51 protein-coding genes and 1 other RNA gene are annotated in these 46,837 nt (G+C 52.9%); 21 read left to right on the top strand and 31 right to left on the bottom strand.

Going from position 1 to position 46,837, the window contains the following annotated elements:
• Positions 1 to 450: 450 nt before the first annotated feature.
• Positions 451 to 1,044 carry a hypothetical protein gene (locus HOM51_02365; protein MBT5033342.1) on the top strand — a complete coding sequence of 198 codons (594 nt, stop codon included), beginning with the start codon at positions 451 to 453 and terminating at the stop codon, positions 1,042 to 1,044.
• A gap of 40 nt (positions 1,045 to 1,084) precedes the next feature.
• Here HOM51_02365 and HOM51_02370 read toward each other — a convergent pair whose 3' ends face one another.
• The 18 genes from HOM51_02370 to HOM51_02455 form a co-directional block, all read right to left on the bottom strand.
• Positions 1,085 to 2,461, bottom strand: coding sequence for a tetratricopeptide repeat protein (locus HOM51_02370; protein ID MBT5033343.1), 1,377 nt, complete (start codon positions 2,459 to 2,461; stop codon positions 1,085 to 1,087).
• Between the two features lie 158 nt (positions 2,462 to 2,619).
• Positions 2,620 to 3,594 (bottom strand): threonine dehydratase, encoded by a 975-nt coding sequence (locus HOM51_02375; GenBank protein MBT5033344.1) that lies wholly within the window; start codon positions 3,592 to 3,594, stop codon positions 2,620 to 2,622.
• Between the two features lie 3 nt (positions 3,595 to 3,597).
• Positions 3,598 to 4,389 carry a bifunctional hydroxymethylpyrimidine kinase/phosphomethylpyrimidine kinase gene (gene thiD / locus HOM51_02380; GenBank protein ID MBT5033345.1) on the bottom strand — a complete coding sequence of 264 codons (792 nt, stop codon included), beginning with the start codon at positions 4,387 to 4,389 and terminating at the stop codon, positions 3,598 to 3,600.
• 5 nt (positions 4,390 to 4,394) lie between these two features.
• Positions 4,395 to 5,741 (bottom strand): phosphoglucosamine mutase, encoded by a 1,347-nt coding sequence (locus tag HOM51_02385; GenBank protein MBT5033346.1) that lies wholly within the window; start codon positions 5,739 to 5,741, stop codon positions 4,395 to 4,397.
• Positions 5,742 to 5,760: 19 nt separating this feature from the next.
• Positions 5,761 to 6,546, bottom strand: a complete 786-nt coding sequence (gene folP, locus HOM51_02390; protein ID MBT5033347.1) for a dihydropteroate synthase — start codon at positions 6,544 to 6,546, stop codon at positions 5,761 to 5,763.
• 218 nt (positions 6,547 to 6,764) lie between these two features.
• On the bottom strand, positions 6,765 to 8,690 hold the full coding sequence (locus tag HOM51_02395; GenBank protein MBT5033348.1) for an ATP-dependent metallopeptidase FtsH/Yme1/Tma family protein: 1,926 nt from the start codon (positions 8,688 to 8,690) through the stop codon (positions 6,765 to 6,767).
• A gap of 110 nt (positions 8,691 to 8,800) precedes the next feature.
• Positions 8,801 to 10,132 carry a tRNA lysidine(34) synthetase TilS gene (gene tilS / locus HOM51_02400; GenBank protein ID MBT5033349.1) on the bottom strand — a complete coding sequence of 444 codons (1,332 nt, stop codon included), beginning with the start codon at positions 10,130 to 10,132 and terminating at the stop codon, positions 8,801 to 8,803.
• 223 nt (positions 10,133 to 10,355) lie between these two features.
• Positions 10,356 to 11,456, bottom strand: coding sequence for a tol-pal system protein YbgF (gene ybgF, locus HOM51_02405; protein ID MBT5033350.1), 1,101 nt, complete (start codon positions 11,454 to 11,456; stop codon positions 10,356 to 10,358).
• Positions 11,457 to 11,606: 150 nt separating this feature from the next.
• The gene (gene pal / locus HOM51_02410) at positions 11,607 to 12,149 is read right to left on the bottom strand and encodes a peptidoglycan-associated lipoprotein Pal (GenBank protein MBT5033351.1); all 543 of its coding nucleotides are present in this window, start codon (positions 12,147 to 12,149) and stop codon (positions 11,607 to 11,609) included.
• Positions 12,150 to 12,321: 172 nt separating this feature from the next.
• Positions 12,322 to 13,671, bottom strand: a complete 1,350-nt coding sequence (gene tolB, locus HOM51_02415) for a Tol-Pal system protein TolB (GenBank protein MBT5033352.1) — start codon at positions 13,669 to 13,671, stop codon at positions 12,322 to 12,324.
• Positions 13,672 to 13,713: 42 nt separating this feature from the next.
• Positions 13,714 to 14,625: an energy transducer TonB gene (locus HOM51_02420; protein MBT5033353.1), complete on the bottom strand. Its 912-nt coding sequence runs from the start codon at positions 14,623 to 14,625 to the stop codon at positions 13,714 to 13,716.
• 5 nt (positions 14,626 to 14,630) lie between these two features.
• Positions 14,631 to 15,104, bottom strand: coding sequence for a protein TolR (gene tolR / locus HOM51_02425; protein MBT5033354.1), 474 nt, complete (start codon positions 15,102 to 15,104; stop codon positions 14,631 to 14,633).
• 2 nt (positions 15,105 to 15,106) lie between these two features.
• Positions 15,107 to 15,829: a protein TolQ gene (gene tolQ / locus HOM51_02430; protein MBT5033355.1), complete on the bottom strand. Its 723-nt coding sequence runs from the start codon at positions 15,827 to 15,829 to the stop codon at positions 15,107 to 15,109.
• A 9-nt stretch (positions 15,830 to 15,838) separates the two neighbouring features.
• Positions 15,839 to 16,243 (bottom strand): tol-pal system-associated acyl-CoA thioesterase, encoded by a 405-nt coding sequence (gene ybgC, locus HOM51_02435; protein ID MBT5033356.1) that lies wholly within the window; start codon positions 16,241 to 16,243, stop codon positions 15,839 to 15,841.
• 22 nt (positions 16,244 to 16,265) lie between these two features.
• Positions 16,266 to 17,312 carry a Holliday junction branch migration DNA helicase RuvB gene (gene ruvB / locus HOM51_02440; protein ID MBT5033357.1) on the bottom strand — a complete coding sequence of 349 codons (1,047 nt, stop codon included), beginning with the start codon at positions 17,310 to 17,312 and terminating at the stop codon, positions 16,266 to 16,268.
• Positions 17,309 to 17,938: a Holliday junction branch migration protein RuvA gene (gene ruvA / locus HOM51_02445; protein ID MBT5033358.1), complete on the bottom strand. Its 630-nt coding sequence runs from the start codon at positions 17,936 to 17,938 to the stop codon at positions 17,309 to 17,311. Before ruvA ends, ruvB begins: the two co-directional genes overlap by 4 nt.
• On the bottom strand, positions 17,935 to 18,438 hold the full coding sequence (gene ruvC, locus HOM51_02450) for a crossover junction endodeoxyribonuclease RuvC (protein MBT5033359.1): 504 nt from the start codon (positions 18,436 to 18,438) through the stop codon (positions 17,935 to 17,937). Before ruvC ends, ruvA begins: the two co-directional genes overlap by 4 nt.
• A 26-nt stretch (positions 18,439 to 18,464) precedes the next feature.
• On the bottom strand, positions 18,465 to 19,214 hold the full coding sequence (locus HOM51_02455) for a YebC/PmpR family DNA-binding transcriptional regulator (GenBank protein ID MBT5033360.1): 750 nt from the start codon (positions 19,212 to 19,214) through the stop codon (positions 18,465 to 18,467).
• A gap of 460 nt (positions 19,215 to 19,674) precedes the next feature.
• Between HOM51_02455 and HOM51_02460 the strand changes: the two genes are divergently transcribed.
• The 3 genes from HOM51_02460 (at position 19,675) to HOM51_02470 (ending at position 21,742) form a co-directional block, all read left to right on the top strand.
• Positions 19,675 to 20,682, top strand: a complete 1,008-nt coding sequence (locus tag HOM51_02460) for a hypothetical protein (protein MBT5033361.1) — start codon at positions 19,675 to 19,677, stop codon at positions 20,680 to 20,682.
• 152 nt (positions 20,683 to 20,834) lie between these two features.
• Positions 20,835 to 21,455 (top strand): sel1 repeat family protein, encoded by a 621-nt coding sequence (locus HOM51_02465; protein ID MBT5033362.1) that lies wholly within the window; start codon positions 20,835 to 20,837, stop codon positions 21,453 to 21,455.
• 104 nt (positions 21,456 to 21,559) lie between these two features.
• Positions 21,560 to 21,742, top strand: a complete 183-nt coding sequence (locus tag HOM51_02470; GenBank protein MBT5033363.1) for a sel1 repeat family protein — start codon at positions 21,560 to 21,562, stop codon at positions 21,740 to 21,742.
• 17 nt (positions 21,743 to 21,759) lie between these two features.
• Here HOM51_02470 and HOM51_02475 read toward each other — a convergent pair whose 3' ends face one another.
• The 6 genes from HOM51_02475 to HOM51_02500 form a co-directional block, all read right to left on the bottom strand.
• Positions 21,760 to 22,932, bottom strand: coding sequence for an NAD(P)/FAD-dependent oxidoreductase (locus tag HOM51_02475; protein MBT5033364.1), 1,173 nt, complete (start codon positions 22,930 to 22,932; stop codon positions 21,760 to 21,762).
• A 181-nt stretch (positions 22,933 to 23,113) separates the two neighbouring features.
• Complete coding sequence (locus HOM51_02480) at positions 23,114 to 23,932, bottom strand: YmdB family metallophosphoesterase (GenBank protein ID MBT5033365.1); 819 nt, start codon at positions 23,930 to 23,932, stop codon at positions 23,114 to 23,116.
• Positions 23,933 to 23,939: 7 nt separating this feature from the next.
• Entirely contained in the window at positions 23,940 to 24,515 is a 576-nt protein-coding gene (locus HOM51_02485; GenBank protein MBT5033366.1) for a 5-formyltetrahydrofolate cyclo-ligase, read from the bottom strand.
• A gap of 37 nt (positions 24,516 to 24,552) precedes the next feature.
• A non-coding RNA gene (gene ssrS, locus HOM51_02490) (6S RNA) lies at positions 24,553 to 24,707 on the bottom strand.
• A 14-nt stretch (positions 24,708 to 24,721) separates the two neighbouring features.
• On the bottom strand, positions 24,722 to 25,057 hold the full coding sequence (locus HOM51_02495) for a cell division protein ZapA (protein MBT5033367.1): 336 nt from the start codon (positions 25,055 to 25,057) through the stop codon (positions 24,722 to 24,724).
• Between the two features lie 4 nt (positions 25,058 to 25,061).
• The gene (locus HOM51_02500; protein MBT5033368.1) at positions 25,062 to 25,301 is read right to left on the bottom strand and encodes a hypothetical protein; all 240 of its coding nucleotides are present in this window, start codon (positions 25,299 to 25,301) and stop codon (positions 25,062 to 25,064) included.
• A gap of 235 nt (positions 25,302 to 25,536) precedes the next feature.
• Here HOM51_02500 and gap point away from each other — a divergent pair, with 235 nt between their 5' ends.
• From gap to HOM51_02560, 12 genes are all read left to right on the top strand, one after another.
• Positions 25,537 to 26,541 carry a type I glyceraldehyde-3-phosphate dehydrogenase gene (gap, locus tag HOM51_02505; protein MBT5033369.1) on the top strand — a complete coding sequence of 335 codons (1,005 nt, stop codon included), beginning with the start codon at positions 25,537 to 25,539 and terminating at the stop codon, positions 26,539 to 26,541.
• A gap of 93 nt (positions 26,542 to 26,634) precedes the next feature.
• The gene (locus HOM51_02510) at positions 26,635 to 27,042 is read left to right on the top strand and encodes a hypothetical protein (protein ID MBT5033370.1); all 408 of its coding nucleotides are present in this window, start codon (positions 26,635 to 26,637) and stop codon (positions 27,040 to 27,042) included.
• 5 nt (positions 27,043 to 27,047) lie between these two features.
• A complete protein-coding gene (locus HOM51_02515; protein ID MBT5033371.1) occupies positions 27,048 to 27,686 on the top strand; it encodes a thiamine phosphate synthase in 639 nt (212 codons plus the stop codon).
• Between the two features lie 94 nt (positions 27,687 to 27,780).
• Positions 27,781 to 28,350, top strand: a complete 570-nt coding sequence (gene efp / locus HOM51_02520; protein MBT5033372.1) for an elongation factor P — start codon at positions 27,781 to 27,783, stop codon at positions 28,348 to 28,350.
• A gap of 9 nt (positions 28,351 to 28,359) precedes the next feature.
• Positions 28,360 to 29,169, top strand: a complete 810-nt coding sequence (locus HOM51_02525) for an inositol monophosphatase (GenBank protein ID MBT5033373.1) — start codon at positions 28,360 to 28,362, stop codon at positions 29,167 to 29,169.
• A gap of 169 nt (positions 29,170 to 29,338) precedes the next feature.
• Positions 29,339 to 30,355, top strand: a complete 1,017-nt coding sequence (locus HOM51_02530) for an OmpA family protein (protein MBT5033374.1) — start codon at positions 29,339 to 29,341, stop codon at positions 30,353 to 30,355.
• A 74-nt stretch (positions 30,356 to 30,429) separates the two neighbouring features.
• Positions 30,430 to 31,569, top strand: coding sequence for a flagellar motor protein MotA (locus tag HOM51_02535; protein ID MBT5033375.1), 1,140 nt, complete (start codon positions 30,430 to 30,432; stop codon positions 31,567 to 31,569).
• 15 nt (positions 31,570 to 31,584) lie between these two features.
• The gene (locus tag HOM51_02540) at positions 31,585 to 32,799 is read left to right on the top strand and encodes a peptidoglycan -binding protein (GenBank protein ID MBT5033376.1); all 1,215 of its coding nucleotides are present in this window, start codon (positions 31,585 to 31,587) and stop codon (positions 32,797 to 32,799) included.
• 11 nt (positions 32,800 to 32,810) lie between these two features.
• Positions 32,811 to 33,992, top strand: a complete 1,182-nt coding sequence (locus HOM51_02545) for an MFS transporter (GenBank protein MBT5033377.1) — start codon at positions 32,811 to 32,813, stop codon at positions 33,990 to 33,992.
• A gap of 66 nt (positions 33,993 to 34,058) precedes the next feature.
• On the top strand, positions 34,059 to 34,283 hold the full coding sequence (gene rpmE / locus HOM51_02550; GenBank protein ID MBT5033378.1) for a 50S ribosomal protein L31: 225 nt from the start codon (positions 34,059 to 34,061) through the stop codon (positions 34,281 to 34,283).
• A gap of 238 nt (positions 34,284 to 34,521) precedes the next feature.
• Positions 34,522 to 36,255, top strand: a complete 1,734-nt coding sequence (locus tag HOM51_02555) for a hypothetical protein (protein ID MBT5033379.1) — start codon at positions 34,522 to 34,524, stop codon at positions 36,253 to 36,255.
• A 169-nt stretch (positions 36,256 to 36,424) separates the two neighbouring features.
• Positions 36,425 to 38,515: an adenylate/guanylate cyclase domain-containing protein gene (locus HOM51_02560; protein MBT5033380.1), complete on the top strand. Its 2,091-nt coding sequence runs from the start codon at positions 36,425 to 36,427 to the stop codon at positions 38,513 to 38,515.
• Between the two features lie 159 nt (positions 38,516 to 38,674).
• On the opposite strand, the gene HOM51_02565 is transcribed toward HOM51_02560, so the two are convergent.
• Positions 38,675 to 38,857, bottom strand: coding sequence for a DUF1192 domain-containing protein (locus HOM51_02565; protein MBT5033381.1), 183 nt, complete (start codon positions 38,855 to 38,857; stop codon positions 38,675 to 38,677).
• 127 nt (positions 38,858 to 38,984) lie between these two features.
• Between HOM51_02565 and HOM51_02570 the strand changes: the two genes are divergently transcribed.
• Entirely contained in the window at positions 38,985 to 39,593 is a 609-nt protein-coding gene (locus tag HOM51_02570; protein ID MBT5033382.1) for a DUF1013 domain-containing protein, read from the top strand.
• A 127-nt stretch (positions 39,594 to 39,720) separates the two neighbouring features.
• Here HOM51_02570 and HOM51_02575 read toward each other — a convergent pair whose 3' ends face one another.
• Entirely contained in the window at positions 39,721 to 39,879 is a 159-nt protein-coding gene (locus tag HOM51_02575) for a YdcH family protein (protein ID MBT5033383.1), read from the bottom strand.
• Positions 39,880 to 40,189: 310 nt separating this feature from the next.
• On the opposite strand from HOM51_02575, the gene HOM51_02580 reads away from it, so the two are divergent.
• Positions 40,190 to 40,390 carry a DUF465 domain-containing protein gene (locus tag HOM51_02580; protein MBT5033384.1) on the top strand — a complete coding sequence of 67 codons (201 nt, stop codon included), beginning with the start codon at positions 40,190 to 40,192 and terminating at the stop codon, positions 40,388 to 40,390.
• Here the strand turns inward: HOM51_02580 and HOM51_02585 are convergent.
• A complete protein-coding gene (locus HOM51_02585; protein MBT5033385.1) occupies positions 40,367 to 41,302 on the bottom strand; it encodes a diguanylate cyclase in 936 nt (311 codons plus the stop codon). The genes HOM51_02580 and HOM51_02585 overlap by 24 nt on opposite strands.
• 411 nt (positions 41,303 to 41,713) lie before the next feature.
• Between HOM51_02585 and purE the strand changes: the two genes are divergently transcribed.
• From purE to HOM51_02600, 3 genes are all read left to right on the top strand, one after another.
• Positions 41,714 to 42,202 carry a 5-(carboxyamino)imidazole ribonucleotide mutase gene (purE, locus tag HOM51_02590; protein ID MBT5033386.1) on the top strand — a complete coding sequence of 163 codons (489 nt, stop codon included), beginning with the start codon at positions 41,714 to 41,716 and terminating at the stop codon, positions 42,200 to 42,202.
• 90 nt (positions 42,203 to 42,292) lie between these two features.
• Complete coding sequence (locus HOM51_02595; protein MBT5033387.1) at positions 42,293 to 42,604, top strand: hypothetical protein; 312 nt, start codon at positions 42,293 to 42,295, stop codon at positions 42,602 to 42,604.
• Between the two features lie 358 nt (positions 42,605 to 42,962).
• Complete coding sequence (locus HOM51_02600; protein MBT5033388.1) at positions 42,963 to 43,898, top strand: c-type cytochrome; 936 nt, start codon at positions 42,963 to 42,965, stop codon at positions 43,896 to 43,898.
• Between the two features lies 1 nt (position 43,899).
• On the opposite strand, the gene HOM51_02605 is transcribed toward HOM51_02600, so the two are convergent.
• The 4 genes from HOM51_02605 to HOM51_02620 form a co-directional block, all read right to left on the bottom strand.
• Positions 43,900 to 44,538, bottom strand: a complete 639-nt coding sequence (locus tag HOM51_02605) for a COQ9 family protein (protein ID MBT5033389.1) — start codon at positions 44,536 to 44,538, stop codon at positions 43,900 to 43,902.
• Positions 44,535 to 45,113 (bottom strand): peptide deformylase, encoded by a 579-nt coding sequence (gene def, locus HOM51_02610; protein ID MBT5033390.1) that lies wholly within the window; start codon positions 45,111 to 45,113, stop codon positions 44,535 to 44,537. The genes HOM51_02605 and def overlap by 4 nt, the downstream gene beginning before the upstream one ends.
• A gap of 146 nt (positions 45,114 to 45,259) precedes the next feature.
• Positions 45,260 to 46,654: an NAD(P)(+) transhydrogenase (Re/Si-specific) subunit beta gene (locus HOM51_02615; GenBank protein ID MBT5033391.1), complete on the bottom strand. Its 1,395-nt coding sequence runs from the start codon at positions 46,652 to 46,654 to the stop codon at positions 45,260 to 45,262.
• A 12-nt stretch (positions 46,655 to 46,666) separates the two neighbouring features.
• The coding region (locus tag HOM51_02620) for an NAD(P) transhydrogenase subunit alpha (protein ID MBT5033392.1) at positions 46,667 to 46,837 on the bottom strand (171 nt) is incomplete at its 5' end.

Raw genomic sequence — 46,837 nt, forward strand, 5'->3', positions numbered from 1 at the left:
AAATGCACAGACATCTTAAGTCAAACCTAAACAGCTCAACCGCCGCCCGCGCATCCCTTCATTTAAACAACAATGTCAAAGAGCAAAAATCGCGAAAACCTAAACACAAAGGCCCCCGCGAGAGGCCGGGTTATAGGCCCCCCGGAGTGGGCTGTCAAACCTTTTAGCAGAGAAAAATTTTACTCCGGGAACGACCGTATGGTTTTACCGGTCGCGAACTCCCATTATAGCTGAGTCTGCGTTGAAAAACAACTGAGTCACCGGGCTAATCAGGTGATAACAGTAGCAACATCTTCTTTTGACCAAATGATCCTTCTGCCTCCAATATATGGTGTTAAATTTCGTTAAATAGGGTATATATCGTGCCAGCTATGATTTTATAGCCGCGATGACTGGATAAATACGACAGCCAAGGGGGGTCAAGTGGTGGACGGACGGAAAATTAGTAGATTGAGGCCGCTTTCGAAAATCGTCACGGGTGTCATTTTGGGTGGGCTCCTAAGCGCTTGCAGCAGCGGCCTTAACCTTGGAAACAGCACGCCTAAAGAAGCGATTGGCGACGCGCCGGCCCAGCCTACACCTGTTGTCGCCTTCAATCGATTTCCTGACCTGCCCATTCCGCCGGGCGGTGAGATCAATTTGGAAAAGACTTTGGTCTTTGGCTCCAATGAAGCGTGGTTCGGTCGACTGACTGTGGAATCGTCTCTGAATTCCAATGAACTGTTTAATTTTTTCAAGCAGGAAGTACCAGGATTTGGCTGGCAAGAAATCACATCCATACGCTCTGCACTCAGTGTCCTGACCTATACCCGGAACAAACGGGTCGCGACAATCCAGATCGCAGGTGGATTTTTGAGCGGTGCATCGGCGAGCATCACAGTATCGCCACAGGAATCCAAGGGGGCACCGCAAGGAGATCAAGGGAGGGCGCCACAATACGCACCCCAGAATTTACCGAGACAGCGAATGACGGCACCTGTGTCACCGGTTCAACAAGAGCCGACCATGCCACCGTTTCCGGCACCTGTCCTGAGGGGTCGGTAGACCGTTCTTAAAATAGTAAGTGCTGAGAGAGAGAGGGACGTTAGCCCGCATTCATAAAGCTGGGCTCACAGAACTGACGGCGGCGTTTCAGCTTACGGCATAAACTTCCTGCCGCTGATTTTCCTGCCAAAGGTCCTGCATTCAGGCGGTAGAAGACGCCCTTGCCAGGGCCCAAATTGACCTTAACGATTTCGGAGCCCAATTTGTTCAAAAGCTTGCGGTGCTTGCGTTTAATTTGCTTCCAGCCTTTTTCCGCTTTGCCTTTGGATCGATACGACGCCAGATGAATGGCTGACTGCATGGCACCCTGTGCCATGGCTTTTTCTTGTGGCCCCAACGGTTTGGCATAAGAGGCGGCTCTCTTCGACATCTTAGGCGCTTTTGGTTGCATCGCCGATTCCACGGCCTTGCGTTCGCGGGTGTACTCGTCTGAACCAATTGTTCTCTCAGTTTTTAGAAACTCCAACCAGCGGACGCGGTCGGCAGCTTCCATCAAGCCGCGCGGCGGCACGCCGGGATTAGCAACAGAAACGGGAGCCGCTGGCATCAGCGCATCCAGGATCATGGTTCGCTCAGACGCATGCTGGCCGACCGAAATGGCGCGCATTTCCAAGGCTCTGGAAATGGCGCGAAGGCGCCCTGAGATTTGTTCTGTCGAAGGGACTGGGCGGTCTAGTCCTGTCGCCGGTGGTGGAGACGTCAGCGGCAACAGCGAGCCAATGTTCGCACGCCGCCGAGTTGCGAATTCATCCGGTGTGATCAGCCCCTGGTCTTTCAGCGATTTTAAAATGTGGAATCGGTTGACGATATTCTTCTGCGCCGAAGAAAATACTGGAACTTCACCGCCGGTAGGCGCCGGAGCCCGACGACCGAGCAAAGGATTCACCGCCCCCATGGGCGCAACCGGTGCGGCACTTACAACTGGTGCAGATGTACGATTGGGCACCATGCCGGCAGTTGATGGAACAGCCTGCCGTCCGCGGCCCATGCCGGTTAACACGCCACCACTTTCCAACAACGCTAAATTAACGCTGGCGACTTCGGATATGGGGCGAACCGATAGACTTTTCAAAACAATAATCTGTTGTGTTTCGTTAGGCCGGAGCGCCAAAACAGCTTCGTACATTTCACGCGCTTTGGTCGGCTGACCGGTGTTCTGATAGAGCATGCCAAGACCCATGAGGGCTTCGACGTCCCGGTTGTCGCGTTCTAGGGCGACCTTAAAATGACCTTCTGCGGTTACATAGTTGCCCTTGGCCAATTCCGCGATGCCCAATTCTGCAAGATCATTATTAGGCGCGATGCCGCGTTGCCAGAAGCGCTTTTGAAATAGGTCGCCCTCTAAGGCGCCACCGCACGCACTGAGCATAAAAGCCGCGACAATCAAGACCGCGAAACGTTTGGAATGGCCTCTCACGATATTCGTCCCTTTTCTCGAATTCTGAAGCGCGCCATAGGACATGCCCCGTTCTAGTGTAACTCGTTCTAGTATAACCCCATCTCTGGCAGACTCGAAACAATCTACCACCCACTATGATTAATACCCGATTAATCACTAATTTAATGTTAATGGATTCAGGCGCCTAGAGGAGTTTTCAAGACTTGAGAAAACAAACTGCGGTCCACATTTCCGCCGGACAATACCAGCCCAACGCATGATTCTGCAATTTGGTCTTTTTCTTTGAGCAACGCCGCCAAAGGAACAGCCCCAGCCCCTTCGGCCAAGTTATGGGTATCGGTAAAATAGCATCCCATGGCGTGGGTGATTTCGTCTTCTGAGACGCTGACGATGCGGTCCGCACCTTTGTTTATGATAGAGACCGCAGCAGCATCCGGGGTTCGGCATGCGACACCATCGGCCAGGGTGTTGGCTGTATTGGTCGAAACGGCCTCCCCTTTGGCAAAAGATAACGCATAGGCGGGCGCATTTTCCGCCACGACGCCAACAATTTTTGTGGTGAGGCCCAAGGCATCCCGGGCAGCGATCATACCGCTAATTCCCGAACCCATACCAATCGGGACATAAACTGTTTGAAGCTCTGGCGTGCTCCGCAAGAATTCCAAGCTGTAGGTTGCAACGCCATGAATAAGGGGGGGCTCGAACGGCCCAATGATGTGGAGATTTCGCTCCGCCGCGAACACCGCCGTCTGTTCATAGGCTTCTTGAAAATCTGAACCATATTCGATCAGTTCCGCTCCCAGCGCCTTCATTGCGGCATTCTTTTCAGGGTTATTGCCTTTGGGAACAACAATGGTCGCGCTCAGCCCGGCGCGAGAGGCGGCGAAGGCCAAGCTTTGGCCATGGTTGCCGCGGGTTGCGCTGATGATCCCCGTGATATCGGGCCTGTCGCGTTTCAGATGATCCAAGAATACCAAACCGCCACGAACCTTGAAGGCACCGATGGGGGTGTGGTTCTCGTGCTTAACCCAAACATCGCATCCAGCGCGCGCCGATAACAGCGGCCAATGGATCTGCGGAGTCGCCAACATATGTCGATAAACGATTTCCGCAGCGTGTTCGAGTTCACTTAGGGTTGGAGAAAAGTCCATCGGTTAAAAGTCTTTCACAGTGTGGCCGTGGTTCAACGGACCATGTCCTTGTCCCAAGCCGGGTGCGGTACGAATTGCTTCCAGCACATAGGCGCGGGCACGCACCACAGATTCCACCATACTAAGACCTTGCGCCAAACCGGTCGCAACGGCGGACGCCAAGGTACACCCTGTGCCGTGAGTGTGGACCGTGTCGATGCGCGGGATTTCATAGCTGAGAGTTTCGCCTGTTTCCAGTCGTAATCGGTCGATGACTTGCTCACCAGAAAGGTGTCCGCCTTTTAACAGAACACTTTTCGGTCCGAGTTCCGCTAAGGCATCCAGCGCGCCATCCGGATCGGACTCCGGGTCAATTCCACTTAGCTCCTGAGCTTCAGGAATATTGGGGGTGAGGACTGTCGCCAAGGGTAAAAGTTGATCGCGGAGGATGGCGAGCGAGTCGTCTGCCAACAGCGCAGCGCCTCCTTTGGCCACCATGACTGGATCGACCACGATAGGAATACCGTCAATGTCTGACAAAACACCTGCCACTGCTTGGATGATTTCGGGCGTGTGCAACATACCGACCTTGATGCAGTCGGCACCGAGATCGGACAGCACAGCTTTTGCCTGGGCCGTGACAATATCAATGGGAATATCATGGATTGCGCTGACACCTGTAGTGTTCTGCACGGTCACGGCGGTGACCGCTGTCATCGCGTAACCACCAAGTGCTGTCACGGTCTTAATGTCGGCTTGAATACCTGCACCGCCGCCTGAGTCAGAGCCCGCGATAATTAAGACACGGCCTTGCACGCGCCTTATCCCGCGACCCGCTCAACCACTGAAACGATGTCATTCACAACTTCATCGACCAGGCTTTTGTCTTCGCCTTCGGCCATGACTCTGATCAATGGTTCTGTGCCTGATTTTCTAATCAGCAGCCGGCCGCTGTCTTTCAGACGATCCTCACCGCCGGCAATAACTTTCTTGACCGCATCGTCTTCCAAGGGCTCGCCCCCGTTGAAGCGGACGTTCTTCAGCAACTGCGGCAGCGGCTCGAAGACTCGGCAGACTTCGCTTGCTTTCTTGCCAGTCGCGACGATCACCGCCAAGACTTGTAGCGCTGCAATCAGGCCGTCGCCGGTCGTGCCATAGTCACTCATGATAATATGGCCGGACTGTTCGCCTCCCAAATTAAAGGCGCCTTCACGCATGGTTTCAACCACGTAGCGGTCGCCGACTTGGGTTCTGAAAAGCTCCAGGCCAATGCCTTCCAGATAGCGTTCCAGTCCTAGGTTCGACATGACCGTCGCGACCACGCCACCGCCGTGTAGCCGATCTCGGTTCGCCCAATCTCTGGCGATCAAGCCCATGAGTTGGTCGCCGTCCATCAAGCGTCCCGTCTCATCGGCGATCAGCACTCGATCAGCGTCACCATCCAAGGCAATGCCCAAGTCCGCACCATGGGCGACGACTTGGCTGCACATGGTGTCTGTCACAGTCGAACCACAGCCGTCATTGATATTAAAACCATCAGGATCAACACCGACCGGCACCACGTCTGCGCCCAGTTCCCACAGAACTTCCGGTGCAACCTTGTAACCCGCCCCATTGGCGCAATCGATAACGAGTTTGAGATCGTCCAGGCGCATATCTTTGGGGAAAGTTTGCTTTACGTATTCATTGTATCTGCCGTGCGCGTCATCCAAGCGCTTGGCGCGGCCCAGTTTGTCGGGGGCTGCCAAGTCGGCTGTCATATCGCTGGCGACGCGCCCTTCGATTTCAGCTTCGACCTCATCGGATAGTTTGTAGCCGTCCGCATCGAACAATTTAATGCCGTTGTCTTGATAGGGATTGTGCGAGGCTGAAATCATCACGCCCAAATCGGCGCGCAGGGTTTTTGTCAGCATGGCCACCGCCGGCGTCGGCATCGGCCCAACCAAGATCACATCCATCCCCATGGACACGAACCCGGACGTCAACGCCGGTTCCAGCATGTAGCCAGACAGACGGGTATCTTTGCCAATCACCACCCGATGGCGATGATCACCGCGGGTGAAATGGGTGGCCGTTGCCATGCCGACCCGCAACGCCGTCTCTGCCGTCATCGGCGCCCGATTGGCGGTGCCGCGTATCCCGTCAGTGCCAAACAACTTTCGCGTCATAAGACCTACCCTATTCGACCTACTGGGTCGCATTTTCTATAGCCACCTGAACCGCCAGCGCTTGGCAGGTTTCAGCGACATCGTGCACCCGCACAATATGAACGCCTTGGGCCACACCGGCAAGGGCGGCAGCTATAGAACCAGCCACCCTATCCTTAGGCAGCTCACCGTTACTGACGTGACCGATAAAACTTTTTCGGGACACGCCGAGAACCACTGGCAAAGCCATATCCTGGTAAAGATGTAACCGTCCAAGAATATCGAGATTGTGCGCCACAGTCTTGCCGAACCCGATACCGGGGTCGACAGCGATTTGGTTGCGGGGAATTCCTGCTGCCTCACAAACCCGAACTCGATCAGATAAATAATCCCGCACTTCCAGCGCCGCGTCCTCATAGACGGGATCGTCCTGCATGGTGCCGGGTTCGCCTCGCATGTGCATCAAGATTACCGCAGCCCCTGATTTTGCCGCAGCGTCCAAGGAATTCGGATCACCCGTCAGCGCCGTCACGTCATTGATAATCTTGGCACCCGCCTCAACTGCAGCTGTCATGACTTGAGCGTGGCGGGTATCAACGGAGACAGTCGCACCAGCGTCAGCCAGCCCCCGCACCACAGGAATGACACGATTAAGTTCTTCATCAATGGAAACAGGTGCCGCCCCAGGTCGGGTTGATTCGCCGCCAACGTCTAAGATATCCGCGCCCTGATCTCGAAAGGCCAATCCCCGGGTCACGGCGTGTTCCGCCTTCAGGGTTTCCCCGCCATCCGAAAAGCTATCTGGAGTGACATTGACGATCCCCATGATCAGCGGCTTATCGCGCGCCAACCCGGCAAAGGTTGAAACAATTTTCTTTGTCACTTTACTCAGCGTCCTTCGAGACGACTGCTTCGCAGTCTCCTCAGGATGAAGTTATTTAAAGATTGCTAAATATCAAACGTCCCCAAAACCCCTTCATCCTGAGGAGCGCTTAATTAAGCACGTCTCGAAGGACGCCGAGCAAAGCCTCGGTAAGGGAGACCCTAGGTCCCAGGCTGCGGTTCGGGCTCTAGTCCACCTGGGCGATCTTTGCCGACGTTGCCGCTGGTCGGAACAGAAGACTTGCGATTTCCGTCCTTGGGCATATCGTCCTGATCTGGCCGGATGATGGATTCGCCTCGTAATAACGCATCAACCTCTTCACCTGTCAGGGTTTCATATTCCAGCAAGGCTTTGGCCACAGCGTTCAAGCCTTCGCGTTTCTCGCGCAGAATTTCCAGCGCTTTTTTCTCGGATTCATCGATCAAGCGACGTACTTCATCGTCGATCAGCTTGGCAGTGGCATCGGAAACGCTCTTGTGCTGAGTTACAGAATGACCGAGGAAGACTTCCTCTTCATTGTCAGAATAGCGAAGCGCGCCAAGCTTATCGCTGAACCCATACTCCGTCACCATACGCCGCGCCATTGAGGTTGCTTCTTTGATGTCGTTGCCCGCACCGGTGGTTATGTTTTCCGGACCGAAGACAATTTCTTCTGCTGCCCGGCCACCGAACATCATCGCCAGCTTGGATTCCAATTCCATCTTGGAATAGGTATATTTATCCCGTTCCGGCAGCGACATCGTCACGCCCAGGGCGCGGCCCCGGGGAATGATCGTCACTTTATGCAGCGGATCACTCTTCGGCATGTATATGCCAACCAAGGCATGGCCAGCTTCGTGGTAGGCCGTAAGTTCCTTCTCATCGTCGGTCATAACCATGGACCGTCGCTCTGTTCCCATCATGACTTTATCTTTGGCTTGCTCAAATTCGGCCATGGTGACCACACGCTTACTCGCACGCGCAGCCATAAGGGCAGCTTCATTGATCAAGTTCGCCAAGTCCGCACCGGAGAACCCAGGTGTCCCCCGAGCAATCACCCGCGCATCCACGTCGGGTGCCAAGGGCACCTTGCGCATGTGGACTTTAAGAATTTTCTCGCGACCAAGAATGTCTGGGTTCGGCACCGTCACTTGGCGGTCAAACCGACCCGGGCGCAGCAGCGCCGGATCAAGCACGTCCGGACGGTTGGTGGCGGAGATTAGAATGACACCTTCGTTGGTTTCAAACCCATCCATTTCAACCAGCAACTGGTTGAGAGTCTGTTCGCGTTCGTCATTGCCACCGCCAAGGCCAGCGCCTCGGTGACGACCGACGGCGTCCAGTTCATCGATAAAGATAATGCAGGGTGCGTTTTTCTTGCCCTGTTCGAACATATCGCGCACCCGAGAAGCACCGACACCGACAAACATTTCAACGAAGTCCGAGCCGGAAATCGTAAAGAACGGCACATTGGCTTCACCCGCGATGGCGCGTGCCAGCAAAGTTTTACCAGTGCCCGGAGGCCCAACAAGCAAACAGCCCTTGGGAATTTTTCCGCCAAGACGTTGGAACTTCTGCGGGTCCTTCAAGAACTCAACAATTTCTTCCAGTTCCTGTTTAGCCTCATCAATACCGGCAACGTCTTCAAAGGTAACGCGGCCAGATTTTTCCGTCAGCATGCGCGCCTTGGACTTACCGAAGCCCATGGCCTTGCCGCCACCAGATTGCATTTGGCGCATAAAGAATATCCAGACCCCGATCAGCAGTAGCATTGGGAACCAGGAAATTAAGATTCCCCAAAGCGTCGGCGCGTCTTCGTCAAACGGCACAGCCTTAATCTGAACGCCTTTTTTCGACAGACGGTCAACCAAGGTAGGATCGTCCGGCGTATAGGTCGAGAACCGGCGACCATCCCGGTAATGTCCGGAAATCGCATTGCCTTGCATGGTCACGTTGCGAACTTCGCCAGAGTCCACCGCCGCAATAAAATCTGAATACGGCAACATGGATTGCCCGGTCCGCTGCGTGTTCCCCTGAAACAGGTTGAACAGCGCGAAAACCAGCAACGCAATAATCACCCACAACGCTAAATTTCTGCTGAAATTCAATCTAAATCCCTCTCTATATTAATAACGCTGGCGTGCTTTGTCCGCACCGCAAGCGCTGGTATCGTACCATCCCTTGAATCATCCACCTAACAGATAGTGCAAAAACCGGCTCACGCAAGGAAAAAGCCTTGGGAAGAGACTGAATTTGGGGGACAAAATTGACTCTTTTGGATGAAAGCTGCACCTGCGCGTTGATATCCCAAATGTGGAATTTGACAGATGCCCTCACCATCAAACAAGGCAGGCAGGGAAACTTTCGCCGCGTAAGCGACATGGTGGTCAGCTAATTCCGGGGCCTGCTGAAGCGCTGTATTCCAGCCTTGTTTACCCAAAAAGTTCAATTTTAGAGAGCTGGAATTATCGTTAGTCTCATCTGCTCCCACGCCACCAAGGGTAATTTTAAAGCGGCGGTCCCAGTGGATTGTTTCACCCGGACGAACGACCAATGAAAGGACACCAGATCTAACTTCTCTGGTGATCAAAATATTGCGATCAGACGAATCAATGCGACACCCACCGAGACTGCGCCCCCTAAATCCTTCTCCTTCGCGCAAAGATTTATACAGCCTAGCTAACTTTTCGACAGACGGACCAAACTGCCGTCCGCCAATGCAGCAGAGAACTCTAGAAAGGGCGCGATAGGCGATTTCCTGATCTGCTGCCATCAACGCATTAAAACTCAGTGACGCATATCCGAGAGGGTAGACCGCAACACATTCCGCCAACAGCCGTGCCGTTTGATTTTCCAGCGCGAGCCGGGCCGAGCCATAACGCGCTGCTGCTTTGGCCAACCGCTTTGGCGAAATTCCACCACCAGCGAGCGGGCTCAGCAACGCCCGCACCCGGGTCCGGGCATAGGCGGTGTTTTCGTTGGACGGATCTTCGACCCAGTCCTGCCCTCTGGCCTCAAGCAACTCCCGCAAACTTTGTCGGGATGCATCCAATAAAGGACGAAGCAAGCGAATATCCGTTAATTCCAAGCATTCAGGCATGGCCGCTAAACCATCAACACCGCTGCCGCGACCAAGACGCATCAGATAAGTTTCGGCCTGGTCTTCCAGATTGTGTGCCAAGGCCAGATGCAACACTCCTTGGCGCCGACACCACTCAGACATCAAAGCATAACGCGCCTCTCGCGCGGCTTTTTGCACACCAGTTCGGGGTTTGGGGTGGGTCCAAGGCAAAATTTCATGGGCGATCCCTCGCGCCTGAAGCCACGTCGCCACTTGTGCCGCCTCACGTGCCGACTCCGCTCTGAGCCCATGATCCACAGTTAACGCGGTAACCTGCCCGCCTTGAGCCTTGGCCCATTGATCCGCCAGGAGAACAAGCGCCATACTGTCGCCGCCGCCGGAAACGGCAATGGCAAGATGAGGCTCGGCCTCAAAAGGTCCCAAGGCCGCCATTTTATGAGCGAATGATTTGTCGCTGAGAATCGTCACCTTATAGACCTTTGTGCGATTAAGATTTGGGACCTAATTTTTCACCGTCGTACCGCTTAGCGTCCTTCGAGACGCGCTTAAGTAAGCGCTCCTCAGGATGAGGTTGTTTTTTCTAATTATTACCAACAATAAACCTCATCCTGAGGAGCCGCGAAGCGGCGTCTCGAAGGACGCTAAGCGGCACAATATCACCAACAGATACCCACCAAAAGCTTGAGGGCACTTACTTACAGCCGCTGCGCTTCCACTCTGCGTTTACGGTTTTAAGAACCCGCGCAGACGCATCGGGAAAATCGGCTTTCAATTTTTCGAACGTGGTGCAGGCTTCATTCTTCTTATCAAGATTGGCCAGCGACATGCCCAATTCCAGCAACGTTACAGATGCCTTTGGTCCCTTGGGATTTGTTTTAAACCCTTGGTAGAACGACCCTGCCGCCGGTTTATAACGCTTGCGTACATAATAGGTTTTACCCAGCCAATAATGTGCATTACTGGCGAGTTTATCATCACCATGCTTGCCAAGAAATTCTTTCCAGGCCGCTTCCGCTTCATCGTACTTCGCCTGCCCCAGTAACTTAAACGCAAAGCGATACTGTTCCTGCGGTGTGCCCGGCGGAAGAATGCCCGGTGGCGCTTTTGGAGCACCAGGAATTGCCGCGGATTGGACCGGTGCAGATTGGCCAGCTTGCGCTCGGCCATCGCCGTCTTTGGGAAGGCCGCGTTCCTTACGGAAGGCATCTAGTTCAGATTGCGAAATACTTCCAAGTTTGCCACTGCCAGAGGCGAAGCTGGGTTGCCCGCCCCCCGGCCCTGCTTGGGTTACAGCACCTGGTGACGGGGCCGCACTTGTTTCGGGTGCACCGGATGCTCGGCCCTGAATCGCCCGCCCCGCGGCTGCATTTTCCAAAGTCGTGAGTCGGAAATCCACATCACCAACCAGCTTTTCAAGTCGCTGCTTGATCTGGTCCATGTCAAAGGCAACGCCCTCGACCGTCCCGGTAGCGGCGCGAATGTCTTCTTCCATTGAACTGAGGCGTGCTTCAAAGCGAGCGATGGATGTGTTCGGAACGCTGCTTGCAGCACCGCCTTGTGCACCAGAAACCAAAGGCTGTGATCCCGGCTTTCGGCCCCGCGACAGTGTCACGTTCAAAGTCCGAATATCCCGTTCAAGGCGTTCCATGCGATCAATTAACGGGCCTAAGTCATTGGACTGTGCCCAAGCCTGCCCCTGTGTATAACTTGGCATAAAACCTGACAGCGCGATTGCCAAAATGAACACGCCCGAGGCAAATTTACGGTTAACGAAGTCGGTCCCTGAATTCATGATTTCACCTTGGTATTAGGCCCACTTGGGGCATTTGGCCCACCTGGAAAACACTAAAGCTTGTTTTAGGCAAAATTACGGCGCTTGCCCATCCCCAAACTTGCGGGGCAGGCAAACGCCGTAAAATAACCTATAACGTGGCGTGGTGTATTAGCTACCAGCGCCCGTTAATGTGGTGACAGAGCGACGGTTTTGCGACCATGCGCTCTTATTGGAACCAACCGCGTCAGGCCGTTCCTCACCATAAGAAATTACTCTAACGCGACTGGCGCTGATGCCGAGTGCGATAAGATAATCTTTTGCAGCATTGGCCCGGCGTTCACCCAGGGCCAAGTTGTATTCACGAGTGCCACGTTCATCAGCATGACCTTCAACCGTAACCTTGACCGAAGAATACTTCTTCAACCATGCGGCTTGGCGTTCCATAGTCCGCTTACCAACCGGCTTCAGACTGCTTTTGTCATAATCGAAAAAAACTCGGTCGCCGACGCTGGCAACGAAGTCCGCGCTCGAACCAGGCTTAATCGCCGGGCCGCGCTTTTTCTTCTTCTTTGCCATCGGCTTTGCCATCGGCTTATCCATGCTCGCCTTGGACATGCCGCTGTCACCCGTTTTGGCTGACTCATCAGGTGTTTGTGCACAAGCACCAAGCAATGCCACAGCCGCAAACAGACTTAAAAATTTAAAGCGCATTTATATTCCCCCTACATCGGAGCGTTTAACGTGTTGAAAATTTACCGCAACCAGCGGCGACAACTCAATCGTCCCCCAGCGCGCGTTAACCCTGTTCATATAGAGTAAACATGCGAAATCCAAGGACATTTTACAAAAAATCTTTTACCCGTAGGACTATAAGCCTCTCTAGTTAACGAATCAAGGGTGACCATGCCGGATCGGACGCATCTAAGGGGGTAACAATCTCCCGTTCGTTATGCCCTGTCAGGTCGATGGAATAGAGCCGCGATTTGCCGCCTCTGCCCTTATTGTCGAACTTTTCCTGGCGGTAGAAGATCAACACCCGTCCATTGGGCGACCAGGTTGGCGCTTCGACGGCATAGTCTTCTACCAGCAATCGTTCGCCGCTGCCATCCACCCGCATAATACCGATAAAAAACCGCCCGCCCCGCAACTTAGTGAAGGCGATCAGATCACCACGTGGTGACCACACAGGCGTTGCGTACCGCCCCTTACCGTGGCTAATTCGCTTCACGCCGCGACCATCGGCATCCATAACGTACAGTTGTTGCGAGCCACCCCTGTCTGAATTAAATACAACCCGTTTTGCATCCGGCGAGAAGCTGGGCGAGGTATCAATAGCCGAATGATTGGTCAGGCGTTTCACCACGTGGGTGCCTAGATTCATGGTGTAAATCTCAGAATTCCCGTCCTTGGCCATGCTCATAATAACCGTGCGACCATCCGGCGAAAAACGCGGTGCGAACGTCATACCCGGGAAATCCCCCAGCACTTCCTGGCGCCCGGTATCAATGTTGAAAATATAAACCCGGGGTACGTTGCGATAATACGATAGATAGGTGATTTCTTGCTGATCGGGAGAGAATCGGGGGGTCAGCACCAGCGAATTGCCATTGGTCAAGAATCGGTGATTCTCTCCATCCTGATCCATAATTGCCAGACGCTTAACCCGGCGATGTTGCAGGCCGGTTTCCGCGATGTAGACAATTCGCGTATCGAAATACCCGTCCTCACCAGTGATGCGTTTGTAAATGGCGTCGGCTATAATATGTGAAACCCGTCGCCAATTGTGTGGCACGGTGAAATATGCAAGCCCAACCATTTGTTGCTCAGCGAACACATCCCACAGCCGAAACTCAACCCGAAGCCGACCGTCGGCCACAAGTCGAATGCGACCCTGCACCAAGGCTTGCGCGTTGATCACCCGCCAATCGCCGAATCGGGGTAGGGTGTTCAGGGCCTGCGCCTTTTGAATAAATGCTTTCCTGTTGAGCGGCTTGAACAGGCCAGAACGTTCCAGATCAGCTGCAATCACACGAGCAATATCTTTGCCATAGCGGGATTCGGTCGCTGATGCGCTGACGAAATCCGTCACCGCGATGGGCATCGGTTGAACCGTGCCCCGGGTAATATCGATTTTTAATTCTGCCTGCGCCAGTTGGGGCAATCCAAATGCCAAGCAAACGACGATGAATAAGCTGCCAAGGCTTCGGGCAGCAAAAGTTCCGATTTGCGTCATCTTGCGATCATCCCCACTGAAGAATTCATTATTATATGTCCTCTATAATATATCCTTTGGATTAAACGACAATGTCATCGTCTTCCAGCGATCAAATTTTTTCGCTGGCAGCTTGAACGGCTGGCACCGAGGATTCAAGACCGCACGTAAAGCGCTTTCCGCTGCCGTCCGGTAAAACGGGTCAGACATATCGCCAGAGCCCTTCTTTAGTTCAGCACGTTGGACCGTGCCGTCGCGGTTCATTTGCACGGCGATATCGATCACAAGGTTCTGTGCATCCTTCGCCCCGGCAGGCACAATCCAGCACCGGGTAATCTGCTGACGCACCAAATCGATCTCACTGATCGATACCGGCCTGGAAGAATCGAAAGACTTGGTTCTGGAAGCCAAGGCCTTGGCTATTTCCTGCTCGAACGCGTCTTTGTCTGGCTTCTTCTTTTCAGGTTTTTTCTTCTTTGCCGGTGCCGTTTTTTCCAGTTCAGCAAGCGTCTTCAGTACAGAAGCAAATGCATCCGGCGGCTTTGGCTTACGACGTGGCTTGATCTTGGCAAGCTTGGTCGGTGGTTTCGGCTTCGCCTTGACCTTAGGTTTAGGCTTCGGCTTCGGTTTGGGTTTGGGCTTTACCTTTGGCTTCGGCTTAGGTTTCGGCTCTGGTGGTGGCGGCAAAACGGCCACTTCTTCCTTGGGCTCCGGTGGTGCGGGCGGCGGTGGAGGTGGTGGGGCCTCAGCGGCTTTCGGCGGAGGTGGCGGTGGCTTCGCCTTAGGGGGGGCAGGTTTAGCTTTGGGTGCGGGCTTGGGTGCAACGTTGGTGATTTCATCAACGCTCACCAGTTCGACAATCACCGGCGTATCCACCAACGGCGTCATATCACGCAGTTCAGGTAGGCCATAAAAACTGACCACAAAGATGCCAACGTGAAACAAACCGGAAAAGGCGTAACTGGAACGTTGCATGGCCGCTACTTAGCCTGTTTCTTTTTTGGGCGCCGTTTTTTACGGCCCCGTGCTGACTCAGTCACAAGCGCGACTTTTTTAAATCCTGCCCGATTGATCGTGCCCATGACTTGCATGACACGGCCGTAATGGATCGCACGATCACCACGAATAAAGATACGTATGTCGGGATTGTTGCCGGTAATTGCGATCAGACGCGGCACCAAGTTGACCAATTCCATCTCAGTTTCTTGCAGATAAATCTTACCCTGCTTATCGACGGTAATCGCCAATGGTTCATCCTGACCTGGAATGACCGAGGACTTGGTTTTTGGCAAATCAACTGTAACGCCAACGGTCAGTAGCGGCGCCGTCACCATAAAAATGACCAGCAACACGAGCATCACATCGACGAACGGCGTGACGTTGATCTCGCTCATCGGCTTATGGCTACGGCCGCGCCGAAAACTTCTGTTACGTTCTTGCAGGGAGGCAGCCATGATCAGTCCTCGCTATCCCCGCCATCCATTTCACGCGAAAGATACGCCGCCAGTTCACCGGCAAAGCTATCGAGGCGGCTTTCATACCTGTCCAAATCCTTGGAGAGTTTGTTGTAGGCAACCACGGCCGGGATCGCTGCCAGCAAGCCCAATGCCGTCGCGAATAGCGCTTCGGCAATGCCCGGTGCGACCACAGCCAGACTGGTGTTCTTGGAAATCGCGATGGCTTGAAAACTGTTCATGATGCCCCAGACCGTGCCAAACAATCCGATGAAAGGTGCGGTTGATCCCGTGGTCGCAAGGAATGTCATGTTCTTCTCAATCAAGCCCATCTCACGACCCAAGGTGATTTGCATGACCCGCTCAATGCGCTGAGAGAGCGACCCCATGCTTCCGGACGCGGGCACCCGCCGCCATTCCTTCATGGCCGCAACAAAAACCGACGACATCGGATCACGCGGTTGCGAGCCGATGCGGTCATAAAGCTGATCCAAGGACCCGCCCGACCAGAACACGCCTTCGAATTCCGTCGCACCCGCGTTCAAGCGTCTGAGGCCCATCCATTTGTCAAAGATGATCGCCCAGCACCAAAGCGACGCCACCAACAACAGAACGATCACTGCCTTGACGATGATGTCCGCTTTGATGAACAGCGCCCAAATTGAAAAATCCACATTGGCGACAGAGCCGCCCAAGCTTACCGCGTCGATGACATTATTCTCCATGCGATTGTCTCAATCTTCCGTACTATAATTTGTGTTACAAAGTGTCTTTAGTATGGCACTCACAGTTTTAGGGATTCGCTCCGGCCCGCCGGATGTACCGACGCAGGCCAACTTCATTTGAAAAACCACCAAATCTTCACCGCCGCGTTTAACGATTTGCTCTGCGGTTAAGGTCGCACCACCGACTTTTAGCAACCGGGTATGGACTTCCAACGCGTCATCAAGCCGTGCCGATTTTAGAAAATCCGCCTCGGTCCGCCGAACCGCAAAAGCAATGTCGTGTTCCGCCATCAAGCGCGAACTTTCGATACCTTGTTCGCGCAGCATTTCGGTGCGTGCACGCTCTGCGTATTTTAGATAATTGGCGTAATAGACCACGCCTCCCGCATCGGTATCTTCGTAGTAAACCCGCATCGGAAAAATATGCGCTGACGCATCAGGCATCATCCGCCTCCGCCTCTGCAATTAATTCCATTTGTGAAGCCTGAGCGGGAACCGAAAGCCCCAAATGCTCATAAGCCTTCCGCGCCAAGGCCCGGCCCCGGGGCGTGCGCATTAAGAACCCTTGCTGAATCAGATACGGCTCAATGACTTCTTCGATGGTGTCTCTTTGTTCGGACAGGGCAGCCGCCATGGTCTCAACCCCGACAGGCCCACCGCCGTAGTTATCCGCAATGCACATCAAGTAGCGTCGGTCCATTGCGTCCAGGCCGAAGCCATCGACTTCCAGTCGGTTGAGGGCCGCATCTGCTTTCGTCGCATCAACAGAGCCATCACCGTCCACAGCCGCAAAATCCCGTACCCGGCGCAGCAGCCTGCCCGCGACCCGGGGCGTGCCCCGTGAGCGTCTGGCAATTTCACTGGCCCCTTCGGGCGTCAGTTCCAAATCCAGCAATTTCGCGCCGCGCCGGATGATCAGTTCCAATTCTTCGGCGGTATAAAAAATCATCCGCATGGGAATGCCGAAGCGTTCACGCAAGGGCGTTGTGATCAGGCCTGAACGTGTCGTCGCACCTACCAGCGTAAACGGCGGCAGATCAATCCGAACCGATCGCGCCGCAGGGCCTTCGCCAATGATTAAATCCAGCTGGAAATCTTCCATTGCGGGATACAGTATCTCTTCCACCGCCGGATTAAGACGGTGGATTTCATCAATGAACAAAACATCACGCGGTTGCAGGTTGGTCAGGATCGCCGCGAGATCGCCGGCCTTGGCGATCACCGGTCCTGATGTCGCCCGAAACCCGACGCCGCATTCCCGGGCGACAATTTGCGATAGCGTTGTTTTACCCAACCCTGGCGGGCCATAGAACAAGACATGGTCTAGGGCCTCGCTGCGTCCACGCGCGGCCTTAATAAAGACCGACAGATTTTCGCGAACTTGTTTCTGGCCGATAAAATCATCCAGGGTTTGCGGTCGCAGACCCGCGTCAGGGGCATCGCCCTCTTCTACTTCCAACTGGACCACCCGATTTTCATTCATCGACCAAGATCCCTCGGACCGAGTTCAGCAAGCCCGGCACGAATTAACGCTTCGACACTGACATCGTCGTCCATCTGTCCTTGAGCGCTAGATACGGCAACCAGAGCTTCCGAAGCGCCGTAGCCCAAGTTCACCAAGGCCGAGACCGCGTCCGCCGTTTCGGTGGCCGCACTTCCGGCAGCAACGTCTATACTGGCGCCGCCTGCAGCAGCAGGACCCAGTGCCAATTTTCCGACCTTATCTTTAAGTTCCGACAAAATACGTGTCGCGAGTTTGGGGCCAACCCCGGCCGCCCGAGTGATTGCGGCTTTGTCGCCTGAGGCAATTGCGCGCACGAGTTCTTCCCCGGCCAATACCGTCAGCAGGGCCAGCCCAACCTTGGCACCGACGCCCTGGACCGTCGTCAGCAGCTTGAACCAGTCGCGTTCATTTTCATCCCAAAACCCATACAGATGAATATGATCTTCGCGTACGTGGGTTTCGATCATCAGTTCCGCCGCCTGACCTTCAACCAGTCGACCGAGCGTGCGCCCCGAGGCAAAGACTAAATACCCCACGCCAGAGACATCTATGATGGCCCAGTCGTCGCCGACGGAATCGATCAGCCCTTTCAGCTTGGCAATCATCCATTTGCCTCCGCCAAAAGCTGATGTTGGATCGAGGAGCGTTGGTGGGCATGACAGATGGCAATGGCGAGCGCGTCGGCTGAATCAGCTGATTTGATTTCCACCCCTGGCAACAGGGTCTTCACCATCATCTGGACTTGTTCTTTCTGGGCATGGCCCGCACCGACAACCGTCTTCTTCACTTGATTGGGCGTGTATTCGAATACGGGAATGCCGGCCCGTGCAGGCACCAGCAAGGAAATCCCCCGCGCTTGGCCAAGCTTAAGAGTCGATGTCGGGTTCTTATTCACAAAGGTTTCTTCGACTGCTGCCTCGTCAGGGCACATCGCTTCAATGACTTCCACAAGGCCGTCGTGAAGCTGCACCAACCGATCTGCCAATGCGAATGACGCGGTCGAGTTCACCACACCGTTGGCAATGTGGCTCAGCCGGTTGCCGGTGGACTCGATCAAGCCCCAGCCCGTGTTCCGCAATCCCGGATCAAGTCCGAGGAATTTCATTCTGTACTCCCCCTACTTTTCCCCGATCAAGCACTCAACCTCGCCATAATCTCATCCGAGACTTCAAAATTGGTCGACACCCGCTGCACATCGTCGTTTTCTTCCAGAACATCCATCAGCTTCAATAGAGTCTGTGCTGTACTTTCATCAACCTCCGTGGTGGTCTGCGGCTTCCAATCCAGCTGCGCCACTTCCGGTTCACCAAGGGCCTTTTCCAAGGCTTCGCGAACATCGTTAAAATCGTTCGGCTCACAGAAGATATCGTGGCCCTCGTCATTCGATTCGACGTCGGACGCGCCGGCTTCCAATCCCGCCTCGAACACGTCATCGGCGTTACCTGCCGCAGCGCCATAGTGGATGCGCCCGACATGTTCAAACATGAAATTAACACTGCCAGTTTCGCCGAGGTTTCCGCCGTGCTTGGCGAAGGCCGAGCGAATTTCAGATGCCGTGCGGTTGCGATTATCAGTCAAGGTTTCCACAATCACCGCGATGCCGCTGGGGCCGTATCCTTCGTAGCGGACTTCTTCGTAATCGGCATCATCTTCGCCGCCGGAACCGCGCTTAATCGCCCGTTCCATGTTGTCTTTCGGCATGTTCACCGCCTTGGCCGCAGCAATCGCGGTCCGTAGACGCGGGTTCATGTCCGGATCAGGCAAGCCGGTTTTAGCGGCAACCGTCAGCTCGCGAATGTGCTTCGCAAATACTTTGGCCCGTATGGCGTCCTGTTTGCCCTTGCGGTGCATGATGTTCGAAAATTGTGAGTGGCCTGCCATATCGATCTACTTTGCTCTTTTTGGAATATACTGTGGTTAAATTTCCAGCCTTGTACTATATCTGGGCACCATATCTAGCATAAAACGAAGCAAGAGCGTAGGATATAGCGCTCCAGCTAACAAACTAATATGGCAAATTTAGGGCTGGAATGACTTAATAAAGACCCTGAGACTCAGGTGCCTGGCCCAAAACCAATAGACTTCGTCCAATCTGGTGGACGCAATAGCCCCGCCTTAAGGCGCATCTTAACCGACATATCCCGTCCCACATTCAGGTGTCCAAATCTGTGTCGATAAGTGGCATAATAATAACCTGACGTCACCTGTTTTCAGCAAGATTTCTCGTGAACATCGTCTCAACAGGGTCAACAACATTTAGATTAGTCGATTGCAGAACTCAAAAAAATAGATGAATATAGTGTAATACAGTCAATAATTTTACATATTTCTGGTGTTCGCCATGTCTTCGACCGTTCCATCCTGCGAAAGTGAAGCCAATTCACTTTCTATAACCTTTCAATCTGAAAACGGGATGCCTCTGGCGGGCACGCTTGTCCTGCCTTCGATGGCGAGCAAAAAACCTGTGCCTGCCTTGTTATTGATACAAGGCAGCGGCCCTACCGACCGTAATGGCAATCAAGAACCCGAGCTTAAGCCTGACCTTTTAAAACAGGTAGCGGAAATCTTGGCCGAAGCAGGCATCGCGTCGCTTAGATACGACAAGCGGGGCATGCACGCGAACAGCCCTAGCTTTCCCAAAGACGCGGATGATTTGCCGTTGTTTTGTAGGTGGGAAAGTTTTGTTAATGACGCGACCTTTGCCTTTAAATTCCTCGCATCACGGCCAAAAATAGACAGCGATAGCGTCGGCATTTTTGGCCACAGCGAAGGCGGCTCAATCGCTCTCGATGTATCCCAAAATCAAAAGTTCGACGCTCCCGCCCCCAAGTTGTTGATCTTAGCGGCGACAGCAGGTCGATCCTTGGGAGACATTATCAGCGAACAAATCTGCGCAATCTTATCTCACCAAAAAGCCGAGCCCCAGGCGCGAGAATTCTTCTTGAAAGAGAACCGGCGAATACAAAAGGCGATTTTAGCCACAGGAAAAGTTCCTTCAGACGTCCCATCTGGTCTAAGAATATTTTACCCCGACTACATTGGCCCCTTTTTAAAATCTGCCCTAGCCCTTGATACGCCCACTTTAGCTTCATCTTTTAGCGGCCCAATTCTGGTTATCAATGGAATGGCTGATACTCAGGTCTCCGCAGAGCGCGATGCCGGTCTATTTGCGAAGATATTGAGCAATAGATCAGATGGCAGCGAAGTCTATTTACCCACCGATGTCTCGCATAACCTTAAGCACATTAATGGGAATCCACAGGGATTTGACGGTGACCTGGATGGGCGCGTTAAAGACAAGGTTCTCAGCTGGCTCAAGGATATTTTACAACCCCTTATATCCCGCTAGAAGCCCTACAAAATCACAAGCCTTCCGCCATAAAAGTTGAAAAAAATCCTCAGAAGTTGTACTATTTCAGGTGGTGTATGGGGGTTGTTTTCACCGCGCTGGCGCGCGAAATCGGTGGTAACACCAGTGCTTAGTCAACGGGAGTATTTCTAATGCGTTTATTCCGCTTACTGGGGAAGCCAACGGCTGCCCTTGCTCGTTTTGTTGTGGTAGCGGCTCTGCTTGGATCATTTATTGGATCGGACACGGCACTTGCCGCCGAACCCTCCGCTGCGGCCAAAGCTGCTTTTGAGCAGGGCGAGAAATTTGCTAAAGAGAAAAGCCTGAAGAAGGCCGCAGCCTCCTATACCAAAGCGGCGAAACAAGGACATAGCGAGGCGCAGTATAAATTAGGTCAGTACTACCGAAGTGGGCGGGGCGGATTGAAAAAGGACGCAACCAAGGCCCTTGGATGGTTCGAAAAAAGTGCCGCCCAAGGATTTGTCCGGGCGATGCTGCAATGTGGCGGCCACTATTATCGGGGCGCTGGAGCCGCCAAGGACTACAAAAAGTCTCTGGGGTACTACAAAAAGGCCGCCAAAAAAGGTGAGAAATATGCAGCTTATATGATTGGCGTGCACTATCAACGAGGCCGGGGAGCTAAGAAGAGCACCAAGCAAGCAATCAAATGGTATACGGATGCGTCCGGTCTTGGTAGCACCCGCGCGCAAAACGCCTTGGGGTCGCTCACTACCGCGGCAAGGGTGTTAAGAAAGACTATAAGCAATCCCTAGACTGGTACCAAAGAGCAGCTAATAAGGGGTCGCGAACCGGCCTCACACGTGTCGGCCTGCACTACCTGCGCGGCCAGGGCGTTAAAAGGGATTACACGGTTGCTATGGGGTGGCTGTTAAAATCCGCCAACAAAGGTGGCCGGCGGGCCATGTACCATGTCGGCACCTTGCACGAGAAAGGTTTAGGCGTGCCGAAAAACCGCCCCGCTGCGGTGAAATGGTATAAAAAATCTGCCAAAGCAGGCTACAAAAGAGCAAAAGCCAGGCTAAAGAAGCTGGGTGGCTGATCCTTTAAGCTACCTGATTACACCAATTGGCCACACGCATGTCCCGATGCCCAGGCCCACTGAAAGTTAAAACCGCCTAAGTGACCGGTGACATCCACCGCCTCGCCAATGAAATAGAGGCCGGGGACAGATTTCACTTCCATGGTTTTCGACGACAGTTCTTTGGTATCAACGCCGCCGACGGTGACCTCTGCCGTGCGCATGCCTTCGGACCCATTTGGTGTTAATCGCCATGCATTAACGTTCTCAGCCAAGCGCCGCAGAGATTTATCCGACATCTCCGCCAATCGCCCCTCGCACGCCGCCCACTGAACGATCCGTTGCGCCAAGCGTTTCGGCAGAGTTTGGGCAAGGACGGTATGCACTTCCTTCTTGGGTTGCTGGGCCTTCGCTTCTTTCAAAGCTTTGAACACGTCAGTGCCCGGCAGCAAATCGATTGTGATGGTATCGCCATCCTGCCAGTAGGACGAAATTTGCAGGATCACGGGACCGCTGAGCCCCCTGTGAGTAAACAGCAGAGCCTCGCTAAAATTAATTTTGCCGAGCTTTACTGTCGCATCCAAGGAAACTCCTGCCAGTCCTTCTAGCTTCGCCAAAGTTTCTGCATCAAACGTCAACGGCACGAGACCGGGGCGTGGATCAATGACATTAAGGCCGAACTGCTTAGCAACAGTATAGCCAAAACCGCTTGATCCCATTTTCGGAATGGAGGGTCCGCCGGTGGCGATGACCAAGGACTCGGATAAGAAAATTCCGCGATCTGTTTCTACTGTAAACTGGTGTTCATCTTTGGATACATGCGCCACATTCGTTGCTGTCTGAATGTGTACCCCCCGCGCTTCCTCCACCAACATATCGATGATCTGCCAGGCATTTTCGTCACAGAACAACTGGCCGTGGTCGCGCGCGTGATAGGCGATGCCGTGCTTTTCCACCAACGCAATAAAATCATGCTGGGTATAGCGTTTTAGGGCTGAGACGCAGAACCGTGGATTGTCCGATAGAAAGTTCGCGGGTGAGGCATGTAGGTTGGTGAAGTTCGCCCGACCGCCGCCTGAAATTCGAATCTTCTGCCCCACCTTCGCTGCCTGGTCGAGCAATAACACTCTGCGTCCGCGCTTGTTCGCTTCCACCGCACACATAAGGCCTGCAGCCCCGGCGCCGATGATGATGAGGTCGTAGTCTTGCATGGGTAGTGGTTCTTATTCTCTTGTATTGTGCCGCTGAGCACCCTTCGAGACGCGCTCAAATGAGCGCTCCTCAGGATGAGGTTATTAGGTAAGATATTGTAATTAACAATAAAATAAATAAAGACCTCATCCTGAGGAGCGTGAGAATCACGCGTCTCGAAGGGTGCTGAGTAAAGCTCAATTAATACACTTCCGGCAATGCCCCCGCCAACCGACCGCCAACGCGAACGGGGCAAACGTCATTACAAAGGCCCGTTTCGTCATCGGTCTCGACATAGACGGCACAAAGAGTTCCCTCACCTTCAGCGGGTTCAAGACGACCTGTCGGAAGCTTTGTCGTGAAACGAGCCAAGGCGCGATCTTTCAGCATACCGATCACCGAATCATAATCGCCGCACATGCCCATGTCGGTTTGGTATCCAGTACCACCCGGCAGAATTTGTGCGTCCGCCGTTGGCACATGGCTATGGCTGCCGACTACGGCAGAGACGCGGCCATCCAAGAAATGCCCCATGGCCATTTTCTCGCTGGTGGCTTCACCGTGGACATCGACAACAATTGCGTCTGCCGTGGAACCTAAGCTGTATTTATTCATCTCTTTCTCAATACAGGCGAACGGGTCGTCTAAGGCTTCCATAAACAATCGGCCCATGGGGTGTAGCACCACGACTTTGCGACCATCTTTTATCTCGAACACACCAACCCCTGATCCAGGAGTATGTTCCGGATAATTGATTGGGCGCAGCAAGCGAGGCTCATCACCGATGTAGTTCATGATCTCGCGCTGGTCCCAGACGTGATTGCCGGTGGTAATGACATCTACGCCCAGATCAAAAAACGCGTCGCACATTTTTTCAGTGATGCCGAAACCATGCGCCGCGTTCTCGCCATTTACGACGACAAAATCCAGACCCAGCTTTTCACGCAGCGTCGGCACATAAGCTTCAACAGCCCGTCGCCCGGACTTGCCCATCACATCGCCGCAAATCAATATCTTCATATTTGGGCTACCCGATCCTTAAAATTTCTTGTTCCGTAATGACGGCATTTAACTTTACATCTGTTGGACCGTGGGGAACATGATCCACCTGTTGCGCTGCGTAGGCAATTCCAACCGCCGTCACGTCTCCTTGGGCACGTAGTTTTTCAAGGGTCCTGTCATAGAACCCACCGCCTTGTCCTAAACGATGGCCTGTTGTGTCGAACGCCAGCAACGGGGTCAACACCAATCGTGGGGTTACAAGCTCTGCGTCTTCCAGGGGCTGGCGGATTCCGAGCGGCCCGGAGCCAAGTTCTTGCCCCGGTTGCCAGCGCCGAAACACCAATCCAGCGTCCCGATCAACCACCACCGGCAGTGCACATATTATCCCTTCCGAACATAGGCGGTTGAGGACGGGCTCAATCGATATTTCCGAGCCTACAGCCCAGTATCCCGCGACAACGCCACTGTGACCGCTCTCTATAAACTCATAGATGTGCGCAGATACCCTCTCAGCCTCATCGGAAATTTCCGCATGAGCAATCTTGCGCCGAGCACGCAATTCAACGCGGAGCAGCTTCTTTTCCTGATCGAGATTGGGCATGAAGACACAATACGTTTCATGAAGGAAATTTAGTAGGACGGAGCCGCAGCGGGCGTTGACTGTGTGTATCCTCTGTGGCCTGCAGTTGCAGGTGGGCGCCATATACCGAGCCCAGGAGCCCGGCAGGGACAGCTCCCTAGAGAAAATTATGGCCCCAGGGATGTAAAAGTCTGACGCACCTTGCAGCGTCCGTCCTAAGAACCAATTTAGGGCCGTTCCATGCTTTCGGCAATGGCTTCGATGCGTTGCGCCAACATTTCCATGCTGCCGCCCAGGGTTTCTTCGGCCTGAAGACGCGCTGAGGCACCTTGATCCTGGTTGCGCAGAGAGTCTATTTCAGCATAAACATCTGACAATTCATCGGCGATCAACAAACAGACCATAACCAGCAATCGCTCATTACCAGCCTGACCAATCGATGCCACCAATTCACCAACCCGCTTGTCGACATAGGATGCGAGGCGCGACAAATGCGCTTCTTGCCCATCGTCGCAGGCGATTGAAAAGTCGTGACCATTAATGGTGACGCTAACATGTGCCATGGAGTCAGCTTTCCAAAATAAGTTTAAGTCGACCGATGGTCGAATCCAGTCGCCCGGAAACGGTCTCGTTCATCGCTTTAAGACTCTCGTTCTCAGCTTTCGCCGATTCGAGTTCTTCTACTAATTGAGTCGAGTCACCACCAGACGAAGGCCCCTTGTTTGCGTGCACGGCCTCAAGCCTTGCGACAGCGTTATCCAACTGTTGCTGCGCCCGTTCCAACCGAGGGGATTTTCTAACGTTCATAATAACTTGGAGGAGCCCTACGTGCTCCTTACCCCCGCATATAAAAAGAATTCTAATAATTGCTTGCGCAGCATAGGGGCTGGGGACGGACGGCGTCAAGAAGCACACCCGCGCCAGGGCCCTTGCTTGGACACTTTACAGTCTGGGCCAGGACACTTTACAGTTTGGGATGGTATGATAAAAACGCCTTCAGATTTTTACGAAACTCACAGAATAAAATTGAACGGAGATAGCAATGGCTGTTCGCGTTGGTATTAATGGCTTTGGCCGGATTGGTCGCCTCGCGTTGCGCGCTCTGATCGAATCAGGTCGCACGGATGTAGAAGTGGTGGGGATCAACGATCTCGGATCGGTCGAGATGAATGCTCACCTGTTAAAGTATGATTCGGTGCACGGCACCTTGAACACAGACGTTAAAATTGACGGCGATACCATTGATGTCGGCACGGGTCCCATCAAGGTGACCCAAGAGCGTGATCCGACCAAACTGCCTTGGGGCGAGCTTGGTGTTGATATCGCTTATGAATGCACGGGAATTTTTGCTTCCCGTGACAAAGCCGCTACTCACCTGGAGGCTGGAGCCAAGAAGGTTTTGATCTCCGCCCCTGCTGGCGACGCGGACAAGATGGTTGTTTATGGCGTCAACCATGACCAACTAACCGCCGAACACACGGTTGTCTCCAACGCATCCTGCACCACCAACTGCTTGGCCCCGGTGGCTGACGTGCTGCATAAGGCCGTCGGCATCGAAAAAGGCTTCATGACAACGATCCACTCGTTCACGGGTGATCAGCGCACGGTTGATACTCTGCACAGCGATCCGCGTCGGGCGCGCGCTGCTTCAGTCTCCATGATCCCGACCTCAACAGGTGCGGCAAAGGCCGTTGGTGTGGTGCTTCCGGAACTCCTGGGCAAGATTGATGGAACGTCAATCCGCGTACCGACACCGAACGTTTCTGTAATCGACCTGACCTTCACGGCGTCGCGCGACACCACGGCCGAAGAGATAAATGCGGCGATGAAGGAAGCATCCGACGGCCGTCTGAAGGGTGTTTTGGAATATGTAACCGAAGCTTTGGTCTCGGTCGACTTCAACCACAACCCGCACAGTTCCAGCTTTGATTCGACCCAAACACAGGTCATCGAAGGTAACTTCGTCCGGGTATTGTCGTGGTACGACAACGAATGGGGATTCTCCAACCGCTTGTCCGATACCGCAGTTGTGATGGCCGGCTTATAATAAAAGCCAACCTTGCAAAATAATATGAGAGACGGGGTCCTTCGGGGCTCCGTTTTTCTTTTGTCAGGCCTTACTCTGTGCCAACTTTAGAGCATGACAAACAAAGCCATTATCGTGCATTCATTGGAACATGCGAAAACCGCGATGGCGGCTGCGGACGAGCTTGGGCTTGGGGTGACGTTACGGAGTGCCGCTGATGCTGCAGCGTTCATGGGGGCCAAGGTGTTTCGAGAAATTACGGATCAAGCCATGGCCGCCTATCCAAATGCTTCCGCCAAGGCTGTTCTAGACTGTGGCGCAGATGCGGGGCGGGCAATGAACGCACTGCGGAATGGCGTTAAAACAATTCGGCTGCAAGCATCCGACGACGTTATGAGAAAAATTGCGGATATCGCAGCTCAGCTAAATGCCGGCCTGGACAACGGCGCGGAAAAGGCGCTGGATTTGGCCACGGCAAATGACCCTGACGCTGCCTGCCGAAATTGGCTTAGAGAGACCTAAATAATATGACCTGCCGACTCTATCTCATTACACCGCCGACATTGGATGCGGCTAAGTTCCGTGACCCCTTGGCCCGTGCCCTTGATGGCGGAGATGTCGCCTGTTTGCAGCTTCGCTTGAAGGATGCGGACGATGATGCGATCCGCGCTGCCGCCGATATTCTTCAGCCCGTGACCCAGGAACACGACGTCGCCTTCATTATTAATGACCGGCCTGATTTAGCCCGGGACGTAAGCGCCGATGGCGTCCACGTGGGACAACAGGATGCCTCCTATGATGAGGCGCGGACAATGCTTGCGGATGGTGCGATTGTTGGGGTCACCTGCCACAATTCCCGCCACCTTGCGATGGAAGCCGCTGACAAGGGTGCCGACTACGTTGCCTTTGGCGCCTTCTTTCCAACCACCACCAAAGAAGCCAAACACCACGCCGACATTGAGACACTCACCGCCTGGACGGACGCAACCACCGTGCCCTCAGTTGCGATCGGTGGCATCACAGTCGAAAACGCGCCGCCATTGGTGCGTGCCGGGGCTGATTTTTTGGCGGTCGTGTCGGCGGTCTGGAACCATCCCGACGGCCCCGGTGCTGCCGTGAAGGCGTTTAACGACATGATCGCCGTTGCCAGCAGTGAAGCAAGCTGATAGGTTCCGCGCCGCAACAGAACACCACGTTCTATACCTTCGGTTTAAGGCTAATTCTTCGGCTTAAAACATCGGCCAAAGTACGGATAAGATCATGAAAATTAATGGAAATGCAGTTCGCCCCGGCATGGTGATCGAACACCAGGGAAAGCTCTGGCGTGCGGTTAAAATTCAACACACTCAACCCGGCAAGGGCGGCGCCTATTTACAGGTCGAACTCAAAGACCTGCGCAGCGGATCAAAACTTAACGAACGTTTCCGCGCGGCAGAAACGGTGGAGCGCGCCCGACTGGACCAAAAAGAATACCAGTTCCTGTTCTCTGATGATGGCAAGCATACGTTCATGGATAATGACACCTATGATCAGATTGTCTTGGACAGCGGCACGGTATCTGAAGAACAAGCGATCTATCTTCAAGACGGCATGCAAGTCATGCTTGAATCCTACGAAGATAGCCCCATCGGCATCCAATTGCCCGACCACGTCACCTTGGAAGTTACCGAGGCCGATGCGGTGGTTAAGGGACAGACTGCTTCGTCCAGCTACAAACCCGCCACCTTGGAAAATGGCATCCGCACCTCAGTTCCGCCGCACATCGAAACCGGCACCCGTATTGTCGTCGCAACTGAAGACGGCACCTACGTGGAACGGGCTAAGGACTGATAATTTTTCATGGCCCATCCCCGCTCTCCCCTCTTAAATGTGATGACCGCTGCTGCCCAAAAGGCTGGGCGGAAGCTTATCCGTGACTTTGGTGAGGTCGAACATCTCCAGGTTTCTCAAAAAGGACCGGCTGATTTTGTCAGCAACGCCGACCACAAGGCCGAAAAAATTCTGCGCGAAGAACTCCAAAAAGCGCGCCCTCGGTTCGGCTTCCTGTTGGAAGAAGGCGGAGAGATCAAAGGCGAAGACATCTCTAATCGCTGGATTGTTGATCCATTGGACGGCACCACTAATTTCCTCCATGGCATTCCACATTTTTCGATCTCTATCGCGTTGGAGCGCGACGGTATTCCCTATGCAGGTGTCGTGTATGAGCCCATTCACGATGAAATGTACTGGGCAGAAAAAGGTTCAGGCGCATTTTTGAATGGTCGTCGCCTTCGGGTGTCCGGCCGCAAGGAAATGAATGAGTCGCTATTTTCAACCGGCATCCCGTTTTTGGGGGCCAAGGATCATCCGCAGTTTCTTAAAGAATTAGAGGCTGTGATGGCGGTTTCAGCGGGGGTTCGGCGGTTTGGCTCTGCAGCGCTGGATCTGGCTTACGTCGCCGCCGGTCGTTACGACGGATTTTGGGAAACTGGGCTCAACGCCTGGGATATTGCGGCAGGCATCGTTCTTGTCCGCGAAGCTGGGGGATTGGTCTACGAAATCGATGGCGGCACGAAAATGCTCGACAGCGGCAATATTTTAGCGACCAACAGTCCGTTGCAAACGCCGCTCGGAAAAATTCTCCGTAGTGCTAACAAAACTTCAAAATAGCCTGCCGCTACAATCTCCAACTCAAATAATTACTGCTTGCAAACCAGTTGTGCGCGGCGCGTCGCTTGTTTATGTTGACATAAGATAAAAATAAATTGGCAGGGGGTGCCGTAATGTTGCTCGGGATAGGGCGCGAAACTGGCACGAATATCAGGGAGTTAGCTAGCCAATGACGAACCGCCGACGTATCCGTTGTTGCGTTGTATCCATTGTGGCAATTGCCGTGATCTTGGGTATAGGAGCCCTTCAACCAGCACATGCTCAGTCTGGCGTCATTGGGCCTATCGATCCTAATGTCTCTATCGATATGAGCGTCTTGGAAGACGGTGGAGTTGGCGCTGTAACGCGGCCCCAAAGTGGTCTTTCCTTTTCAACAGATGTCTATGGCGGTCCGGTTGATACCATTGGCACGATCATGCCGAGCAGACGCGCCCCGGTCTCGCGCCTCCTTATTCGTCCGGACGGCTCAACCCCGTCGCGTATGGCACGCGGCGCGGCTCCTAAATTAAGGCGGCCTAAGGTTAAATTCCCTAAGATGGTGCGAAAAGCAAAGCCACGGAAAGCGCCCCGAATTTCAGCCCCAGCTAAATCCAAGCCCGTTATCAAAGCGCCTGCAGTAGTTGCGGTTGCGCCGCCACCACCGCCGCCTCCGGCACCAAAGCCGAAACCTGCACCTAAGCCAGCAAAAGTAGTCGCGGCACCCGTTGCCGCACCACCACCGCCACCTGCGGTCGAAACAAAACCGGTCGAAGCGGCTCCCCCACCACCACCGCCGCCGCCAGCACCTACGCCAGTTAAAAAGGTTGAGGCCAAACCGGCACCGAAACCCAAGCAGACGGCGTCTCTTCCTCCTAAAGGCGGGGACATCAAAGCTGGCAAAGCGATCCGCGTGGTCTTTAATCCTGGGGCGAGCAAGCTTCCCAACGATGCCAAAGACGGCTTACGGGCTATTGCCGGCAAGCTTAAGGGAGCGGCAACGCTCAGACTGCAATTGCTGGCCTATGCTGGCGGTGGCTCCATATCATCGAGCAAAGCCCGGCGGGTTTCGTTGTCCCGAGCGCTTTCGGTTCGCTCGTTTCTGATCGAAAGCGGCGTCCGCAGTACGCGAATTGACGTCCGCGCCCTCGGCAACAAATCAACCGAAAAACCCATTAACCGGGTCGATGTTAATGTTGTGGAACGCTAGGGGAGTGGGCCAAACAATCGGCCGCCTGACACATTGTGACATCCGGCTAAAGACAATCTGAAAGGTCTTCCGGCATGTCCCGGCCTCGCCGCTACCTGTTCCGCATGATTCTATTCCTGGCAACGGTGCTGGGCGTTTGTGGCATGCTGTTCCAGCCGTTGCGCGATGCCTTTCTCTCCAATGGTCCGCTTAATGGATTGATCCTCGGTGTCTTGATCCTGGGCATCATCTATAATTTCCGCCAAGTTCTGATGTTAGGGCCAGAGGTTGCGTGGATCGAAGGGTTCCGGCAAACCGACCGCACGGTGTTATCGCAAAAGGTAGAGCCACGTCTGTTGGCCCCGATGGCGACCATGATGGGGGAGCATTCAGACCGGATTAGCCTCTCAACGCTTTCGATGCGGTCTCTGTTGGATGGGATTTACTCACGGCTGGACGAGTCCAAGGATATTTCCCGCTACACCATCGGCCTGCTTATTTTCTTAGGTTTGCTCGGAACATTTTGGGGATTGCTGGGCACGGTGTCTTCCATCGGCAACGTTATATCCAGCCTGTCTGTTGCTGACGGTGATGCCTCGAAGGTCTTTGGTGCCTTAAAAAGCGGCCTGCAGGCGCCCTTGGATGGGATGGGAACCGCCTTTAGCTCATCCCTCTTCGGACTTGCGGGTTCATTGGTACTCGGTTTTCTGGATCTTCAAGCAGGGCAAGCTCAGAACCGGTTTTACAATGACCTGGAAGAATGGCTTTCCAGCCTAACCCGTCTCAGCACCGGTGCCTTATCCGGCGATGGCGACCATTCGGTACCGGCTTATGTGCAGGCCTTGCTGGAACAAACGGCAGAAAGCCTGGATAACTTGCAACGCACGCTAACCCGCGGTGAAGAGAGCCGAACCCTCAGCAACGTGCAACTTGTGGAACTCAGCGAAAAACTGGGCACCCTGACCGACCATATGCGTACCGAACAGGCGCTGATGAAAAGTCTGGCCGAAAGCCAGGTTGAGATGAGGTCGGTATTCACGAAATTTGGCGAGGGTGATAGCGTCGGTGGTCTCGACGAAGCCAGCCGCATTCACATCCGTAATTTAGACCTTTATCTGGCGCGCTTGCTTGAAGAGATGCATTCGGGACGCGAAGAACTAAATCAGTTGGTCCGGCGCGAGGTCCGGCTTTTGGCCCGCACCATCGCGGCCAAATCCGAGGACCCGGATTCGTAACCGGGGATTGAGCATATGCCCACTCTCGCCCGACGCGCCCAACGCAGCACCAACACCTGGCCCGGTTTCGTTGACGCCTTGGCAACGCTGTTGATGGTGATCATTTTTCTGCTGATGATTTTTGTGTTGGCGCAATTTTTCTTGAATGAGGCGATTACAGGCAAGGATTCAGCCCTGGATAAGCTCCGCGGCCAGGTCGGAGAACTTGCAGAGCTTTTAGCTCTAGAACGCAAATCCAACACAGACCTTCGCTCCAACGTGGCACAACTTTCGACAGAGCTTCAATCTTCGGTCAATGCGCGGGATGAAATGAGTGCCGCCATTCAGGCCCTGACGGTCCGGGCCGAAGGTGCTGAAACCAGTGTTAAAGACCTTAAAGAAAAGTCCGCTGAATTGTCTGCAAAATTGGAAAATGCTTTCAAAAGCATAGAGGTGGACAAGGAGAAGATAAAAGTCCAACTGAGTGAACTGGCCCAGCTCACCCAGAGTGTCGCAGCTCTTCAGGCCTTGAAAGAATCTCTGGAAAAAGAAAACAAGGGCCTGTTGGGCAATGTCGAAGACACCGAAACAGCGCTGCTGAAAGAACAAGAGCTCTCTAAAAGTGCGCGCGCCCAGATCGCACTCCTGACCCAACAAACAGCCGCCCTTCGTGTTCAGATCGCTAAAATTTCCGGCCTGTTAGATGCGGCAGAGAAAACCGCGAAGGAGAAAAACATTCAAATCGTCTCCTTGGGCAAGCGCCTGAATGCGGCCCTAGCGACAAAAGTGCAGGAGCTATCGCAGTATCGGTCGGAATTCTTTGGCAAACTGCGTAATCTACTGGGCAAACAGAAGGACATTCGCGTCGTCGGGGACCGTTTCGTCTTTCAATCGGAAGTCCTGTTTGGCAGCGGGTCTGCCAAAATTGGCGGAGCCGGAGAGACCCAGCTAACCCAATTGGCAACGACGCTACGGGATATTTCAAAAAAAATTCCGGCTAAAATTAATTGGGTGCTTCGGGTCGATGGTCACACAGACCGCATTCCCATCCGCACACCAAAATATTCGTCGAATTGGGAACTGTCTTCGGCACGGGCAATTTCCGTGGTTAAATTTCTGACGGCCCAGGGAATTCCGGCTGAACGCTTGGCTGCCACGGGGTTCGGTGAGCATCAGCCCCTGGATGCCCGCGAAGACGAAATAGCCTTCAGACGCAATCGGCGTATTGAACTTAAGCTGACTCAGCGTTAAGTAAGCTCTGCATGCTTCCTCTTTTCCTCATCGTATTTATCGACTTAATGGGCTTCGGTATCATCATTCCGTTGCTGCCGTTCTATGCCGAGCACTTCCATGCCGATCCGTTCACGGTAGGCTTGGTGATGGCGACCTATTCGCTAACCCAGTTGATTGCTGCCCCTGTGTGGGGCCGCATGAGCGATAGAATTGGGCGTAGGCCTGTGCTGCTTATTACTTTGGCTGGGACAGCGGCAAGCTATATCTGGCTGGGGTTCGTTGATAGCCTAGCCGCCTTATTCGCGGCTCGCGCGATTGGCGGGGCCATGGCAGGCAATATCTCCGCCGCCTTCGCTTACATGGCTGACATCACGACAAGGGAAGATCGTGCTAAGGGAATGGGGCTGATTGGGGCGGCGTTCGGGCTTGGATTTATTGTCGGCCCTGCGATTGGTGGCCTTCTTGCAGGTGCTGATCCAGCAACCGCTGACTATAGCCTGCCGGCCTTTGCCGCCGCTGGCTTATCGTTGGTGGCCCTGGTGCTAGCGGTTGCCATTCTAAAAGAGTCTCTATCGGAAGAAATTCGTGCCCGCATTGCCGCCCGCCCGCCTGAGCAACGTTTTCAAAGAATGGTGCAGGCGTTCAAGACTCCCAAACTCGGATTTTTGATCATGGTGTCATTTCTGGCGACATTTGTCTTCGCGGGCATGGAGGCAACATTCGCGATGTGGTCGGAACGGACCTATGCCTGGGGCCCTCAGCAAAATGGGTTTTTATTCGCCGGGGTAGGCATTGTTAGCGCGGCCATTCAAGGCGGGCTGATTGGTCGCCTGGCCAATCGGTTTGGGGAGGCCAAGCTTATTATTCAAGGATCGGTCGCCCTGGCAATTGGTATGGTGCTCATTCCGTTTTCTGAAAACTTATGGATATTGGCATTGGCAATGGCCGTTCTTGCTTACGGGTTCAGCACTCTATCACCATCGCTCAACAGCTTAATCTCCCTGCAAGTGGATGATGAGAACCAAGGTGCAATCATGGGCGTCACCCGTTCTGCGACAACCTTTGCTCGGATTGTCGGCCCTGCCTGGGCTGGGCTTTTATTCGCACAATTGGGCAAGGACTGGCCTTATTTTGTGGGTGGCGGAATGATGCTGTTGGTCGCAGCGCTCAGTATTTTCGCACTCCTAAAAAAGCCTTCGAACGAGAGTTAAAGGAAGCCCCTTGTATCCCCGGACGCGGGCGCGTATATAGGGCGCCTTCAGAAGCGGAGCAGAGCAATGAAAAAAGATATTCACCCTGATTACCACACCGTCACCATCGAAATGACGGACGGAACGACCTATGAAACTCGGTCGACCATGGGTAAGGAAGGCGATTCGTTAAAGCTGGACATTGACCCCCTCACCCATCCTGCATGGACGGGCGTGCATCGATTGCTCGATAGTGGCGGTCAGCTGGCCAAATTTAACAAGAAATTCAAAGGGTTCGGCCTTAAAGAGTAAGATAATTTCGATTAAATTAAAAAAAAGGGTGCCTTTTTGTTAGGGTGCCCTTTTTTTATCTGTAATTAACCTAGTCTAAAACTTTTAAAAATAACGTGATCCCGCTTTGCAGTGGATAAAATTTCTCTTAAACTCTAAAAAAGAATATACGGGTATGTAGGCGAATAATAAGGGCCGGTCGAGTACTTGGCTTCGGTTTTGTTTGCCTGCCCTGAATTTGCGAAGGAACCGGGTTAAGATGGCGGGTCGACGCGAAGTATCGTTCGAAGTTCATGTCATGCAGGGTGATTCGTGGCACATCCAGGCCCGTTACCCTGCGGCAAAGGGCAAGATTGCGATCGAGGAAGCAAAATCCTTTGGCCAACATGGCTACAAAGGAGCCAGGGTCATACGCGAGTCTTATGATCCCGATTCCGGGCGCAGCGAAGAAATTGTCGTTTTCCAGCATTCGCCTGAATCAGCAGATAAACAGAGAGATGCAAACGCGCTTAGATCCGGTATTGGGCCTGGCGCGGTCGGTGGGGGCGGAGGAACCGGCCTACACGGTGGTGGGGATCGATCTCAGAATGTAGCGGTCAACTATGCAGCCGCCCCCGAATTAAATAAGGGCTCTTTCGTAGCCTCCTTTGTTAAATTTTTACTCGCCACTCTATTTTGTCTGGGAGCCGCTGCTGCGTTGACCTTTATGATCAGCGTATTGCTTGACGGCTCATCGATGGGGCGTAATGCGAAGACCAATTTATTATCGGGAATATTCGTCGGTACGTTCTTAATCTTAGCCGTTATTATGGCCTACGCGTCCCTAAAAAATAAAAGAAGTTCCCCCGCGCCCCGTGCCCAGGCTCGCCCCCAGCGATCTAAAAAGAAAAAGCTGGATGCGTCCAAATACTTGGAAGACGCAGGGGACGCCCTTGCTGAAAAGAAAAAGAAAAAGAAAAAGAAGAAAAAAGAAAAAGAAGAAGAACCCGAAGAAGAGCTTTCTCTGGATGAGGAACCGGACGAAGAAGAAATTGAAGAAGAAGCCGAAGAAGAGTCTGATGAGACAGAATCTACAGGCCTGTCGCCGCATGGTGAAAAGCAGAAAGTCTACCTTATGCAATACTTGGGGCAGGCATTGGCCCAGGTTCAAGCCAGCGAAGTCACTATGGATGCCTTTAATAAGTTCGGCATCAACCTCTTCTTGGCAGGTGCGTGCGAAATACTGAATGAAAAACGTAACGTCGATCCGCGTGATTCGGCTGAAATTCTATCGGAAGCTGTCACCGTTCTTGGCTTTAAGAAAGAAGAAGCAACAAGCTTCTCAGAAAAGTACCAGGAATACCTTCTAGCTGACGCCCGTTATATGCAGATATTCCAAGCTGGCCGAAACGCCATGAACACTTACTTCACCGAAGAGGCATCAGGCGTTAAACAAATGACGGTGGCGATGGAAGAATGGAACAAGCCGAAACAGAAAGAAGAAAACGCGGGGCCTGTAACCGTCATGTTTACCGATATTGTTGGCTCCACGGCGATGACACAAGATTTAGGTGACGCGGTCGCGCAACAGATCGTCCGAGCGCACAATAGGATTATCCGCGAAGCGCTGACCAAATTTGCCGGCAAGGAAATCAAGCACACGGGTGATGGCATCATGGCCTCGTTCCCCATTACCTCGCAAGGAGTCGAAGCCTCTATGGATATGCAGCGTCATGTGATGGCCCATAACGAGGCCAATCCGGACTTACCACTGCATATTAAGATTGGCCTCAACGCAGGCGAGCCAATCGCTGAAGATAACGATCTATTCGGCACCACGGTGCAAATGGCCGCGCGTATTGTCGATAAAGCCCAATCTGAACAGATATTCGTTTCGGAAATCGTGCAAGGTATTTGCTCAGGCAAAGAGATTAAGTTCGAAAGTCGGGGCGGTTTCCCGATGAAGGGCTTTGAAAACGACCCCACCCTCTACGAGGTTATCTGGAACGAATAATTCGTTTTTTCATACCGCTAGAGGTTATTTTTCATTTATAGTAATTTTAACGAAGCTGTAAGACGCCTTAGATTAAAAAAGGTGCCTACGGATTGGTGTTGTGCGTATTGTCAATGGTTTGGCATTGTACACTTAATTGTACCGGTTGGGTCCGGTCTACGGGGGAAAGATGGCCGGCACGAACGACGTTTCGTTTGAAGTCCACGTCCAAAAGAACGGGCGGTGGGAGATTCACGCCCAATACCCCAGCAACAAACAAACAGCCGCCGTTACAGATGCCAAGGCCCTTGATCGACTGAGCACGGTGCAGGCGGTTAAAGTTATTAAAGATGCATTTGACCGTCAGGCCGGCGCGAGCAAAGAAACTATTGTATTCGCCAGTGAAAGTCTCGGCATTACAATTCAAAAAGATCCGCCCAAAAAGGCAGCGCCAAAAGCATCGGAACCACAGAAGAAAGCATCTTCTGCACCTAATATAAAAATTTCGAAACAGTCCAAAGGAAGCCGACGTCGCTCAATAGAATATGATGACGCTCCGGCTCAAGGAACCAGTGCCATTGGGCTTGTCATAAAACTCCTTTGGGTGCTTCTGTTTAGCACTATCATAGCTCTAGCATTGGCCAGTTTATCTGGGGTATGGCTTAAAGACTCCGGCTTCAGCAACGCGTCACAGTCCAATATTTGGTTCGCCATCTTTATCATTACGTTTTTAGTTAGCGCCTCATATATGGCGATGAGATTTATACCCAAATCTGCTTTCGCCTCTTCCCCAGTTCAGGGCAGCAGAAACTCCAAGCAATCATCCTCCGGCAAAAGAACCAACACTGACGTGGATGATTTCGACGATGAGGGGCCTGGCATGGATGCGGACCCTATCGCGGAACAGGAAGCCGTAGAAGACGGGCTCAACCTACAAGACGCGCTCTCTATTTCACTGGAAGACCACCGAGACTACCTCATGGAATTTCTCGATAAGTCCTTGGTCAAGCGCAAACGCAAACTGAAAAAAATGGATAACTTCAACCGATTTGGCGTGAATTTGTATCTCGCTGGTGCCTCTGAAGCCATGGGGCAGTTGCGCCAACTAGGTCCCGACGCCGTGATCGCTATTTTGGCCGAAAGCGCCCAGGCCATTGGCTTTGTTAAGGCCGATGCGGATTCTTTTGCCCAACGATTTAACGAATATCTAATGGCTGATTCGCGCTATATGCAAATGTTCCAAGCGGGCCGTAATGCCATGAACACCTATTATAGCGACCAGTCTGTTGCCCCGCGGTTCCTGACCCTTGCCTTTGAAGAATGGAACAAGCCGAAGCAAAAAGACGAGCGTCAAGGCACAGTATCCGTTCTATTTACCGATATTGCAGGCTCAACAGCGATGACCCAGGACCTAGGTGATGCAGGCGCGCAGGAAGTCGTCCGCGCACACAACCGCATCGTACGTGAAGCCTTGAGCAAATTCGAAGGCAATGAAATTAAACATACCGGCGATGGCATCATGGCCAGCTTCAATAATGCCTCTCAATCGGTGGAGGCGGCCTCGCAGATGCAGGTCGACACAATCGCCTACACTGAGGCTAATCCAGAACTGCCGCTTCATCTCAAGATCGGCATTAACGCGGGTGAGCCAATCGCGGAAGACAATGACCTTTTCGGTACCACAGTCCAGTTGTCCGCCCGAATTACCGATAAGGCGCAAGGTGATCAAATTTTCGTTTCCGATACGGTCTACGGAATTTGTCAGGGCAAAGGCATGCAATTCGTCCAGACAAAAAAATTCGATATGAAGGGATTTGACGGCGGGTTAAGTCTTTGGGAAGTCGTCTGGCGTGAAGAAGTCCTCGAAAGAGCTTTGGAGGATGCGACAGAAGACCTCGAAGAGGAAGCTCCTGGAGAAGATGAAGACGCCATAGACGCTGAGGGTGAAGACGAAGAGGCCGATGATGAGGTCTACTCCGAAGATGAAATCCCGGCATCTGAGGCCGAAGAAGCTGAGCCTGATGCGGAAGCCACTGATGTGGAAGCTGCCGAAGGTGACGCGGAAGCTGAAGCGGAAACAAATGCTGAAGATGGCGAAACGCCTGCGGCAGAAGGGAATGAAGCGGAAGCCGCTGTCGCAGCAGAAACCCCACCCGCTGCTGAAGCTGTTGCCGAAGCCGTTCCTGCTGAGCCAGCCCCTGTAGCGGAAGCACCTGCGGCTCAGCCCGCACCAGCAGCACAGCCGCAACCTGATCCGGCTGCAGAAAAACCCTCATCCTAAATTTGGACAAAAAAAAGCCACCTGAGTTTCATGATGAATTTCATGATGAATTTCAGGCGGCTTAGAAGTCGTTAGGGAGGCTTCAATTTGAAAACAATCCCTTTAGGTTCCGCGGAGATCGTATCTTCACCCGCTTAAAAAGAGATTAACCAAAAAGAACTATTTTTTGAAAAACGACTCAGCTCCGTCGCGCGCAGATTCCTTGAATGAAATAGCCGACCGAACCCGGGCAATCTCTTCCTCCAATTCGGCAATGTAATTATTGAGTGCCTCAACCGACATAATTTCCAGGTTTTTTATTTCCTTCGGCTTTTTTCTTGGCTCCAGATCATCAATATCCAATTTTCCCTCCCAATTTTACGCACACGCCGTTTGACCAACCCATTCATAAAACAGTATATAACTCGATAACAGTTTCATTGGCTTCTCTAAAGCCGAAAAAGTTTTATCTAGGATAAGGTTAATACCCATGGCGCAACCATTAATGCCCAAGGCGACTGCTGTTTGGCTAGTCGAAAATACGGTTCTTACTTTTGATCAGATCGCGACGTTCTGCGGAATGCATCATTTGGAAGTCCAGGCCATTGCCGATGACGAGGTCGCCATTGGCATGCAAGGCATGGACCCTATAGCCAACGGTGAGCTTACGCAGGAAGAAATCGACCGCTGCGCCGCAGATTCATCACAGCACCTCGTCCAAGCCGAACGCAAAATCGTTATTCCTATCCACAAAAAGAAGGGCGCACGCTATACGCCTGTTTCCAAGCGCCAAGACCGGCCTGATGCGATTTCCTGGTTGTTAAAAAATTACCCTGAACTCAGTGACGCGCAAATTTCCAGGCTGATTGGAACCACCAAGCCGACAATTAATGCCATCCGCGACAAAACCCATTGGAACTCGACCAACATCAAACAACAAAACCCTGTGAGTTTAGGACTTTGTACAGGCGTGGACCTCGAAAAAATCGTCGCCATCGCCAGAGCACGGGCAGGCACGGTCCATTCAAAAACCGCTGAACCTGAAGCCGCTCCGCAAGCTGAGGCCACACCGCAAGCTGAAGGCAGCAAAAACGAATAGCTGGCCGACGTTATTGGTCGCCGTATCGAGCATATCTATTAAAATTTAAAAAAAGAACCGCTTCGCCAACATAGATTAAAATGAGGCGACCGGGTCGATCAGAAGGGACTTCGGACTGTTCGCTTGGTTAGGTCAACCTTGCGATCTCGTCCTTAATTTGAAGCTTTCTCTTTTTTAGATTGTGGACTTCAATATCGTCCGGTTGTCGTTGACCCGCTTCTTCAAGTGCGGATTCGAGTGCGTGGTGTTGAATTTTTAATTCTTCGATTCGTGCATCAAGATCCATTTTTTGGTCTCTCCCACTAAGTTAACTAAACTCCATACTTTTCTTATTCGAACAATTGTACCCCATTTTTGAAAAAAATTCTACAATTCTGAGGCTCCTTAGATGGCGTGTAGAGGGCAATCACCTCGTCCAAAAATCATGATTATAATGAAGGCTTTACTCAGATTTAACTTTTTTAATCTGATCCCACCAACGTGAAATCAAAAAAATAATTTCTGCTAATCGCAATATTTTTTTGCCGAATCGGTTCGATTCTCCGGCGTACCTGCTATAATGGGTCGTACTATTATATGTGCTGGGGCGGGACGGAATGGACGACCAAGAAGAACTTCAGAAACAACTTCAAGAACTCATAGTCGAGCATCGTGACCTCGACGACGTCATCCAACATCTTTTCGAACATAAACCTGCAAATCAACTCCAGGTCCAACGTCTGAAAAAACGCAAACTTGTCTTAAAAGACCAGATTAATAATATAGAGAATCAGCTACTGCCCGATATTATCGCCTAAATCCTCGCCGTCTTTATCTTCATCTTCGTCTTTCGGCGTAAGCGCGGCAATTTCACTCATCAACAAAACATCAGCAGACGTAATATCCTCAGCCACAGCCTGAATGTCTTCCGTGCCAACGTCTTCGTCTGCCCGTCCTGCGCTTATCTCGGAAGGGATCACAGACTCAAGTGCAGGCCGTCCCTCCCGATCAATCAGAACCCGGTCTGCCGCTTCGATAATTTCTTCTGGTGTCGGCGCCGACCGGAAGATGTGAATGCCTGTCCAAATTTCTACATCTAGCGACGACACACCCCAGCGAACACGTCGCGATTCCAAGGCAGATGCCAATTCATTGGCTTTGTCTTTTACCGACGCCGCATCCGTAACCGTCAGGACCACGCCGAAGTCTTCACCGCCAAGGCTGCCAAGAACATCACTATCGCGCAGTTCGTTTTGCAGGACTTCTGCGACATGAACCAAAGCGTGCTCCGCCGCTTGGCGACCGTGGTTCCGTCGAATTTCACCCAAGTTCCGCACGTGTAGATAAACAAATCCGTTGGTTAAACCCGCCCGTTCCGAATGTGCCATGATTCTAGAGAGGTGACGTAGCAGTCCGCGTCGGCTGAGCGTCGGCAAGTATTCGTGCTTATCCGCCTGCTCTTCCAGATAAAGCGCGTGATCGTGGGTGTGTTCCAACTCGTCTCGTTGGCGGTTAAACTCGGCAACTAAATTGGTGAGAGCGGTATAGACCTTCGGGGTTAATTCCTCGACCGGAAAATCCATAATAAAGGCGAGATCGCCGGTGGCTTGGACTTCGTCCTCAGCCTTATCTTCTGCATCGTGACCTGTTTTTTTACGATGAGAATCTTTGCTCCGCTTGTCGGTTGCCGACGCGGGCGTAATTTTTTGTAAATTAGTGACGTCAACCATTGGTTTAGTCCCCCCTATCATAAATAGGTGTGACACGTGACGGCCTCCCAAATTCCCTAGTTAGGAGCGGGGTCCGACGTGATGCTTGTGCATCACGAGGACCTCGCAACGCGGCCAGGGGGTTCGGGAGGCCGCCGAAGCGGTCGTTTTTCAGGCTCCCTCGGGGCGTCTGTAACGCTTGACGATACGAAAGTATCGCCTGCACATCACATCCTACCGAGGGAACCTGAAAAACGATCACGTGTTACACCTATTTGTGATAGGGGGGACTAATCCTCCAGGAGCCCCAAAAAGTATCTACGTCGAAGGTGCATTATATCACACATTTCGCCCTCCTTCGCTTGCGATGCATCCCCCGATATCTATAATTGCCGCCTTCATGGTTAAAAAAACGTTTGCAAGGAACATTTCATGACGAAGACCCCAGCACTTGTCGGCATTATAATGGGCAGCCAATCGGATTGGCCGACGATGAAACACACCGCTGATACCCTAGAAGGCCTCGGGATCGGTAACGAGGCCAAGGTCATTTCGGCCCACCGGACACCAGACCGATTGGTAGAGTATTTGGCGACGGCACAATCGCGTGGCCTAAAAATAATTATCGCCGGCGCCGGCATGGCTGCTGCCCTGCCAGGGGCCGCAGCGGCGATGACACCGCTGCCGGTCCTAGGCGTGCCGATGGAAGGCAAAGTCGCCGGTGGCCTGGATGCGATCCTGTCTATGGTGCAGATGCCTGCTGGCGTCCCCGTGGGATCGCTGGGCCTCGGTCGCCATGGCGCAACGAACGCGGCCCTGCTCGCCGCCTCAATCCTGGCGTTAAGCGATGAGACGATTGCAGCGGCCTATAACAAGTTCCGCGAAGATCAAACCGCTGCCGTCCCGGAAAACCCAGAATAAGGCACCAAGTTCTATATCTTGATCAATCTTTAACCATTTACCCTATATATTGCACATAAGAGGTTTCGACATCTTTCGTGGAGGGTTTTCATGGGCGTTACGATTAAGGATTTGGTGACATCAACGGTTCGCGTTCTGGGCAAGCCGGAATACGCCGAATGCGGCATGCCTGCGGATAGCCTTATGGGCGAGGTTGAAATCGAACTCCAAAGCCAGGTTACCGGATTTGAGAACTGGAAAACGGCAGATGATACCGGTCTCGGTCCCACCGTGCGCCGCCTGGTCTGCAGAGAAGCTATGGAAACTTTAGGCCTCGCCACGACCGTCAAAGATTCCGGCCACACCTGCTACCGCCTGACCGAAAATGGCCAGCGTTATTTTCAGGATATGACCCAGCTTTAAGGCTTCTAGCACTGAAATTTTGGCCAAAAATACTCCAAAAACTTGTCTTGATCTACGTCAAGGCGGCTCAGTTCCCCACCACATACTCTCTCTCCATAATTTCAACAATAATACTGGAGAGACATCATGACTGGAGGCGAACAGGCTTTTTTGGGCTTAGCAATTGGAGCGGCCGTTGTTTTCATAGTCGTCATTGCCTACGTGACAAATTTAACCAGTAAATAATATCAATATTTAGCGAGCCGGTATTCTAATGGAATTTTTCGGCGTCCGGATTTTTCCTTTCGTCGTGCTTCTATGCGCCTTGTTCCCTTATATCGAGCAAGTCTATAACCACAGAAACCGCGAAGAGTGACAGATGAAATTTATTCAGCTCCTATTCCTAATCGTTTCTATTACCCTGACTTCGGCAATGGCGCGCGCCGATGATTCCTGCCCCCCTCTGCCTCAGATATCCATGTGGTCTAACGTCACCCACGCCAGCATGACCGAGTACATTAAAAATAAGCATGGCGGTGACTGGGAATCTTATATCGACAAATGGAAAAATCAGCTTGATTTGCTGATGGATGTTTACGCGCGTAATTCGGAGGTTGTCATCCGCTCGAAGAATCTGCGCCTTAAAGGAGAGACGTTGGCTGAGTATATCAACAATGTCCGTAAGCGCCTTGCCGTCACACGCTGCCTCGCAAAGTCGACCCCAGCTAAGACACAAACTGCGGACACGTCCAAAGGCCGCGCGTTGTCAAAGTCGGCTGGGTGCGGTGCATGTCATGGTGAGGAAGGAATCGGCAACCAGCCCACGATACCCAATCTGGCTGGACAGCAAGCACGCTACCTCAGCCTACAATTGCGGCGCCTTCGCATCGGAAAAGGTCGTCCGCTTAGCGGTGATATCCCGAATGCAATGCGCTTTCATAAGGATTTGGAAGCCGTTATTGCGCAGTTAAAAAACCAAGACATCGAAATTTTAGCCGACTACTTTGCCTCGCTGTCCTGCAAATCATCAGGTCAGCCCCCCATAGCGAGCACCCTCCCGCAGACAAAGGGATGCGCTCTATGCCATGGCATCAAAGGCCGCGGCCGCAACCTGAGCATCCCTAACCTTGCGGGACAGCCGTGGAAATACCTTGCGAAACAACTCCATGTTTTTAAGGCAACTGCCAATAATGAGCATGTTTTAGACGACGTTAATTCTCGCTTTCACCCGATCATGTCCGATGAGGCCCGAAAATTAACCAACGGCGAGATCAAAGAGCTCTCGATGTATTATTCTGGTTTGAAGTGCGAGTAAATTAAACCCGCGCGCAGGCTGCACGTACCAATTTAAAGGGGGACGGCAGCTTGGAGACTGCTTCTTGCAGCTTGGCTTTGTACATTGGAATTTTTAAGACGTCCGCAATCCGTCGATCCAAAAACCCCCAGGTGTTTTCGAAGTTTTCTGAGTCGTCATTCAGCCAATACAACAACGTCGTCGTATAAACCGGCGTCAGCAGGCCACGCTTGGTGTAGTAATTGAAATCCGCAGACGTATCGCCCGCCGCATACCACATCACGCTGCAGGTCCGCCACGCACAGCGGGTCGCAAGAGGAGCATTGCTTGGAATTGCCAAGAACGAAACCAACCGTCGAACAGCCTCCCGATAAGGCGTGAACAACTGAAGCCGCACCTTCACACAGGTCGCGATGCGTTCTCGAATTTTCATTTTATCGATCTTGTGATGGGTGAGTTCGGTGAGCATTTGCTGGTCCATGTAACTGGCAAAATGCTCGGCCACATCACGAAGGCCACCTGGAAATGCTCGTAATGCCATATCAGGAGAATAGCCCGCATCCGCAACACCCGCCGCAAGGCTACGCCGGGACCAGCCGTCAAAGGTCACGTGCGACAACATTGCTACCAAAATTTTATCGCGTGCTTCGTCGTGACTCATTGCTCTTCTCCCTCTTCTTCCCCATCCTCAGGTTCCTCTCCACGGGCCGGAGCACCCTTCTCCCGCATTTCCTCCGTAAACCCGAAATAGGCCATGTTGGACATGCGCATGGGATAAAGGACTCCGTCCAGATGATCACATTCATGCTGGAGAACGCGGGCATGGAAGCCGTGAGCCTCGCGCTCGAACTCTTCACCCTCGGGCGTCAAGCCAGTATAGCGGATATGGGTGTATCTGGGAACCGCTCCCGTCAGACCAGGGAGTGACAGACAACTTTCCCAGCCCACTTCGACTTCATCATCGCCATTTTCAACTATCGGCTCAATGACTGGATTAATGAGAACTGTTAGGTCCTTGGCATCTTCCTCATCGGCATGACCGGGCTCATAATAGATCACAACCCGATGGCCTTCGTGCACCTGAGGGGCCGCCAAACCGATCCCCCCGACATCGTCGAGAGTTTCGTTCATATCGTTGATGAGCCGCTGAATTTCGGGTGCAGTGGGGTCATCAACCGCTTCAGCCTTTTGCTGAAGGACCGGATGCCCCATACGAGCGATTTTTAAAATCGCCATATTAATTGCCCCTCAGTCACCGGGCGGGCCTATTGAGCCCTGGGCTTTCGCCAAACGCTTGGCGACCCGCGGTCGCGGGCTTCTCGTGATTTAACAAACGCGTTTGTTTAAACACTCGCGGGAGAAACCTTTTCATGGATTTTAACTTACCCCAATGACTGGACAACACCTTCTGTCGTCTTCTTGGCATCACCAAAGACCATCATGGTGTTATCAGCGAAGAACAATTCGTTGTCGACGCCTGAATAGCCTGTAGCCATGGAGCGTTTGAGGAACAGCACAGTGCCAGCTTTCTCGACATCCAAGATCGGCATCCCGTAGATTGCGCTGGTTGGGTCGGTCTTGGCTGCCGGGTTGGTGACGTCGTTGGCACCGATGATGAACGCGACTTCGGCGCTGGAGAATTCATGGTTGATTTCTTCCAGCTCAAAGACCTCGTCATAGGGTACATTGGCTTCGGCCAGTAACACGTTCATATGGCCAGGCATGCGGCCTGCGACGGGGTGAATGGCGTAGGATATGCTCACACCTTCCGCCTTCAACATGTCACACATTTCACGCAGTGCATGCTGAGCTTGGGCCACAGCCATACCGTAGCCCGGAACAATGATCACCTTGGAAGCGTTCTTCATAATGAAAGCTGCGTCTTCCGGGCTGCCTGATTTGACCGACCTGTCGCCACCTCCACCAGCTGCAGCGGCCCCCGCATCATCCGTGCCAAACCCGCCGAGCATCACATTAAAAATCGACCGGTTCATGCCTTTGCACATGATGTAACTGAGGATCGCACCGGAGGAGCCAACCAACGCGCCGGTAACAATCAACGACACATTCGAAAGGGTGAAGCCAATTCCACACGCAGCCCAACCTGAATAAGAATTCAGCATGGAAACCACCACCGGCATGTCAGCACCGCCGATGGGAATGATGATCATAAAGCCAATGACAAAGGCTAAGATTGCGACCGTCCAAAATCCGCCCGGCGACTCTGCCGCTGCCAGCGAAATGATGGCGATAACCAAAGCAATTCCCAAAGCCGCGTTAAGCTTATGTTGTCCGGCAAACACGATGGGCGCGCCGCTCATGACGCCCTGCAGTTTGGCAAACGCGATGATCGATCCTGAGAACGTAATCGCACCAATGGCTGTGCCAAGACTCATCTCGATTAAGCTGGCGGTACCAATTTCACCGACCTTGCCGAGGCCAAAGGCTTCTGGATTAGAAAACGCCGCAGCAGCAACAAACACCGCCGCCAGGCCGACCAAGCTATGGAAGGCCGCGACCAGTTCAGGCAATGATGTCATCTTAATTTTTAGCGCCACCACGGTGCCTATGGAGCCGCCAATCAAAACGCCCAGGATGATCATGCTGAAGCTAACAACGCCGGGGTCCATCAACGTGGTCAGAACGGCAATGACCATGCCGGTGATACCCAGAAAATTACCTTTGCGTGAACTTTCAGGGTTGCTCAGGCCGCGCAGTGCCAGAATGAAACAGACCGATGCGATCAGATAGGCGAAGCCGGTTGTCGTCGAAGTCATTTTACCGTTCCCCTATTTCTTTTTCTTGAACATGGCCAACACCCGATTGGTGACGATGAAGCCACCGAAGATGTTAACTGATGCAAGGGTCACGGCCATAAAGCCCATGACTTTTGAAAAACCCATATCCATAGGTCCCGCAGCCAGCAATCCGCCGACGATGATCACCGATGAAATGGCATT

This window comes from Rhodospirillaceae bacterium (assembly GCA_018660465.1).
In the GTDB taxonomy this organism is placed as follows: domain Bacteria; phylum Pseudomonadota; class Alphaproteobacteria; order Rhodospirillales; family JABJKH01; genus JABJKH01.

Excerpts from the sequence above, each read along its gene's own strand:
- HOM51_02375 (MBT5033344.1), bottom strand. The coding sequence starts at position 3,594 with ATGGACTTTTCTCCAACCCTAAGTGAACTCGAACACGCTGCGGAAATC.
- HOM51_02385 (MBT5033346.1), bottom strand. The coding sequence starts at position 5,741 with ATGACGCGAAAGTTGTTTGGCACTGACGGGATACGCGGCACCGCCAAT.
- folP (MBT5033347.1), bottom strand. The coding sequence starts at position 6,546 with ATGGGGATCGTCAATGTCACTCCAGATAGCTTTTCGGATGGCGGGGAA.
- ybgF (MBT5033350.1), bottom strand. The coding sequence starts at position 11,456 with ATGAATTCAGGGACCGACTTCGTTAACCGTAAATTTGCCTCGGGCGTG.
- pal (MBT5033351.1), bottom strand. The coding sequence starts at position 12,149 with ATGCGCTTTAAATTTTTAAGTCTGTTTGCGGCTGTGGCATTGCTTGGT.
- tolB (MBT5033352.1), bottom strand. The coding sequence starts at position 13,671 with ATGACGCAAATCGGAACTTTTGCTGCCCGAAGCCTTGGCAGCTTATTC.
- HOM51_02420 (MBT5033353.1), bottom strand. The coding sequence starts at position 14,625 with ATGCAACGTTCCAGTTACGCCTTTTCCGGTTTGTTTCACGTTGGCATC.
- tolR (MBT5033354.1), bottom strand. The coding sequence starts at position 15,104 with ATGGCTGCCTCCCTGCAAGAACGTAACAGAAGTTTTCGGCGCGGCCGT.
- tolQ (MBT5033355.1), bottom strand. The coding sequence starts at position 15,829 with ATGGAGAATAATGTCATCGACGCGGTAAGCTTGGGCGGCTCTGTCGCC.
- ybgC (MBT5033356.1), bottom strand. The coding sequence starts at position 16,243 with ATGCGGGTTTACTACGAAGATACCGATGCGGGAGGCGTGGTCTATTAC.
- ruvB (MBT5033357.1), bottom strand. The coding sequence starts at position 17,312 with ATGAATGAAAATCGGGTGGTCCAGTTGGAAGTAGAAGAGGGCGATGCC.
- ruvA (MBT5033358.1), bottom strand. The coding sequence starts at position 17,938 with ATGATTGCCAAGCTGAAAGGGCTGATCGATTCCGTCGGCGACGACTGG.
- ruvC (MBT5033359.1), bottom strand. The coding sequence starts at position 18,438 with ATGAAATTCCTCGGACTTGATCCGGGATTGCGGAACACGGGCTGGGGC.
- HOM51_02455 (MBT5033360.1), bottom strand. The coding sequence starts at position 19,214 with ATGGCAGGCCACTCACAATTTTCGAACATCATGCACCGCAAGGGCAAA.
- HOM51_02460 (MBT5033361.1), top strand. The coding sequence starts at position 19,675 with ATGTCTTCGACCGTTCCATCCTGCGAAAGTGAAGCCAATTCACTTTCT.
- HOM51_02465 (MBT5033362.1), top strand. The coding sequence starts at position 20,835 with ATGCGTTTATTCCGCTTACTGGGGAAGCCAACGGCTGCCCTTGCTCGT.
- HOM51_02470 (MBT5033363.1), top strand. The coding sequence starts at position 21,560 with ATGGGGTGGCTGTTAAAATCCGCCAACAAAGGTGGCCGGCGGGCCATG.
- HOM51_02475 (MBT5033364.1), bottom strand. The coding sequence starts at position 22,932 with ATGCAAGACTACGACCTCATCATCATCGGCGCCGGGGCTGCAGGCCTT.
- HOM51_02480 (MBT5033365.1), bottom strand. The coding sequence starts at position 23,932 with ATGAAGATATTGATTTGCGGCGATGTGATGGGCAAGTCCGGGCGACGG.
- HOM51_02485 (MBT5033366.1), bottom strand. The coding sequence starts at position 24,515 with ATGCCCAATCTCGATCAGGAAAAGAAGCTGCTCCGCGTTGAATTGCGT.
- HOM51_02495 (MBT5033367.1), bottom strand. The coding sequence starts at position 25,057 with ATGGCACATGTTAGCGTCACCATTAATGGTCACGACTTTTCAATCGCC.
- HOM51_02500 (MBT5033368.1), bottom strand. The coding sequence starts at position 25,301 with ATGAACGTTAGAAAATCCCCTCGGTTGGAACGGGCGCAGCAACAGTTG.
- gap (MBT5033369.1), top strand. The coding sequence starts at position 25,537 with ATGGCTGTTCGCGTTGGTATTAATGGCTTTGGCCGGATTGGTCGCCTC.
- HOM51_02510 (MBT5033370.1), top strand. The coding sequence starts at position 26,635 with ATGACAAACAAAGCCATTATCGTGCATTCATTGGAACATGCGAAAACC.
- HOM51_02515 (MBT5033371.1), top strand. The coding sequence starts at position 27,048 with ATGACCTGCCGACTCTATCTCATTACACCGCCGACATTGGATGCGGCT.
- efp (MBT5033372.1), top strand. The coding sequence starts at position 27,781 with ATGAAAATTAATGGAAATGCAGTTCGCCCCGGCATGGTGATCGAACAC.
- HOM51_02525 (MBT5033373.1), top strand. The coding sequence starts at position 28,360 with ATGGCCCATCCCCGCTCTCCCCTCTTAAATGTGATGACCGCTGCTGCC.
- HOM51_02530 (MBT5033374.1), top strand. The coding sequence starts at position 29,339 with ATGACGAACCGCCGACGTATCCGTTGTTGCGTTGTATCCATTGTGGCA.
- HOM51_02535 (MBT5033375.1), top strand. The coding sequence starts at position 30,430 with ATGTCCCGGCCTCGCCGCTACCTGTTCCGCATGATTCTATTCCTGGCA.
- HOM51_02540 (MBT5033376.1), top strand. The coding sequence starts at position 31,585 with ATGCCCACTCTCGCCCGACGCGCCCAACGCAGCACCAACACCTGGCCC.
- HOM51_02545 (MBT5033377.1), top strand. The coding sequence starts at position 32,811 with ATGCTTCCTCTTTTCCTCATCGTATTTATCGACTTAATGGGCTTCGGT.
- rpmE (MBT5033378.1), top strand. The coding sequence starts at position 34,059 with ATGAAAAAAGATATTCACCCTGATTACCACACCGTCACCATCGAAATG.
- HOM51_02555 (MBT5033379.1), top strand. The coding sequence starts at position 34,522 with ATGGCGGGTCGACGCGAAGTATCGTTCGAAGTTCATGTCATGCAGGGT.
- HOM51_02560 (MBT5033380.1), top strand. The coding sequence starts at position 36,425 with ATGGCCGGCACGAACGACGTTTCGTTTGAAGTCCACGTCCAAAAGAAC.
- HOM51_02570 (MBT5033382.1), top strand. The coding sequence starts at position 38,985 with ATGGCGCAACCATTAATGCCCAAGGCGACTGCTGTTTGGCTAGTCGAA.
- HOM51_02575 (MBT5033383.1), bottom strand. The coding sequence starts at position 39,879 with ATGGATCTTGATGCACGAATCGAAGAATTAAAAATTCAACACCACGCA.
- HOM51_02580 (MBT5033384.1), top strand. The coding sequence starts at position 40,190 with ATGGACGACCAAGAAGAACTTCAGAAACAACTTCAAGAACTCATAGTC.
- HOM51_02585 (MBT5033385.1), bottom strand. The coding sequence starts at position 41,302 with ATGGTTGACGTCACTAATTTACAAAAAATTACGCCCGCGTCGGCAACC.
- purE (MBT5033386.1), top strand. The coding sequence starts at position 41,714 with ATGACGAAGACCCCAGCACTTGTCGGCATTATAATGGGCAGCCAATCG.
- HOM51_02595 (MBT5033387.1), top strand. The coding sequence starts at position 42,293 with ATGGGCGTTACGATTAAGGATTTGGTGACATCAACGGTTCGCGTTCTG.
- HOM51_02600 (MBT5033388.1), top strand. The coding sequence starts at position 42,963 with ATGAAATTTATTCAGCTCCTATTCCTAATCGTTTCTATTACCCTGACT.
- HOM51_02605 (MBT5033389.1), bottom strand. The coding sequence starts at position 44,538 with ATGAGTCACGACGAAGCACGCGATAAAATTTTGGTAGCAATGTTGTCG.
- def (MBT5033390.1), bottom strand. The coding sequence starts at position 45,113 with ATGGCGATTTTAAAAATCGCTCGTATGGGGCATCCGGTCCTTCAGCAA.
- HOM51_02615 (MBT5033391.1), bottom strand. The coding sequence starts at position 46,654 with ATGACTTCGACGACAACCGGCTTCGCCTATCTGATCGCATCGGTCTGT.